Annotated in this window: 56 protein-coding genes, 6 tRNA genes and 3 rRNA genes (2 of these 65 only partly in view); 16 read left to right on the plus strand and 49 right to left on the minus strand. The window is 38.3% G+C overall.

Translation table 11 applies throughout. The annotated features are described in order from the left end of the window. Window positions 1-405 carry the final stretch of an LLM class flavin-dependent oxidoreductase gene (locus tag MKX57_RS22660; protein ID WP_342550632.1) on the plus strand. Its footprint begins 669 nt before the window's first position, so 405 of the gene's 1,074 nt are visible here — the last part of the coding sequence; its start codon lies beyond the left edge, outside the window; the stop codon is at window positions 403-405. 29 nt (window positions 406-434) lie between these two features. Further along, window positions 435-1,379 (plus strand): alpha/beta hydrolase, encoded by a 945-nt coding sequence (locus tag MKX57_RS22665; protein ID WP_107922339.1) that lies wholly within the window; start codon window positions 435-437, stop codon window positions 1,377-1,379. Between the two features lie 75 nt (window positions 1,380-1,454). On the opposite strand, the gene MKX57_RS22670 is transcribed toward MKX57_RS22665, so the two are convergent. From MKX57_RS22670 to MKX57_RS22695, 6 genes are all read right to left on the minus strand, one after another. Beyond that, complete coding sequence (locus MKX57_RS22670) at window positions 1,455-2,393, minus strand: ring-cleaving dioxygenase (RefSeq protein WP_107922340.1); 939 nt, start codon at window positions 2,391-2,393, stop codon at window positions 1,455-1,457. A gap of 74 nt (window positions 2,394-2,467) precedes the next feature. Further along, entirely contained in the window at window positions 2,468-3,061 is a 594-nt protein-coding gene (locus tag MKX57_RS22675; RefSeq protein ID WP_342550633.1) for an NADPH-dependent FMN reductase, read from the minus strand. A gap of 139 nt (window positions 3,062-3,200) precedes the next feature. Next, window positions 3,201-3,545 (minus strand): hypothetical protein, encoded by a 345-nt coding sequence (locus MKX57_RS22680; RefSeq protein WP_096365686.1) that lies wholly within the window; start codon window positions 3,543-3,545, stop codon window positions 3,201-3,203. Window positions 3,546-3,555: 10 nt separating this feature from the next. Beyond that, entirely contained in the window at window positions 3,556-3,924 is a 369-nt protein-coding gene (locus tag MKX57_RS22685; protein WP_342551141.1) for a GNAT family protein, read from the minus strand. Beyond that, window positions 3,925-4,080: a hypothetical protein gene (locus MKX57_RS22690; RefSeq protein WP_237068844.1), complete on the minus strand. Its 156-nt coding sequence runs from the start codon at window positions 4,078-4,080 to the stop codon at window positions 3,925-3,927. It abuts the gene before it with no gap. Window positions 4,081-4,094: 14 nt separating this feature from the next. Continuing rightward, window positions 4,095-4,514: an Lrp/AsnC family transcriptional regulator gene (locus MKX57_RS22695; RefSeq protein ID WP_107922341.1), complete on the minus strand. Its 420-nt coding sequence runs from the start codon at window positions 4,512-4,514 to the stop codon at window positions 4,095-4,097. Window positions 4,515-4,620: 106 nt separating this feature from the next. On the opposite strand from MKX57_RS22695, the gene MKX57_RS22700 reads away from it, so the two are divergent. Next, entirely contained in the window at window positions 4,621-5,025 is a 405-nt protein-coding gene (locus MKX57_RS22700; protein WP_089985872.1) for a carboxymuconolactone decarboxylase family protein, read from the plus strand. 54 nt (window positions 5,026-5,079) lie between these two features. Here MKX57_RS22700 and MKX57_RS22705 read toward each other — a convergent pair whose 3' ends face one another. Together MKX57_RS22705 and MKX57_RS22710 are read right to left on the minus strand one after the other, a co-directional pair. Continuing rightward, the gene (locus MKX57_RS22705) at window positions 5,080-5,502 is read right to left on the minus strand and encodes an Rrf2 family transcriptional regulator (protein ID WP_089985873.1); all 423 of its coding nucleotides are present in this window, start codon (window positions 5,500-5,502) and stop codon (window positions 5,080-5,082) included. A 106-nt stretch (window positions 5,503-5,608) separates the two neighbouring features. Then, window positions 5,609-6,133, minus strand: a complete 525-nt coding sequence (locus MKX57_RS22710) for a cupin domain-containing protein (RefSeq protein WP_342550634.1) — start codon at window positions 6,131-6,133, stop codon at window positions 5,609-5,611. A gap of 126 nt (window positions 6,134-6,259) precedes the next feature. On the opposite strand from MKX57_RS22710, the gene MKX57_RS22715 reads away from it, so the two are divergent. Beyond that, window positions 6,260-6,724 (plus strand): SMI1/KNR4 family protein, encoded by a 465-nt coding sequence (locus MKX57_RS22715; RefSeq protein WP_089985875.1) that lies wholly within the window; start codon window positions 6,260-6,262, stop codon window positions 6,722-6,724. 10 nt (window positions 6,725-6,734) lie between these two features. Here MKX57_RS22715 and MKX57_RS22720 read toward each other — a convergent pair whose 3' ends face one another. The 8 genes from MKX57_RS22720 to MKX57_RS22755 form a co-directional block, all read right to left on the minus strand. Next, window positions 6,735-7,430: a D-alanyl-D-alanine carboxypeptidase gene (locus MKX57_RS22720; protein WP_342550635.1), complete on the minus strand. Its 696-nt coding sequence runs from the start codon at window positions 7,428-7,430 to the stop codon at window positions 6,735-6,737. 56 nt (window positions 7,431-7,486) lie between these two features. Then, window positions 7,487-7,852, minus strand: coding sequence for a serine hydrolase (locus MKX57_RS22725; protein ID WP_342550636.1), 366 nt, complete (start codon window positions 7,850-7,852; stop codon window positions 7,487-7,489). 208 nt (window positions 7,853-8,060) lie between these two features. After that, a complete protein-coding gene (locus MKX57_RS22730) occupies window positions 8,061-8,273 on the minus strand; it encodes a hypothetical protein (RefSeq protein ID WP_090259212.1) in 213 nt (70 codons plus the stop codon). 37 nt (window positions 8,274-8,310) lie between these two features. Beyond that, a complete protein-coding gene (locus MKX57_RS22735) occupies window positions 8,311-8,754 on the minus strand; it encodes an SRPBCC family protein (protein WP_036121463.1) in 444 nt (147 codons plus the stop codon). Between the two features lie 120 nt (window positions 8,755-8,874). After that, complete coding sequence (locus MKX57_RS22740) at window positions 8,875-10,023, minus strand: ATP-binding protein (RefSeq protein WP_342550637.1); 1,149 nt, start codon at window positions 10,021-10,023, stop codon at window positions 8,875-8,877. Next, entirely contained in the window at window positions 10,016-10,708 is a 693-nt protein-coding gene (locus MKX57_RS22745) for a response regulator transcription factor (RefSeq protein ID WP_342550638.1), read from the minus strand. The genes MKX57_RS22740 and MKX57_RS22745 overlap by 8 nt, the downstream gene beginning before the upstream one ends. Window positions 10,709-10,906: 198 nt before the next feature. Then, on the minus strand, window positions 10,907-11,227 hold the full coding sequence (locus tag MKX57_RS22750) for a hypothetical protein (protein WP_342531233.1): 321 nt from the start codon (window positions 11,225-11,227) through the stop codon (window positions 10,907-10,909). Between the two features lie 162 nt (window positions 11,228-11,389). Further along, window positions 11,390-12,838 carry an Msr family ABC-F type ribosomal protection protein gene (locus MKX57_RS22755; RefSeq protein WP_342550639.1) on the minus strand — a complete coding sequence of 483 codons (1,449 nt, stop codon included), beginning with the start codon at window positions 12,836-12,838 and terminating at the stop codon, window positions 11,390-11,392. A 544-nt stretch (window positions 12,839-13,382) separates the two neighbouring features. Between MKX57_RS22755 and MKX57_RS22760 the strand changes: the two genes are divergently transcribed. Then, window positions 13,383-14,222, plus strand: coding sequence for a YitT family protein (locus MKX57_RS22760; RefSeq protein WP_008175465.1), 840 nt, complete (start codon window positions 13,383-13,385; stop codon window positions 14,220-14,222). 47 nt (window positions 14,223-14,269) lie between these two features. Here the strand turns inward: MKX57_RS22760 and MKX57_RS22765 are convergent, their stop codons facing one another. Both MKX57_RS22765 and MKX57_RS22770 read right to left on the minus strand, forming a co-directional pair. Further along, window positions 14,270-15,175, minus strand: coding sequence for a D-alanine--D-alanine ligase (locus tag MKX57_RS22765; RefSeq protein ID WP_342550640.1), 906 nt, complete (start codon window positions 15,173-15,175; stop codon window positions 14,270-14,272). A gap of 4 nt (window positions 15,176-15,179) precedes the next feature. Next, window positions 15,180-16,628: a PLP-dependent aminotransferase family protein gene (locus tag MKX57_RS22770; RefSeq protein WP_342550641.1), complete on the minus strand. Its 1,449-nt coding sequence runs from the start codon at window positions 16,626-16,628 to the stop codon at window positions 15,180-15,182. Between the two features lie 420 nt (window positions 16,629-17,048). Here MKX57_RS22770 and MKX57_RS22775 point away from each other — a divergent pair, with 420 nt between their 5' ends. Continuing rightward, window positions 17,049-18,260, plus strand: coding sequence for a Zn-dependent hydrolase (locus tag MKX57_RS22775; RefSeq protein ID WP_342550642.1), 1,212 nt, complete (start codon window positions 17,049-17,051; stop codon window positions 18,258-18,260). Between the two features lie 55 nt (window positions 18,261-18,315). On the opposite strand, the gene MKX57_RS22780 is transcribed toward MKX57_RS22775, so the two are convergent. The 3 genes from MKX57_RS22780 to MKX57_RS22790 all read right to left on the minus strand — a co-directional run bounded on the left by MKX57_RS22780 (window position 18,316) and on the right by MKX57_RS22790 (window position 20,808). Continuing rightward, window positions 18,316-19,011 (minus strand): class I SAM-dependent methyltransferase, encoded by a 696-nt coding sequence (locus MKX57_RS22780; RefSeq protein ID WP_096365665.1) that lies wholly within the window; start codon window positions 19,009-19,011, stop codon window positions 18,316-18,318. A 128-nt stretch (window positions 19,012-19,139) separates the two neighbouring features. After that, entirely contained in the window at window positions 19,140-20,252 is a 1,113-nt protein-coding gene (locus MKX57_RS22785) for a DUF4179 domain-containing protein (protein ID WP_089985883.1), read from the minus strand. Continuing rightward, window positions 20,224-20,808, minus strand: a complete 585-nt coding sequence (locus MKX57_RS22790) for an RNA polymerase sigma factor (protein WP_342531242.1) — start codon at window positions 20,806-20,808, stop codon at window positions 20,224-20,226. Before MKX57_RS22790 ends, MKX57_RS22785 begins: the two co-directional genes overlap by 29 nt. Window positions 20,809-21,029: 221 nt before the next feature. Between MKX57_RS22790 and MKX57_RS22795 the strand changes: the two genes are divergently transcribed. Continuing rightward, complete coding sequence (locus MKX57_RS22795; protein WP_107922348.1) at window positions 21,030-21,812, plus strand: ABC transporter ATP-binding protein; 783 nt, start codon at window positions 21,030-21,032, stop codon at window positions 21,810-21,812. After that, entirely contained in the window at window positions 21,809-23,422 is a 1,614-nt protein-coding gene (locus MKX57_RS22800; RefSeq protein ID WP_096365659.1) for a hypothetical protein, read from the plus strand. The genes MKX57_RS22795 and MKX57_RS22800 overlap by 4 nt, the downstream gene beginning before the upstream one ends. Before the next feature lie 46 nt (window positions 23,423-23,468). Here the strand turns inward: MKX57_RS22800 and MKX57_RS22805 are convergent, their stop codons facing one another. The 11 genes from MKX57_RS22805 to MKX57_RS22855 all read right to left on the minus strand — a co-directional run bounded on the left by MKX57_RS22805 (window position 23,469) and on the right by MKX57_RS22855 (window position 33,658). After that, window positions 23,469-24,083, minus strand: coding sequence for an ABC-2 transporter permease (locus MKX57_RS22805; protein WP_107922349.1), 615 nt, complete (start codon window positions 24,081-24,083; stop codon window positions 23,469-23,471). Window positions 24,084-24,087: 4 nt separating this feature from the next. Next, a complete protein-coding gene (locus MKX57_RS22810) occupies window positions 24,088-24,945 on the minus strand; it encodes an ABC transporter ATP-binding protein (protein ID WP_089985888.1) in 858 nt (285 codons plus the stop codon). Continuing rightward, a complete protein-coding gene (locus MKX57_RS22815; protein ID WP_008175490.1) occupies window positions 24,946-25,323 on the minus strand; it encodes a GntR family transcriptional regulator in 378 nt (125 codons plus the stop codon). It lies immediately after the preceding gene. A 142-nt stretch (window positions 25,324-25,465) separates the two neighbouring features. Further along, window positions 25,466-26,749, minus strand: coding sequence for a histidine--tRNA ligase (locus MKX57_RS22820; RefSeq protein ID WP_342550643.1), 1,284 nt, complete (start codon window positions 26,747-26,749; stop codon window positions 25,466-25,468). Between the two features lie 258 nt (window positions 26,750-27,007). Next, window positions 27,008-27,433, minus strand: a complete 426-nt coding sequence (locus MKX57_RS22825) for a MarR family transcriptional regulator (RefSeq protein ID WP_008175493.1) — start codon at window positions 27,431-27,433, stop codon at window positions 27,008-27,010. Further along, window positions 27,423-27,701, minus strand: a complete 279-nt coding sequence (locus MKX57_RS22830; protein ID WP_089985891.1) for a transporter suffix domain-containing protein — start codon at window positions 27,699-27,701, stop codon at window positions 27,423-27,425. The genes MKX57_RS22825 and MKX57_RS22830 overlap by 11 nt, the downstream gene beginning before the upstream one ends. A 148-nt stretch (window positions 27,702-27,849) precedes the next feature. Continuing rightward, window positions 27,850-29,496, minus strand: coding sequence for a DUF4179 domain-containing protein (locus MKX57_RS22835; RefSeq protein ID WP_342550644.1), 1,647 nt, complete (start codon window positions 29,494-29,496; stop codon window positions 27,850-27,852). Further along, window positions 29,483-30,016 carry an RNA polymerase sigma factor gene (locus MKX57_RS22840; protein ID WP_171365948.1) on the minus strand — a complete coding sequence of 178 codons (534 nt, stop codon included), beginning with the start codon at window positions 30,014-30,016 and terminating at the stop codon, window positions 29,483-29,485. Before MKX57_RS22840 ends, MKX57_RS22835 begins: the two co-directional genes overlap by 14 nt. A 354-nt stretch (window positions 30,017-30,370) precedes the next feature. Next, window positions 30,371-31,732, minus strand: a complete 1,362-nt coding sequence (locus tag MKX57_RS22845; RefSeq protein ID WP_089985894.1) for a TraB/GumN family protein — start codon at window positions 31,730-31,732, stop codon at window positions 30,371-30,373. 194 nt (window positions 31,733-31,926) lie between these two features. After that, window positions 31,927-32,619, minus strand: a complete 693-nt coding sequence (locus MKX57_RS22850) for a stalk domain-containing protein (RefSeq protein ID WP_008175503.1) — start codon at window positions 32,617-32,619, stop codon at window positions 31,927-31,929. A 325-nt stretch (window positions 32,620-32,944) separates the two neighbouring features. Beyond that, window positions 32,945-33,658: an SDR family oxidoreductase gene (locus tag MKX57_RS22855; RefSeq protein WP_008175505.1), complete on the minus strand. Its 714-nt coding sequence runs from the start codon at window positions 33,656-33,658 to the stop codon at window positions 32,945-32,947. A gap of 325 nt (window positions 33,659-33,983) precedes the next feature. On the opposite strand from MKX57_RS22855, the gene MKX57_RS22860 reads away from it, so the two are divergent. The 6 genes from MKX57_RS22860 (at window position 33,984) to MKX57_RS22885 (ending at window position 39,634) form a co-directional block, all read left to right on the plus strand. Beyond that, complete coding sequence (locus MKX57_RS22860) at window positions 33,984-34,322, plus strand: helix-turn-helix domain-containing protein (RefSeq protein WP_008175508.1); 339 nt, start codon at window positions 33,984-33,986, stop codon at window positions 34,320-34,322. A 51-nt stretch (window positions 34,323-34,373) separates the two neighbouring features. After that, on the plus strand, window positions 34,374-34,979 hold the full coding sequence (locus MKX57_RS22865; protein WP_342550645.1) for a TetR/AcrR family transcriptional regulator: 606 nt from the start codon (window positions 34,374-34,376) through the stop codon (window positions 34,977-34,979). A 127-nt stretch (window positions 34,980-35,106) separates the two neighbouring features. Beyond that, window positions 35,107-35,763 (plus strand): DJ-1/PfpI family protein, encoded by a 657-nt coding sequence (locus MKX57_RS22870; protein ID WP_342550646.1) that lies wholly within the window; start codon window positions 35,107-35,109, stop codon window positions 35,761-35,763. 142 nt (window positions 35,764-35,905) lie between these two features. Beyond that, entirely contained in the window at window positions 35,906-37,501 is a 1,596-nt protein-coding gene (locus MKX57_RS22875; protein WP_342550647.1) for a helix-turn-helix domain-containing protein, read from the plus strand. Between the two features lie 108 nt (window positions 37,502-37,609). Continuing rightward, window positions 37,610-38,587, plus strand: coding sequence for an ABC transporter substrate-binding protein (locus MKX57_RS22880; protein ID WP_239355451.1), 978 nt, complete (start codon window positions 37,610-37,612; stop codon window positions 38,585-38,587). Next, window positions 38,588-39,634, plus strand: a complete 1,047-nt coding sequence (locus MKX57_RS22885) for an NAD(P)/FAD-dependent oxidoreductase (RefSeq protein WP_171365955.1) — start codon at window positions 38,588-38,590, stop codon at window positions 39,632-39,634. 431 nt (window positions 39,635-40,065) lie between these two features. Here MKX57_RS22885 and glmS read toward each other — a convergent pair whose 3' ends face one another. From glmS to MKX57_RS22955, 14 genes are all read right to left on the minus strand, one after another. Beyond that, window positions 40,066-41,868 (minus strand): glutamine--fructose-6-phosphate transaminase (isomerizing), encoded by a 1,803-nt coding sequence (gene glmS / locus MKX57_RS22890; RefSeq protein ID WP_090002159.1) that lies wholly within the window; start codon window positions 41,866-41,868, stop codon window positions 40,066-40,068. A 772-nt stretch (window positions 41,869-42,640) separates the two neighbouring features. Then, window positions 42,641-43,156: a type 1 glutamine amidotransferase domain-containing protein gene (locus MKX57_RS22895; protein ID WP_090002163.1), complete on the minus strand. Its 516-nt coding sequence runs from the start codon at window positions 43,154-43,156 to the stop codon at window positions 42,641-42,643. Between the two features lie 130 nt (window positions 43,157-43,286). Beyond that, entirely contained in the window at window positions 43,287-44,639 is a 1,353-nt protein-coding gene (glmM, locus tag MKX57_RS22900) for a phosphoglucosamine mutase (protein WP_090002165.1), read from the minus strand. 218 nt (window positions 44,640-44,857) lie between these two features. Beyond that, window positions 44,858-45,934: a CdaR family protein gene (locus MKX57_RS22905; RefSeq protein ID WP_008175531.1), complete on the minus strand. Its 1,077-nt coding sequence runs from the start codon at window positions 45,932-45,934 to the stop codon at window positions 44,858-44,860. After that, on the minus strand, window positions 45,927-46,763 hold the full coding sequence (gene cdaA, locus MKX57_RS22910) for a diadenylate cyclase CdaA (protein ID WP_012296035.1): 837 nt from the start codon (window positions 46,761-46,763) through the stop codon (window positions 45,927-45,929). The genes MKX57_RS22905 and cdaA overlap by 8 nt, the downstream gene beginning before the upstream one ends. A 149-nt stretch (window positions 46,764-46,912) precedes the next feature. Beyond that, complete coding sequence (locus MKX57_RS22915; protein ID WP_008175536.1) at window positions 46,913-47,539, minus strand: anti-sigma factor; 627 nt, start codon at window positions 47,537-47,539, stop codon at window positions 46,913-46,915. Window positions 47,540-47,552: 13 nt separating this feature from the next. After that, window positions 47,553-48,116, minus strand: coding sequence for an RNA polymerase sigma factor SigW (gene sigW / locus MKX57_RS22920; protein ID WP_004225410.1), 564 nt, complete (start codon window positions 48,114-48,116; stop codon window positions 47,553-47,555). Window positions 48,117-48,249: 133 nt separating this feature from the next. Continuing rightward, entirely contained in the window at window positions 48,250-49,155 is a 906-nt protein-coding gene (rocF, locus tag MKX57_RS22925) for an arginase (protein WP_008175543.1), read from the minus strand. Between the two features lie 185 nt (window positions 49,156-49,340). Then, window positions 49,341-49,413 (minus strand) — tRNA-Lys (locus MKX57_RS22930). 12 nt (window positions 49,414-49,425) lie between these two features. Continuing rightward, a tRNA-Gln gene (locus MKX57_RS22935) sits at window positions 49,426-49,500 on the minus strand. 14 nt (window positions 49,501-49,514) lie between these two features. Beyond that, window positions 49,515-49,598: transfer RNA gene (locus MKX57_RS22940), tRNA-Tyr, on the minus strand. An 18-nt stretch (window positions 49,599-49,616) separates the two neighbouring features. Then, window positions 49,617-49,692 (minus strand) — tRNA-Val (locus MKX57_RS22945). A 72-nt stretch (window positions 49,693-49,764) separates the two neighbouring features. Further along, a tRNA-Glu gene (locus MKX57_RS22950) sits at window positions 49,765-49,839 on the minus strand. A 111-nt stretch (window positions 49,840-49,950) separates the two neighbouring features. After that, window positions 49,951-50,027, minus strand: a tRNA-Asn gene (locus tag MKX57_RS22955). Window positions 50,028-50,293: 266 nt separating this feature from the next. On the opposite strand from MKX57_RS22955, the gene MKX57_RS22960 reads away from it, so the two are divergent. Then, window positions 50,294-51,871 carry an acyl--CoA ligase gene (locus MKX57_RS22960; RefSeq protein WP_089987407.1) on the plus strand — a complete coding sequence of 526 codons (1,578 nt, stop codon included), beginning with the start codon at window positions 50,294-50,296 and terminating at the stop codon, window positions 51,869-51,871. A gap of 110 nt (window positions 51,872-51,981) precedes the next feature. On the opposite strand, the gene rrf is transcribed toward MKX57_RS22960, so the two are convergent. The 3 genes from rrf to MKX57_RS22975 all read right to left on the minus strand — a co-directional run bounded on the left by rrf (window position 51,982) and on the right by MKX57_RS22975 (window position 57,070). Then, window positions 51,982-52,097 (minus strand): 5S ribosomal RNA (rrf, locus tag MKX57_RS22965). Between the two features lie 187 nt (window positions 52,098-52,284). After that, window positions 52,285-55,212: ribosomal RNA gene (locus MKX57_RS22970) — 23S ribosomal RNA — on the minus strand. 306 nt (window positions 55,213-55,518) lie between these two features. Next, window positions 55,519-57,070 (minus strand): 16S ribosomal RNA (locus MKX57_RS22975). Together the 16S, 23S and 5S rRNA genes form the textbook arrangement of a ribosomal RNA operon. Before the next feature lie 267 nt (window positions 57,071-57,337). Here MKX57_RS22975 and MKX57_RS22980 point away from each other — a divergent pair. After that, a protein-coding gene (locus MKX57_RS22980; RefSeq protein WP_090002635.1) for a hypothetical protein crosses the window boundary here: on the plus strand, window positions 57,338-57,671 show its 5' portion. The gene runs 323 nt beyond the window's last position; 334 of the gene's 657 nt are visible here — the first part of the coding sequence; it begins with the start codon at window positions 57,338-57,340; its stop codon lies beyond the right edge, outside the window.

A 57,671-nucleotide genomic window follows, 5' to 3' on the forward strand; every position in this document is an offset into this window, starting at 1 on the left:
CATGATTTATCTAAGCTTCAGGTAGGCTCCCATTCGATAGGTTTCGTTGGTCCGAATAACGAGTGGGCAGCAGATACATTTTTCCCATCTACACAGGCGGGCATGAATAAACTGGGCAAAGAACGGGGTTGGTCCTATTATGATCGTTCTAGCTATGATACTGCACGTAGTTTTGAAGGGGCATTATATGTCGGTGATTCAGAGACAGTTGCTCAGAAAATCATTCATCTTCGTAAACAGGTAGGGATCACACGATTTATGTTATACGTACCTTTAAGTACAATGCCACATGATCAAGTCATGCAAGCTATAGAACTTCTAGGAACCGAAGTGGCTCCTCGTGTGCGCGAAGAAGTTGCCCAATGGGAGGCTGAAATGGCAGTACAAGGACATCCATTTATTTAAAAATTCATTACTTTACAGGGGGAATTTATATGACAATCAATGACCGAATCTTACCCGAATTAAGGCAGGCTTACTCCCAATTTCCAGGCTTTCGACTAGACGAAGATTTAGAGTGGAGTCGTCGTCTCTTAGTCCAATCTCCATTAGAGGAATCAGAGCTTGTAGTTATAACTAATCGTACGATTCCCAGAGGTGATGGGGGTGAAATGCTAGTTAAAATATATGAACCCGTTAAACGGAACCACGATAAACTTCCAGCTATGCTTTGGATTCATGGGGGTGGTTTCGTGATGGGACACCCTGATATGGATGATCTTCTATGTGAACGTTTTGTTCAGACCGCTAACTGTGTTGTCGTCTCAGTTGATTATCGACTTGCCCCCGAGCATCCCTATCCAGCTGCGATTGAAGATTGCTATGCAGGGTTAGTATGGATGACAACTGAAGCTCCTACTCTTGGCATTGATAGTAAACGAGTGGCAATTGCCGGTGCAAGTGGAGGTGGAGGTCTAACAGCAGCTCTAGCATTAATGGCTCGCGATAAAGGAGGACCCTCAATTATATTCCAGATGCCACTGTATCCAATGCTTGATAACCGAAATGAAACGACTTCTAGCTACGAGATTACTGACAGTCACGCAACATGGAGTAGAACAAATAATTTGACCGCTTGGCGTATGTACTTAGGAGAGGAACAGGACACCCATGAACTTTCTCCATATGCGGTTCCTTCAAGAGCAGATAACTTAGCAGGACTACCGCCTACCTACACGTGTATAGGTCAACTTGATTTATTCAGAGATGAAACACTCGATTATGTAACACGACTTGCTCAAGCAGGAGTAGATGTTGAGATGAATCTCTATCCTGGTAGCTTTCATTGCTTTGAAGTCTTTGTGCCGGATGCTGAAATTAGTCTGCGTGCTAGTCAGAATTATTTAGATGCCATGGCCCGTGCGCTCAACGGCAGATGAGATTTCGCCGGATCAAAAAAATGCGAAAATGTTGAGTTCTCAACATTTCGCATTCATTTAAGTAGATTCTATATCTTAGTCAAGCTCACGTACTTTAATCGGAATTAGTATACTTTCTAATTGCTCTCGTTGTTGCTCATATTGAGATGGTAGCATTAATTGGCTTCCCATCGTCTCCATTGTTTCGTCATGAGCAAATCCCGGAGGATCTGTAGCAATTTCAAATAAAATTTCACCAGGTTCACGGAAATAAATCGCATTAAAATAATTACGATCTTTGACTTCCGTTACATGTTGACCATGATTCATAACATACTCTTGCCATTCTAAATGATCCGTATTATCTTGAGCTCTCCACGCAACATGGTGAACCGTTCCTACACCCATTTGTCCACGTTGTCCTACAACCAATTTTAAATCAACTGTGTTGCCAATCTCCGCATTAGATTTAAAACGAGTGTAGTCACCCTCTGTCGCTACTCTTTCAAGACCCATTACTTCTGTTAAAACTTTTGCAGTCTCTTCAGGGTGGCTGGAATATAAAGTGGCTCCACCAAATCCTTTAATGGCAACCTCTGGCGTTACTTCTCCAAATGTCCAGTTATTTAATTCGCCTGCAGCACGTGCAACGAGTTCGATATGCAGACCATGCGGGTCATCGAACTGAATGACTTGCTCACCAAAGCGTTCAGCTTTTTGGAAAGGAATCGAAAATTTGGCTAAACGATTAATCCAAAATGGTAGTGCCCCCTCTGGTACAACATACGTTGTGACACCAACTTGACCGTCACCAATTCGTCCTTGATATGCATTGGCCCAAGGGAAGAATGTAATGATTGTTCCAGGTTTCCCACCTGCATCACCGAAATATAAATGATATGTGCCAGGATCATCGAAGTTTACTGTTTGTTTCACTAAACGCAAGCCTAATACACCTGCATAAAAATCAATATTCTCTTGTGGGTGGCCTACAATAGCTGTGATATGGTGAATACCTGCTGTATGTTTTTTCATGGTAACATGCCCTTTCCTGACTAATTTTCTCTCCCACACTTTATCCAATTTCGTCCTACCCCAAACGCGTAGGCTTAACGAATAGTGTATAAAGCTTTTGACCATGGGATTACTTGATCTAACATTTGATTGACTGAATCAGTTTGTATAGCTTGTGGTTTAAAGTCTGAACCATTTTCAAAATCTGTGAATAATGATAATGCAGGGTGAACACGTACATCTGCGATTAAAAGCTCACCCATGATGCCACGTAAATGTTCTGCTGCACGAGCACCACCTACAGAACCATATGAAACGATGCCTGCTGCTTTGTTATTCCACTCAGCACGTAAATAATCTAGTGCATTTTTTAGAGCACCTGTAATAGAGTGATTGTATTCTTGTACGATGAACACAAATCCATCTTGTTTAGCAATAACTTCTGACCAAGCCTGTGCACCTGAAGCATCTTGCCCTGACTCTCCTAATAATGGCAATTTATAATCAGCGATATCAATCACTGTGTAGTTTGCATCTCCTCGTTGATCTGCAATTTCCTTTACCCATTGTGCTACCTGAGGACTTACACGTCCCTCACGTGTTGATCCAATAATAATACCGATATTTAATTCTGCCATTACTTGTTCCTCCTCTTTTTTTGAAGAAAATAATTTATTCCAAAAACCCATTATTGTACCTCCTTACGAAAGCTAAAGGTTTGAATTCGTTTATCTTGAATTTAGTTATCTTGAATTCGAGATAATAATAACACGCCTCTTTCTTAAACGTCAACACCTTTGTTTTACTAATTTAAAAAAGCAGAGGAATCTATCCCTCTGCTCTTGCTAAATGTCTATTAACTTGTGACTTTAAACAGCTATATTGAGCATTATTTGTATCCTGATAAGCCTCTGCCCTATTCGAATCAATGTCTTGATAATCAATTTTAGATGAAAACTGCTCTTCCGTAAAATCCATTCTCTCTCCATTTATTACATTATAAAAGTGCCAGCCCTCATCCAAACTTGTTTTCCTAATTTCCCCGCCAAGTATATCTTGCACCACTAGAGAAGTAACACCACATTGTCCTTTTGCAGGATTTTCAACGCTCCATTTAGAACTTGATTGAGTCGACCAAGATTGCCTTAAAGCATTTAATACGTTTCTCTTCATGCTTGTCTCCTTAAAATGGAACGTCATCTATTTTAATAGACGTTGGATTTCCTAGAACCCAATCTTCTTTAATAGCACCATAGACAATACTATCGGTCACTGTGCCATCTTCATTTTCCCAGGCATTTCGTAAATAGCCTTCCTTCACAAAACCAGCTTTGCTAAAACATTTCCGCATCCCTATATTATCAACTCTTGTATAGCCTTCAATACGAATCTTACCCTTTACCTCAAATAGATATTCTTGTAACCATCGAAGTGCCATTACGCCATATCCTTTCCCCCTACAATTTGCATGTAAGCGGATATCAAACAGTGGGATGGTGTCACTGATATCATGAATAAAGATAATTCCTACTCTATCTCCATTTTCCAGTATCTAATAGGTTTCACGATCATTCTCATAATATCCCTCTGCGAACGCTGCTCGAACGCTCTCTTCTTTAACGTGCTGATCGGTGTGGTAAATCCATTTATTTTGAGTTAGTAAATGGACTAAGTCATCAATTTCACCCGTAAATAATTTGATTTCCATAAAGATCCCCTTTTTTATAAGTCCTCACATATATCAGAAAAGATAAAATTGGTTTTTGTATGTGCATATAGCTGTAAATCATCAATAAATTGCTCTACATCAGAAAAAGATTGAAAATGAGCCTTTAATAAGAAACAAGTTTCTCCTGATATTCGATAGCAAAAATCTACGTTTGTAAATGTCAGGATATGTTCTTTAAAATCTGCATAGCGATTATTTTTAATTGTTGCCTCCATTATAGCTTCAATGGGAAAGCCTAGCGCCTTTGAATTAATGTCTAATGTATATTTCCTTATGACTTGCTGTTCCTCTAAATGTCGTACCCTTTCACGAACTGCAGGGGCCGATAAATGTACTCTCCTACCTAACTCGCTCATAGAAATTCGGCTATCTTTTTTCAATTCTTTTAGTATTGTTTCATTAATGAAATCCATTGTAGAAAATTCCCTTCATTTTAAAAGAGAAAGAAAATATTTCCCTTCGAATTGGTATGTTAACAACACCATTCATATTTTACACTAATTATAGGAGGGAAGATTAATGACACTCATTCATTTATATGACAAGGGCTTAACGCCATTTCAACAACTACTAGGCTATAATGAGGAAATACAGTCGCATTGGTTACAATTAGGGAAAACGGTCGAAAAGGACGGTCATTTATCTGCACATTTAAAAGAAGAGGTCCGAAAAACATTAGCACAAAAAAATGGTTGCCAATATTGTCAGGCGAAAGGTATACCTGCCCCTCAACATTACGATGAAAAAACAGCCGTTTGTACAGGTTTTGCTGAGGCATTCTTAGTCACTAAAGGTCATACCTCACACTATGTCACCGCTGTCTTAAAAGAATATTTAACAGAGGCTGAAATCAGTGAACTACTGGCATTTATTTGTTTCACAACCGCACAGCAATACTTTGGGGCTCTTATGCAATTGAAATAACAATAGAACTAGAGTCCCCTAGTTCTTATTCGTCCATTTCTTCATTCTATCCGACTACTTCATTTTTTTATCGATTTCATGAACAATATCTATAATCAATTTCTTACTTAGCTCTTCTTTCATATTGTTCTCAGCATCCACCATTACTTGCTCAATGAGACAACCTTCATTATGAAAGGAATCCTCGTGGTCAGAGGAACAACTGAATAATGAGGTTTGTCCCTCGATTGCGTAAATCACATCTAAAAAGGAAACTTCTTGAGGGCGCTTCGAAATGCGATAACCTCCATTGACACCTGGATTCGATTCGATTAAACCCGCCTTTACAAGCTTTGTTAAAATTTTCGAAAGATAGGTTGGAGATAGTTTCTGCATGTCTGCTAGTGTCTCAACATTCATTGATTTTCCTTTAGGTGTATTCGTCAAAAACACCATTGTATGTAACGCATAGTTTGTTGCTTTTGAATATTTCATCATTCATTACCTTCTTTCATTAATTAAGGACCTTTATTATCTGTAATTAAAAAACATTCTACCATATATCGAGAAAAAAGCATGTTTAATAAAACACGCTTTTTATTTTTTAATTTGCTTGACTATAACCCGCTTCTTCAGCCTTTGCATCTGCCTTCGTCACATGAATAGTCCCAGATGGATGATTAGGTGGCGCATAAATCGTGTAGAGCTTTAATGGTTCATCTCCTACATTTGTAATATTATGCCATGTACCTGCGGGTACCATGACGGCCGTATCTTCAGAAACATTTCTTTGAAAGTTTAAATAATCCTTAGTCGGTCCCATTTGGGCAACTCCCTTACCCTCTTCAATACAAATGAATTGATCAACATGCGGATGCACTTCTAAGCCAATATCATCTCCTACATCGATGCTCATCACAGTTACTTGTAAGTTTGACCCTGTCCACAGTGCTGTGCGGTAATTTTTATTTTGCTTTGTAACGTCCTCTATGTCCACAACGAATGGCTCTGGTCCATAATCTCTCCGCACATTACTTCTGGTCCCCTGTTCTAGCTGTGTTGGATAAGCCCAATAAACAGGGTGATAGCCGTAATACACGGGGTAATTATGATAATAAGGGTAATGCATTGGTCTCAGTCCTCTCACATATTATAAATATATAGTATGCAGATGGTTGAAAGAATGTACGAATTCTAGCTACCTCAACTACAAGGGCACTCTTTGGATATCATGATGAAAAAGTGAGGTTTTTTGATGTATGAGAATTTAGTAAAAAAGCTAGCTCATACCACATCGATTAAGTGGCATCCTAGATGTAATGTAAAAGATAGCTGGATAACCGATGCAGAAATAGAGCTAGGATTTCAATTACCGCCCTCTTATTGCTGGTGGTTAATAAATTATGGCAATGCTCGACTAAATGGAGGAAACATTCTGACGGTCAGTCAACCTGAATACAGAGATATCGACGATAGCGACATTCTCTATATTCACCGTCTGAACTTGGACGATGAAGATTGGTACAAAAAATATCCAAATAGATTGGACTTATTTGTACCAGACGCAGATGAGCTTTATTTCTTTGATTTATCCGCAAAAGATGAAGATGGGGAGTTTCCCGTCATGTGTTATGACCTAATGAATGACATGATTTATGAGTACGCAGCTACATTCTCAGTTTTTCTTGAAAGATTACTTGATGAACATAGATCATTTTAAAGGTCATTCACTACATAGATAATTCCCTTTGAAGACGCATCCTAAATTTTTCATCTGTAAGAAATTTTAATTGAAAGCTATTCATACTACTAGATAATTTAATTTGTTCCATTGTATTTAAGTCGTTGGCAAAAAAAGCTATCTCCGTCTGATTCCCTTCTTTATCTTCCGCATAGGCGGCTAGTGTCAATACAAAGGCTGTTGACCCTCCTTTTTGACCTGCATGTGTAAGCCATTCTTGATTTCTAGGGTTTTGCATCAAATGTTCCATCACAGGATCTAAGTATTTATGTACATCTTCGGTAAAGTAATTTTTACTATTCAACTTTTCTAAAATAGAAATGTAGTCACTAGTAGAAGCCCTTATTAAACGATCAGACCAAACCCTTTGAACATCCAAATTGAGCATTTTTATTGCTTGAGCTTTCTCCTCTTTTGTTAAAGGTTTTTCTAGCCAATTCTCATGAATAGCCAATGCCCGTTCTCGATATTCAGCCATCCCCATATCTTTTAAAGCCGCTAGTGTTTCTTTTTTCGTTAGACTCTTTTCATCTCGCAATTGAATGGGGATATAAAGAGCACTTACGATTGGATAGAGGGGTTCATGACCTTTTACATCTAGTTGAGTGAGAACCTCATTAATAGTTTGAAGCCCTAGTACATGCATTAAATAATCTGTATTTGCATTAGAACTATAAGTAATCATTCCCTTTGCAACCTCGCTCAGCGGCACACTTTCCTTCCCATTGAGGTTTAACTGTGCTAGCCACGCTTCATGTGCGCCACCATCTGTTTTGGGATATAAAATGTCTCTAATTCCCTTAAGCGAACTTGTTGCTGAGGATTGATATGTCCATCTGCGGCTTGTTGCGCATATGCGATCGCTACGATGATTTTAACTGTACTGGCTAAAGGCAATGGTTCCTTTGTATGCTGCTCTACCCAGCTCTGGCGATTATATTGTATCGCTACTGAAACATTTTTATTGCCCTTGTTTTCTTTCATAAATTGCACAATATATTCAGGGTCGTCTTTCTTGACTTCCTTTTGGAATTTCCAAAATACAATGCCTATGACAAACCCTGCACAAACTAAAAGTCCACCAGTTAGCCAAACCCATTTTTTCATAACGATCCCTCCTTTATGTTGTAGATGAATGAATTTAATCGGAGCGCTATTGCTCTATTTATAGCTTCAGGCGGCATGACTTCCACAACTAGGCAAACGAAATTCCTAAATTGGTTCGAAGCAAATTGTAGCCGTAATGTCATTTCTCCCCCATCCTTCGCCCCCGAAGGTAAGAAAAGAATGTTCAGCAAAGCATTGATGAATTTAGTCATCGATTTTTCTTGAGAAATAAAACGAATGCTAATAAAGCCAAAAAGAATAAACTTAGATAAACACTAGATAAATTAGCCATATATTGAATGTAATAATGAGTATCCATTATTGTACTTTGTTGAATCATAAAATTAGAAATAATCGTCGGACTAAATAACGAAATAACAGCGATCAAAATGATACAAAATGAAAAAATTCGTTTATCCAAAAAATTACCTCAAATTAGGTCATCAAATCACACTACTCTAATGAATTAATGAAGCTCTTAATGTATTTATGCCATTTTCTAAGTATCCTTTGAGACAGGTTAATGTATAAATCCAGCCTTCTTTTTGACCCATCATTTTCGTCACAATTTCCGGATCATGTGCGTTCAGTCCTGATTCCACTACCTCAATGATTGTCTCACCTTGATATTCCTCAAGGGTCATAGTAACAATCGTCACTTCACCATGCTCCTCTCCCCAAGAAAATACAATTTTTTTGTTAGTCTCTATTTCAAGTACTGAGATAATTCCTTCTGCGCTATACTCCTCGTATCTCAATGTAATCCTCTTCCCCTCCGCCCATCTTTCAGAGCTACTAGAAAACCAATAATGTCCGATTTCAGTAGGAGAAATAATGGCTTCAAAAACTTTATGAGCGGGCTGCTTGATTTTTAATTTAGTCGTCACATTCGTATTCAACATCGATCATCATCCTTTTTCATAGTGTCTATCTATCACATTCGCCAAATTTTCCCTCTTCCCTCTCTTTTATTAAAACTTTAATAAAAAAATGCGATTCCCCCTAATGGTAGAATCGCATCTTTACATTGGTAAAATGACCTCAAATATTGTGCCAACATTCAATGTACTGCTAACATTTATTTTCCCTTGATGTTTTTCAACGATTGTTCTTACAATAGATAAACCTAATCCCGAACCACCCAACTCACGGGCTCTGGAATGATCGATACGGTAAAACGGCTCAAAAATATAGTGGAGCTGATCTTTTGGTATCCCTATTCCTGAATCCGCAATTGAAATATGAGTAGCGCTATTCTTAACATGTCCTTGAACTTCAATAATTCCATTTTCGTGATTGTACTTAATTGCATTTTCAATCAAATTATAAAAAACTCTATAGAGTAACGTTTGATTTCCCTTTATCGTTTCAACATCGATATCGACAGAAATAGTTAAGTTTTTCTCTAAACATAAAGGATGTAAGTCCTGTGTAATCGTATCAATCATTGTTCTAAGCTCAATTTCATCTGTAAAATGTTCCGTTTGCTCATAAGCTAATGCTAAAAGATCATTGACAACTTGAATGAGCCTTTGTGTACTTTCCTCTGTCACCTCTAGGGTTTCCTTATAATCTTCTACTGTCGGAGATTTTTCTAGTTTTAAAACCTGAATACCTGCCATCATTGTTGTTAGTGGTGTTCTCAATTCATGTGCTGCATTGGCAGCAAAGCTCTTTTGGTACAGAAACGATTCTTCCAATCGATCTAGCATGTGATTGAATGAAGCTGTAAGATCCCCCATTTCATCTTTAGTAGAAATATGTTCTATACGTTGCGATAAATTATGCTCGCTTATATTTCCGATTTTTCGACTAAGATCATTAACTGGCTTTAAAGCCTTACCTGCCACTACGTAAATGATTATAATACCTGCTAGAATGATAATTACCATCCAAATAATACTCTGATTAATAAACTTCTCTTTCGCTTTTCTCACATCTGTAACCTCTATATAAGAGCTGATGCCATGATCCAACTTGGTTTCTACTGACGCCTCATCCATGATTTCCTTATGAAGACTATTTTCTTGATTGAGTAACGATGACGTAATAGGCTGAACAATTTTTTCTTCGGCACTATAAATCGATAATAGTGTTAGTAAAATGGTAACCACTACAAAAATACAGCCAGTTAAAAGTGTTAGTCTCACTCTTAATGTTAAGTTATTCATAGGCACCTTTGTCACTTTCTGTAATCATATAACCTTGTCCTCGTACTGTATGAATTACTTCTTTTTCCCCCAAAACATCTGCTATTTTTTTTCGTAATGAATGGATATGGAACTTGAGTGAATTAGAAAATAAATCCGCATCACTATCCCAAACATGCTCTATCAATTCCTCTGAGCTGATGACCTTATTTTGTTGTAGCATGAGGTATTCTAAAATGGCATATTCTTTCTTGGTAACAGGTATCATCTCACCATTCACTAAAACTATTTTCCTCGAGCTATCCAATGTTATTTTTTCCAAAGACATAATGGTACTCTTTTGACTAAAAGTTCGTCTTAATAAGTTGCGTATACGTGCATCCAATTCTTGAAAGTCAAATGGCTTTATTAAATAATCATTCGCTCCTCTATCAAGACCAGCTATTTTATCATGAATAGCTGATCGTGCCGAAAGGATCAGTATTTTCACATCCTCGCTCTGAACTCGAATCTGCTCTAGCACCTCTATTCCATCCATCTTAGGTAAGTTTAAATCTAATATAATAAGGTCATATTCATTGATTTCGAATAATTCTAATGCTTCCTCACCATCAAAAGCTGTATCGACGGCATAGCCGGATTTCTTTAAACCTTTAGAGAGAATTTTTGATAAAACAGCCTCATCTTCTACCAATAAAAGTTTCATTTGTTCTATCCACCTTTTAACATCAAATATTTTTAACAAACCGTTAGTTTTATCAATTTTGGTTAAACAAGTCCTAACCCTTTGTCCTAGAATAGCCTACTTGAAATTGTTTTAAAATCATTCCAGTCACCTCTTGTCTCTTTTACCGTCACAACGTAAGAAGCTTGTTTTGACTTTTTCAAAACAAGCTTCTTTTGGTTACTTTTCTTCTTTTTCGCTATCAGTCACTGTCTTTTTCATCATCACTGCACCTTCAGGAACTTCCGGCATCTCTCCAGGCTCAAAGGTTTTTACGTTTGACTTTACTTTTCCTTCTTCATCAATCACCTTTTTGTTCATTTCCAATTTGCCTTTAGAAATATCCTCTTTCTCCCCAGGCTTAAGCACCTTCACTTCAGCCTTAATTAATTGTTCTCCCTTTTCGTTCTCATCATTTGAAGAAGCTAATGAAGAAAATGAATAGCCACCTGTTAATAATCCTAATGCTAATGTTCCTATCCCTAATACTCTTAATTTCATAAAATATCCCTCCAAAAATGTTTTGTAACAATAGTTACACACTGAGTATATCGATTGTTAGGTTAGATGGAGGTTAGATTTTAGTTGAAAGAATAATTTCTTTTAACTACCTACATTCAAAAAAATGCGATTCCCCCTAATGGTAGAATCGCATCTTTACAGTTAAAATATCTTATTATTTTTTATTGTGAATTGTATGTCTGCTACATTTTCAATAAAGTTTTTATCATGTGTCACGAAGATTATGGTTCCCTCATAAGCCGTTATAAATTGCTCTAACGCCTCTAATGCTTGAATATCTAAGAAGTTGGTTGGCTCATCTAATAACAGTATATTATAGCTTCCTAAAAACAGATAACACAGCTGGAGGCGTATCGCTTCACCACCGCTTAATGAGTTCACACCCTTTTGTATATCAGTTCCTACAAACTGCATGGAACCTAGAACGCTTCGTAAAAAGCCTTCATCGTAATCAGAGCGATTTTTTAAAAATTGGAGGACCGTTTCCTCACTTTTAAATTGGTAGCCCATTTGATGGAAATAGCCTATTTTGGCCTTAGGGGAAATGGTTAACCCCTCCCCATAGTTTGCAATATGTTGTAGTAAGGTACTTTTTCCACAACCGTTACTACCTGTCAAAGCAATTTTTTTACCCAATGGTATTTGAAAGCTTACGACATCCAATAGGACTTTTCCTGGAATGTGTAAAGTGAATTGATCTGCCATAATCGGAAATTTATTGTGTAGTTCCAATGCCTTCGATTGTCGGAAAACTATATTTCTGTCTACCTGCACCGCATCTACTTTCTGAAGCTTCTCTATTCGCTGTTCTATTGCCTTGGCTGCACGTTGTACGTTTTTTTGACTTGTCCCTTTGGACTTTGTCATAAACATGCGATTCGGCTTTGCATGAGCTTCTCTTTTTGACATGTTACCTGCTTGGGTAATTTTTTCAGCCTTTTTCATTTTATCTTCGGCAGCTTGTTCAAGACGACTTCTTTCTTTCAAATATAAGTCATGCGCCTGACGTTGTTGATCTTGCTCCAACTGCTTTTGCCAAGCATAATTACTATAATTTCCGGAATAAATGTTTACTGTGCCCCCATCAATCTCCCAAATTGTTGTGACCAATTGATCCAGAACCGCACGATCATGGCTAATTAGTACGAGGGCACCATAGTAATAACGCAATTCATCCACTAGAAATGAAATACCCTCTTGATCTAAATGTGTTGTTGGTTCATCAATGAGCAGCGCCTCCTCATAGAAAGAAAATAAATGAGCTAACTTTAATCTCGTTTGTTCCCCACCACTTAGTCCTTCAGAATTTACTGGAATAGCTAATTTCCCTAATAACTGTGCCTCTGCCCCTACAGGCGTTGGTGCTTCCATTTGTTCAAAATAGCCGAAATGTACATGACTATTTACCTTCCCACTTGTCGGCTGAACCTTGCTAGCAAGTAACTTCATTAATGTACTTTTTCCAGCGCCATTTTTCCCAACGATACCGATTCGATCGAATTGATGAATGGCTAATTTTTCAATGTTTAAAATCTCTTTATCTAAATAATTTACAACTACGTTGTCTAATTCAAAGCAAACTTTTTCCATATGACTACCTCCCGAAATTAACTCATTTCGTATCGATAGCTATGGTACCGATACGAGCCTCTAGTTAAAGCTCGTATCAAAAGAATAATAGCATATGCATGATCTATTCCTCCTTATTGGATAAAACAAAAATTCACAGACAATTTGCCTGTGATCCAAGTAACTAGGATATATTAGAGAATAAGCCTCTTTAAATAAGGCGTGAGCTGTTCTCTTTCTTGTGCAATTGAAGATGATTAAAAAAGGACAGACTATCCCGTAAGCTCTGACTTCACAAACAGAGTTTTTGACCCTATTCAGTTATTGGCTCAAAGCGGTGCAACATAGTCTCAAGAATATGTCATTTTTTAATAATCCTCCTTAAAAGTATTATGATTATTATAAATATTTATTCTAATTAGTCAAGGTCTTCTAGTCTAAAGACATCCAAAAAAAGGTCGATATATCCTAAATGAATATTACAAAAAAAGTATATCATTTGGTGAAAACCTGATATAGTATGGATTTAAGAAAAAATCTAATTTGATATGGTGGTGTTATGTGAATGAAAAAATACGTAATAGATATTTTAATGATTATGCTTGGATCACTGCTTTTTGCCCTGGCAGTTAACTTATTTGTTATTCCAAATGATTTGGGTGAAGGTGGCGTAACGGGCTTAACGATTATAGCCTATTATCTTTTCGGATGGTCTCCGAGTATTGTCAGCTTTATGATGAATGCGGCTTTACTACTAGTTGGCTATAAATTTCTAAATAGACAAACAACCATTTATACGATCATTGCGGTCTCATTCCATTCTTTATTTTTACATTTAACAGAATCTTGGTCGATTTCCTCAAATGAAATTATCGTAAATACGATTTTTGGTGGAGTATTTGCTGGGGTCGGTATTGGTTTGATTATTAGAGTCGGTGGTACAACTGCAGGTTCTACGATTTTAGCTAGAATCACTAACAAGTACCTTGGCTGGAGTATTAGCTATGGACTTTTATTCTTTGATTTAATCGTTGCTTTTTCATCTTATTTTATCATCGGAGCAGAGGCATTAATGTTAACGATAATTATGCTATATGTTGGTACTAAGGTGATGGAGTTCGTTATCGAAGGGGTTAATCCTAAAAAAGCAGTTACGATCATCTCTAAAAAACCAGAAGACATTGCTGGACAGGTAACTGCTTATATGAACCGCGGGGTTACGGTACTTTCCGGTCATGGCTATTATACAAAGGAACAAAAAGAAATTTTGTATATCGTCATTAGTAAGCAAGAAGTTGTAAAGCTCAAAAAAATTGTCAAAGAAGTCGACAAGGATGCCTTTATTGCCATTCATGATGTAAGGGATGTTTTTGGAGAAGGCTTTATTGAATTAGCTAAATCTTAAGATAGTTAAAACACCTTTTGTAGGAAAACAAAAGGTGTTTTTTCTATTTACCTATTATCAATCTGTAAGGAGCTATCAATAATGCTATCCAATAGGGCAGAATAGCTAATTCCTGCAGCAAAGGCGCTTTTTGGTAGCAGGCTATTTTGGGTCATGCCAGGTAATGTATTAACCTCCAACACATAAGGAACGCCCTCCTTAATTAACATATCTACTCTAGCATACACACTACATTTTAAAGACTTATAGCTGGTCATAGCAGCCTTTGCCACACGGTCATGAATCGCAAGTGGGAGTTCCACAGGCTCCTCTATTGTAGAAGCATCATCATATTTCGCCTGGTAGTCAAAAAATACTGCCGTATGTTTGATTGAAAGGACTGGCAATAGCCTATCATTGAGGATTGGGCATGTAATTTCTTCACCAATCATGTACTGCTCAATAATAATTTCGTTATCCCACTTCAATACCTCTGCAACAGCCGTCAATAAGGCATTTCGATCATGGACAATTTGAACACCTACACTAGAGCCACCAGCATTTGGTTTAACGACCAGCGGATAACCCATCAGCTCTATGTCCTGTAATGGCAGCTCCTCGCCCTTTACAAGATGCATCCAATCTGGTGTGGCGATCCCTTCATAGCGCAGTATTTTCTTGGCCATATTTTTATCCATGCACAAACTACTTGCTAGAAGACCACTTCCTGTATAAGGAATACCCAATGTTTCTAATACACCCTGAATCGTGCCATCCTCTCCAAACTTACCGTGCAGTGCTAATAAAGCTACATCGATACCTTGCACTATTTCTATTACCTCTTGATGGTCTTCCAATACTATTTCAACAACATCGTATTTTTGTTTATTTAAATGAGCAACCATTTCCTTCCCTGTCATAATCGAAACCTGCTTTTCAGAGGAGGTACCGCCCATAATTACGCCAACTTTCATCTTTTCAACCCCTTCTATCATTTCTTAATGTATCCCCAATAATTTGAATACCCCGGACAATATCTTCTTCTGATAAACGGGAAAACCCTAGGCGAAATGTGTTTTTACCAAGACCATTTGTATAAAATACATCTCCTGGATAGAACACCACACCTTCGTCATAACATTTTTCTAATAATCTGCGAGCATCTATGCCCACTTCTAGTTCAATAAAGAGATGAAGTCCTCCATCCCCTCTGATTTTGCAAAATGGAATGTACTGCATACAGGCTTGACGAGCAAGCTCATACTTTTTCTTATAAACAGCTCTTGCTTTCTTTAAATATTTTTCAAAATAACCATCCTGTAAATATTGATATAACACTGCCTGATCCAGTGTCGATGTATGAATTGTTCGCGCTCTTTTCATGCTTTCTAGGCTAGCAATTAGCTCCTTGTCTGCTAAAATCCAGCCAACACGTAAGCCTGGGAAAAGGATTTTAGAAAAGCTGCCAATATAGACAATGTTATTACCGGAACCACTAAATGCAATTAGTGGTGCCAAATGAGAGCTTGAATACCTTAATTCCTCATTAAAGCCATCTTCTACGATAGGTATTTGATAGCTGGAAAAAAGCTGAAAAATAGCATTCCTCTTCTCAGAGGAGGTGACAATTCCAGTTGGATTATGATAGGACGGGATGAGATAGGCAAAATCAAAATCCATTTTGGCTAATGTTTTTTCTACCTGCCCCATATCAATGCCATCATCGCTCATATCAACGCCATGAATTTCTAGCCCATGTAAACGAAAAAGCTTCAATGCTGCATGATGTGTAGGATTTTCACATAGAACACGCCCAGATTTTTTAGCTATTGAGGATAATAAAATATCGAGCCCCTCCGTAAAGCCGTTAGTAATTAAAATATCTTTATTAGAAATATCTACACCCTTCACTTCCATATAGCGAAGGAGATAATCAATTAAAGGTTTATACCCTTTTGCATAGCCATAATTCAAGACAATATCGCCTTCAAGGGACATACGTGTAAGAAAAGCCCGTTTAAAATTTTCAACATCAAAAAGCTTTTCTTCTGGAGCAATACTAGTAAAGGAGATCATCCCTTTTTGCCACTGAATATCTTGTCGGACTAAATCGATTTCATCCGCTAACAAAGTTGCTGTATTTAGCCTATTTTTCCAGTCAAGTTCAATAGGGGACGTTTTCAACGTAGTAACCTTTCCTACAAAGTTCCCTTTTCCTTTCACTGCATAAATGATTCCGTCCTGCTCTAGCTCAGCATATGCATTCAGCACTGTATTTCTGCTAACTGCTAATAGCTTACTAAGTTCACGCGTAGATGGAAGCTTTTGATGTTCTAACAGATGCCCTTTGACAATCATATCTTGAACATAATCCTTCAATTGCACATAAACAGGACGATCATCCACCATCTTAAAATCATTAAACAATCCCTGACCCCCTTGCTTCATTCTTGCATAACAAGAGTGAACTCAAAAGGTCCACTCAGTATGTAATTTCCTATTGTAGTGGTTGTTCTTCTTTCTATCTTATTTCAAAATTATTATACGTATCAAACGTGATGAAGATCGTTCACAATATTAACTATTTGCCACACTATGATAAGGGTCGTAATAATTTATTTAAGCTCGAACTTTTTATAAGGAAATCGAGGTTCAACAAACATTTATTTATTGTCCATCAGGTCAACAATGGGCAGATGATGAAACGGGTAAATACGGTATTTTCATTACAAAGTAATCGACCCCACTATTGCCAAAGGGTACAATAATAATTTAGAGGTGGTTCATGACCAATTTGTCTTATGAGAAGGACAGCCACTTCCAATTCCAGATGAAAGAGTGATTGTCATGATTAATGGAGGTAGACTCTTACAACATCTTCAAGACTTAAGCCAAATCGGCTGCAATGAAGCTACAGGTGGGATTAATCGCTTCTCCTTTACACCAGTAGAAAAACAGGCTATTGAGCTAGTGACCATTTATATGGAACAGGCTGGCATGAAAGTAACGGTTGACGCTGTTGGAAATCTCATTGGTACTTATGGTGAAGGCGATGAAACCATTATGTTAGGCTCACACATTGATACAGTACCAGAAGGCGGCAAATACGATGGAGCATTAGGGGTATTGGCAGCTATTGAAGTCGTAAATAGTATGTATGAGCAACAAATACTACCCTCTAAAAAGATACAAGTTGTCGCTTTTAAGGATGAGGAGGGAACGAGATTTGGCTTTGGGCTACTTGGTAGTAGTGCGATGGCCGGGCTTTTAACGGAGGAACAATTACAGCACACAGATGAGGCTGGCATTTCCATTGAAGAAGCTATGAAGGAATTCCAATTGTCGCCATATCCTTTAGTTAATGCTCAACGAAATGACATTAAAGCTTATTTAGAAATGCATATTGAGCAAGGCAAGGTTCTAGAAAATGAAGGTTTACCTGTCGGTGTTGTAACAGGTATAGCCGCTCCTGTATGGTTAGAAATTACTGTCACTGGCGTCAGTGAACATGCTGGTGCAACACCTATGCCCATTCGGCAGGATGCTCTAACTGCGGCGAGCGAGATGATTTTAGCGATTGAACGGCTATTAAATGACACTACAGATGCCGTTGCAACGGTCGGCAAGCTTACTGTGTCCCCGAATGGAACAAATGTGATCCCAGGCAAAGTTACTTTCTCAATTGATCTACGAGATATAGACGAACAAAAAGTAAGATCACTAGAGACTACGATTTTACAGCAACTACAACAAATTGCAGACCGAAGAAATGTTACATTGGCTTCGAAAATATTACAGCGCATTAAACCTGCAAAAGCGGATGCGAAGCTACAGCAACTACTTGCCATAAGTATTGAAAAGCAAGGGATACGTCCCTATTCTCTTATAAGTGGTGCAGGACACGATGCCATGAATATGGCTGAAATCGCTCCAATCGGGATGTTGTTTGTCCGCTCAAAAGACGGCATTAGCCACAATCCCTTAGAATATAGCTCCGATGAGGATATCATTATAGCCACTACTATTTTTTATGATTCTGTCGTCGAGCTCTCTAAATAATTCACTGTAATAGAAGTAGCCATTCTCTAGTTTTTTTCAGAATGGCTTTTTAATATCATTTTTTGAATAAGCCTACTATAAAACCTTCTAACCCAAAATGCGGATCTGCTGTAGACATCGGTACCATTTTACGTATTTCAATTTCTTCCAAAAAATTAAAAATTTCCTGTAGTTGACTTTTTGTATAACCAAGCCCACCCTCTAAACTGCGCTTTAAATATACTTCCTCATCTGTCAGGGCAGAGCCACCGTATGTACCATTCTCCTCAAATGAACATAAAGCAAAGTACCCATCCTGTTTTAATAACCTATTAATGATCTCTATATAACTAACACGACGATGTGGTGCTATATGATGAAAGCATCCTGAATCATAAATAAAATCAAAGCTTTCCTGTTGAAAATCTAAATCAAAAATATTAGCACATACTAATTCTACATTCACATCTTCTTCAGATATTCTCTTTTTTGCCCATTCCAGTGCATTTTCTGATAGATCCACTCCAACCACTGAACATCCCTTTTTAGCTAAATAGATAGCATTGCGCCCTGCACCACACCCTAATTCTAAAACTTTACTCGGAATAATCATTTCCTTTTCAAAATATTGTACTAGATTTTCATCAGGCTTATTAACAAAGAAAGGAATCTTTCGAAATGTATCATCATAAAAATTATTCCAAAAATGTTGGGGCTCCCGTAGTAAATGATCTAGTAAAATAAGCAAATCTTCATTGGATTTAATTAGCATTCCACACCTCGATTTATTCTTATTACAGCTTCATTATATAGGAGCGGATACATATTCAGCCAGTTTCGAAATAACCAATATACACCATTTATTCAAAAAAGCGCTTATCATTACTTTATAATTTTTTATTACTTTACTGGTATTGTCACTTCTAGCTCAGGAATATATTGAATGATCGGTTCATTATTCTCATCCATTTGAAAGCTTCCTTTTGGATGCTCCATAAAAAGATGAATATAAGGCTTGATCGTTATGGATGCTGGTACAGATTCAAAAGGAGTAAAGCGATGATCCATAATTTTTTCACTTCCATTGGTCTCATGCCAACCATTCCCATTAATTAGTGCAAGTTTACGCCCTTGCTCATCAAAAATATCTATCCCCATTGTTAACCATGGCTCAATAAAAGTGGAGTTGTCTGTCAATATGGTTCTCGTCGTTATATTGGTTGTAATTGGGGTAATCTTGATCTGTTCAACTGTAAAATGAATATTATTATAATGTCGATTTGCATTTGGCTGTAAAGTCACATAGTCTGCAATTTTATTCTTCACAGGAATATCAATCTTTAAAGGAGCCTGTATGCCCGTAATAGTAGCATATACTGTTAAATCGAATTGCTCAGGGAAAGGTCGTCCTCCCTGATTGCTCTTATCCGAAAACTCAATTATTATAGAATCCTTATTTTTTCCTGGGTGTAGAAAGATCCCAATATGATTCGACTCACTAGGAGCAAAATCATCGATAGGTGCTCCATTAATAAACAATTCAATTTTGCTGAGGCGCTCCATTAATGTCTCCGGTTCATTAGCTATTCGAGGTCGCTCTACCCCAATCGAGACACGTGAACCATCATATGCTACCTCCGATACACTTAATGTAAATCCGTCGTGACTGACACTTGCATTAGGTTTTGTTGAAAGCCCCTTTTCATCAGCCGTTTTCAGACCAAGATCACCAGCTAGACTGAAAATAGAGGATAATACAGGAACTTGTTTTATGGTTGCTGCCATTGTAGGTGAAATGAAGGGCGTGATTAGTAGCAAGCATACGATTACGGTAGCCATAGCCTTCACTATCAACACATTATGAGGCTTCTTTTTATGAGTAATCAATTCTTTAGAATCATGGTCATATTTATACATAACACGGTCAACTAGATCAATTTCTACGGGTGTTTCTCGGATGCACTTCTTTAGCTGGTTCAATTCATCATCCTTCAGTTTTGATCGAACGCTCATAATATCCCCTCCCTTGCTTTTTTTCTTTCAACAATTTTTTTCGTAATCGTTCATATTTTTTGCGTACAGTAGCTGGTTTCAAATCCATGATGGAGGCAATTTCATCAAAGCTATACTCTTCAATGGATCGAAGCAATAAAATTCTTTTTTCATCCGCATTTAATTTCTCTAATAACTGATGAATCGAATCCTCGTAATGATAGGATTCATATGACTGCTCGACCATTTGCTCCTTTTTAAAACCTGTCCAAAATCTAAAGCCCTTATTTTTCTTTTTCAGTAGGTCGATACAATGATGATGAGCAATTTTATAGAGCCACGCTGAAAAAGACACTGAGTAAGTGAATTGGCGAATATTCTCTAAACCTTTTATAAAAACATCCTGCGAGGCATCCTCAGCTTCTTCTTTGTTTCCTAATAGGTAGTAACAGTATAGATAGATTTGTTTTTGGAAGCACCGTATGATTTCCGTGTAGGCATAAGTATCCCCTGCCTGAACTTGTTTAACTACCTCTTTTATTACTACCGTTTCCTCTGTTTTATTTGATATACTCACAAGCTTCCCTCCTCTCTATCTGTATAACTAAATTCACTACCGTTTTGTGACAGCAAAAGATTAAAAATTGGCATTAAAATATATAATTTCTTAATTTAATAACCCCTCTTCAACCACATGGAATTGAACTGGTTTCATTTTACCAAAAGGAATTTATTTTCTTTTTATATGCTATAGTGTATTAATGGATATTTTTTCTATAATTATGGAGGTGCACTGAAATGGAAGACATTTTAACGATTACAAATTTAACGAAAAGTTATGGAAACAAGGAAATATTAAAAGGAATAAACCTCCATGCTACTAGAGGAGAAATTATCGGATATATTGGTCCTAATGGTGCTGGTAAAAGCACGACTGTTAAAATTATTTTGGGGCTTGAAGGTGATTATGGTGGTGAAATTAAGCTCTTTGGTGAAAGCATTGGGCAAGATCAAATAGACTATAAGCGGAGAATTGGTTACGTTCCAGAAATCGCTGATGTGTATGACAACTTAACAGGTTATGAATATTTAACCTTTATCGGTCAGTTATATGGGCTAGAGCTATATGAGGCAGCTGACAAATCGAAATCGCTCATGGAGTTGTTTGGAGTGGGTGAGGCGTACCATTCTAGAATTTCCTCGTACTCAAAGGGCATGCGACAAAAACTATTAATCATTGCTAGTCTTATACATAACCCAGACCTATTATTTTTAGATGAGCCGATCAATGGCTTAGATGCAAACAGTGTAATGATTTTTAAAGAGATTTTAACGCAGCTCGCAGCCAATGGAAAAACAATATTTTACTCTTCTCATATTATGGATGTCGTTGAAAAGATCAGTAGTCGCATCATCCTGCTATATGACGGCAACATAGCAGCGGATGGAACCTTTGCCCAATTACAAGCTGGTAACACTGAAGGAACGCTAGAAAGGATCTTTAATCAGTTAACAGGATTTCATGAGCATCAGGAAATTGGTGAGAAATTTGTATCCATCGTTCGAGGAGTACAATCATGACAGATTTTAAAACACTCCAATTGCTTGATTTATTCCGCTGGCTCTTTGTAAAAATGGGTATTGATTATGACCTAATGAGAAAAATCCTTCATATCAAATTAACAATGGATGAACGTAAAGTACCCACACTATTTAATCAGAACAAAAAGAAGAACGATCAAAAATATGGCTATATTAAATCGCTATGGATTTATGTTTTATTCGGCCTTATACTAATCCCACTCATGGGATTTGGTCAAAACTTTTTATTTCAAATGAGTATTGCGTTTGCCATGATCATTTTTTTAATTATGACTTCATTGATTTCTGACTTTTCCTCAGTACTCTTAGATGTACGAGACAAAAGCATACTATCAACTAAGCCTATTTCCGCTAGAACCATTAACGCAGCAAAATTTATGCATATTTTCATTTACTTATTCTATTTAACAATTGCCTTAACAGGCATCCCTTTACTCGTCAGCCTTTTTACGCAAGGAATTGTATTTTTCGTTTTAACCGTTCTAGAGATTATATTAATTAATTTATTTATTGTAGCGATCACTGCCATTTTATATATTGCCATTTTACGCTACTTTGATGGTGAAAAGCTGAAGGATATGATCAACTATGTACAAATTGCCTTGTCGTTAATGCTCATGATCGGCTACCAGGTTCTGATTCGGTCCTTTGAATTCGTTAATTTGGATATGACGGTGTCATTTCATTGGTGGAGTCTCTTCCTAATACCGATGTGGTTCGCTGCACCTTTTAACTTATTACTAAATGGCGATACTTCGTTATTAACAGTACTATACAGCATCTTTGCTGTAATCATACCGATACTTTCGATTGGGTTATATATTAAACTCATCCCAACCTTTGAACGTAACCTTCAAAAACTATTAAGTACAAGTAAATCAAAAAAAGAGAAGAACAATCGACTGAAGGTACTTTTATTAACGCTGCTATGTAGAACACATGAAGAAAGAGCATTTTTTCGTTTCGCCTCTCTTATGATGAAGCAAGAACGCGAGTTTAAGCTCAAAGTTTACCCTTCTTTAGGTTTTTCATTTATTATCCCATTTATTTTTATATTCACCTTTAGCGGATCCGAAAAAATTGATTACGCTACTAGTATGAGCTACTTAAATATTTATTTTAGTATGATGATTATTCCGGCTGCTGTACTTTTACTTGGTCATTCGGCTAAATTTAAAGCGGCTTGGATTTACAAAATACTTCCATTAAAAGATTATACGAATTTACAAAAAGGCAGTTTAAAGGCATTTTTAATCAAATTGTATGTCCCATTATTTTTGGTACTAAGTTTGGTCTTTAGCTATATTTACGGTATTCGAATTATCCCAGACCTACTAGTAGTTTTAGTGACAAGCTGGATATATACACTGTTTTGTTTCGTAACGATGAGCAATAAAATACCTTTTACCAAACCATATGATGAGGTTGGAGATGCTCAAGGCTGGAAAACTGTTTTATTGTTTATCCCTTTAGCTATTTTGGCAGGTCTACACTACTTAATTGCAAGTCAAATGGCATTCGGACCTACTATTTATTTCATAGTGCTTTTTTTCATCAACATGCTTGTATGGAAGTTAGCTTTCAAATGACAAAAACGGCTCGAGTCCCACCTTATATGGGACCGGCCGTTTTCTTTTAAAACGCCTTGCGCTTATATATCCTTACCGAGAGCATCCATGAGCCTATATATAGTACAACGATTAGTAATGAGACAATAAGGTATAGTTGTAGTTCCTGTACAGTCATGAAATTTTGTACAACGGTTCTTATTTGTTTATTTATGTTAGGGACAAAATAATTGATGATCACCATATAAACTCCAAATAACCCCATGATAGCAATAGTTAAATACTTTGTTTTGAATTTATAGGAAATCGGTAAAATAAACGAAATGACAATCATAACGAGGCCCATAATCAGTAATACTTCTTTCCACAATACAGCTACCTGATTCCCATTTAAAATAAAGTCGAACAAATACGTAAGGAACATAAAGAACCCTGTAAAAATTAAAGCTCCTATATATTTTGAACTAACAATTTCTTTTCTTGTATACGGTAATGAATTAAGTAAAATATTTGCATTATCTTTTTCATCATTCGAAAAAGCACTTAAAACAAATACGATACTATATATAAATACTATATATACTGATGGAACATTGACCATTAAATAAAGAATAATCGTTGCTATGTAGATGATTAAAATGTTTTTTTGAATTAATATATCTTTTAAAATAAGGTTCAACATATCCTTACCACCCTTTCTTTGTATAATACATAATGTCTTCAAGCGTAGGCTTTTCAACCACCACTGTATCACCAAATATAGTAGCTGCTCGATGTTTATTGGCTGTTAATGCTTCAAAGCCTCTGTTTGTTTTACGAAGGGCGACGAATTCCTGCTCCGTTTCACGATCTAATAAATCCAAGGTTCCTTTAACAATAGCGTATTCCTCTTGAATTTTATAAAACTCCTTTGTGAAAATATGCTCACCATTATGAATAAACGTTATATAATCTGCTATGCGATCTAAATCTGTCGTAATATGTGTGGAGAAAAATATAGTTTTGTCTCCATCTTGCATTAACTCATGTAAAATATTGAGTAATTCTCTGCGAAAAATAGGGTCGAGCCCCGACGTTGGTTCATCCATGATGATTAATTCAGCGTGATGTGCTAACGCGATGGCTAAGGATGCTTTCATCTTCATCCCTTTCGAAAAGGTCTTCATATTTTTGTTCAAGGGTAGCTCAAACTGTTCCACATAATGCTGAAATGCCTTGTCATCCCATTTTCTATAGGCAGGTTTAATGATCTTTTTCATATCCTTGAGTGTGATATTTTCATAAAAGATATTCTCATCATAAACAAAACCGATACGTTCTTTTATTTCTTTTTCATGTTTCTTATAACTTTTACCAAAAATAGAAATAGTCCCACTATCCTGCTGCAATAAATTCATAATCATTTTAATGGTCGTTGATTTTCCTGCACCATTTCCGCCAATAAACCCTGTGACAAACCCTTTTTTAACATGGATTGAAAAATCCTTTATTTGAAAACCATTAAAGGACTTTTGTATATGCTGTAATTCAATAACATTTTCCATTTATTCATCCTCCGTATACAATAAAGTAAGCATAGCCTTTAACTCTGCTAAACTAATATCCATTTCCTTCGCATTTTGAATTGCCACCAACAATTTTTCCTCAATGGCCTTCATTTTTCTTTCCTTCATCATTTCTGAATTTTGTTCAGAGATAAATGATCCTTTCCCAACAATAGAATAAATAAATCCATTTTTTTCAAGCTCTTCATATGCCCTTTTCGTTGTAATGACACTAATCTCTAAATCTTTGGCAAGTTGGCGCATGGAAGGCAATGGCTGCCCCTCTTGTAATTGCCCTGTTAAAATTAGCTTTTTAATTTGTGCATATATCTGCTCATAAATAGGCTCTTTAGAACTGTTCGAAATAATAATTTGCATGCAAATACCTCTTTTAAAATATTGTATATATACTTTATATACAATATATACACATAGATACAAATATGCAAGTAAAATTTTCCTTTTTGTGAAATAAAAATAAAAGCATATAGCCAAATAAATGACTACATGCCTTTTCAATTTAAAATTTAAATGCAATTACTTCTTCCTTACCGCTTTGCATACTTTTTATTTTATACATATTTTGCGTGACCTCATCTTCTCCTAGGACTATAACCTTTGGTGTATTTTCCCGATTCGCTTTCTCCATTGCTTTTTTTACTTTTTTCCCACTAAGCTCAACTTCTACCTTATATTCATGTTGCCGCAATGCTGCTGCCAACTTCAGCGCCGACTTTTCTGTTCCAAGGGGAATAATATAAATATCCACAATAGGAAAGTTTTTCTCGATTCTTCCTATAACCTCCAAGGCTGTATAAATGACGTCTAATCCAAAAGAAATTCCCACAGTGGCATACGATTGCTCCTCAGACCCCAAAAGGCCACCAATCGCCTGATCATAACGTCCCCCACTCCCAATACTCGAACGAATGGTTCCATCTGCTAAGAAGATTTCATAAATTGTTCCTGTATAAATTTCAAGCCCTCGTGCTAAAAATGGATTGAACGTACATTTCTCATTTAATCCAAGTGCATTTAAATAAGCTGTTAGCTCCACTAATTCCTGTATACCTTGCTGCAAAATGATGTTTTGATTAGCGAACTCATTAAAATAGGCCATATTTATTTGAGGTTGCCCCTCTAAAAATTGCTTTATTTTAGTCATGCTGTTTTCAGAAATTCCCAATTCCCTCAATTCAGATAGCATTGTTTTTTGGTCTATTTTCTCGATTTTATCTAATATTAAAATAACCTGATTCATTTGTTGCTGCTCTACTTCAAATAATTGCAGTAAACCAACTAAAATTTTGCGATTGTTATATTGGATGTTAATCTGGAGATTAAGCTTATCAAATGCATCTATCGCCATCATCATTAGTTCCGCTTCAGCAGCTTGTGACGTCACCCCAACAATATCTACATCACATTGTGTAAATTCACGAAAACGTCCAGCCTTAATGGGCCCATCTCGAAACACTTTACCAATTTCATAACGTTTAAATGGCATAGTAATAGAGGGATTCGTCGCTACTACCTTTGCAAATGGAATTGTTAAGTCATAGCGTAACGCTAAATCACGCTCACCTCTATCCGTTAGTGTATACATTTCCTGTACAATTTCAGCACCACCAGCATATTTAGAAGCCATCAACTTCGTATAATTAAGAATTGGTGTCTCAATCGGCTTACAGCCATAAGCCATAAACGTGTCTTCTAAAGTGCGCCGAATAGCACGACGGGCAACCTCCTGCTCAGGTAAATAATCTTGTGTGCCACGTACATTTTGGTAATCCATTTTTTTCATCACTTTTGCCTCCTCATTTTTTGACAAATAAAAAAACCGTATACGATAAAGCTCTCAATTAGCTTTATTTATACGATTACATGAGAAATAGTCTTCCTATTCAATATTAATTAATTAATAAAGATAGCAAGACTACTGACTATGATGATGTTTTGTTGTGTACGATTGGACAAAGGTGATTGTCATATGTATTCCCCCTTTTATGTTAAGAGATACTATAAGACAAAACGAAATAAATGTCAAATTATTTAGAAAATTTTATAAAAGTACACTTTTTAATTTTTCTAGTACCTCTATCACATTCACCAACTCCTCATCCGATAGCTGTGCTTGATATTTTTTAGTGATTTCTTGATTAAACGCTTCACCTTCCTGTTTATACAGCAAACCTTTCTCACCTAATTCAATCGAATAGCCACGCTTATCATCGACATGCTGCCTTTTTATAATATAGCCATCCTTTTCAAGCTTTGCTATCTGCTGGCTCACGGCACTTTTGGTAATCGTCATTTTTTCAGCTATTTCTGATGGTGAAATGGAAGGATGACGAATCACTAATGCCAAAAGGACCGCTTGCTGATTATTTAAATTGAACTTAGTATAGTCTCTTTCCATTTTCTCAAGAACAATCCAAATATCTTCAATTGTATGATTAATTTGCTCTGCTACATTGTTAGTCTTCATTTTTTTGAGTATCACCTTTTTCACGCCATTTTTTAGGATTAAGATAGCTTTTAAATTTGTTAGCTACTTCTTTCCCGACAAGTAAAGCGCCCAACCAAAATAAGATTTCAGCTACAATGATGCTGCCTGGAATAATACCTGCTTTTACTTTCGTAGGAATAGGTGTGAATGGTGTAATGACTGGGATTAACCACAACGAAAGCGAAAAAATAATAATCCCGATACCCAATTTATAGGCAATGGACTTTTGTTTCTCGATAGAGGACATACAATGATTCTCCTATTTAATAATTTAGTTAAGTTAACTTAACTATATATTAAATATTATTGTAAGTAAAGCAATTATGGACATAATGAGTAAAAAACCCCATCTATTTGAGTTTTGATTGTCCAAATAGATGGGCTGATTTGCCTCCTTATTCTCCTATTATTAGAGGTATACGGAGTTCTTCATCAGGTTGTTGCGTTGTATAATTATAAATATAAATATCAAGCTCTATCTCCTTGAAATTTTTATATTCATCCATTCGCATATTATTATCATCACCAAGTATACCTGCAATTATTGGCATACCATAGTTTCGATCTTTATGATCAAGATAATAGGTCTGAGTGACACCACCAAATGTAGGATCAGAGCTAAAGGATTCAATATAAAGATTATTGTCCTTCATGTAGTATGTCCATGTAATTGGATATTCTCCAACCATCGACGTTTTACTTTGAGGTTTCTCTGTTATATCAGTTAAGCGTATCGGTTGTGGATCACCATCAACTATATCAACACGATGTTTAGCAACCAATGTCATTGTTTTATCCACCAACGAGGAAACATCTACCCCCTTCAGTTCAAAACGGAGCTCTGTTTTATAGGGATCGTTTTCTTCATCCCATCTTCCTCCATCTAAAAGTACTCCCCCAATATTTAGCTGATAATCTTTGTAAGGAATATGCGCATACTTCTCTTTATGTTTTAGTACTAAACGTACTTGTGTTGGTGTAACTTTCATTTCATGAATGACTGTTCCACCAGTTGCATTTTCTAATGGAATATTGACAACTTTTTTAAAAGATCCCTTTTTTAATTTTTCCTTGGACAGATTCATATCTATACTCCAAGTATTTTCTGCAATACTTAATGTATGCTCGTATGTTAGATTGAACTGTGTCCCTTTCGCCCGTAAACTTTCTGAGGAGAAAATTTGCTGACTAAAGTATTCCCCTGTTGCTCCTGGTGTTCCAAACACTGGTGTCCCCACGTCTTGAATAGGCTGATTCTTATCATTGACTGCTTTGATACGTACCCATTTATCCTTCATTTTTGAATCTGTAAACGTAACAGCAGAATGAAGCATTACTTTTCCCTCTGGCTGCTCAAATATTTGTAATGTGACATTATCAATTCCATCCTTTTGAATGGCGAAATGCTGCGTATTAAAGTCATTAGGATTATAACTAATAGATTGCTCCTCATCACCTATCGCATAAATATTCTTTATTGAAAAATTAATATCTGATAGTTGATCTTCTGCAACCCAGTCTGTCTCGAAATATCCTTGGAAAACACCAAGATCATCATCCCATTGATGTACATAATTTCCTTTAATCAAATCACCCTCAGAGTTTTTAAATCCAATTTGATCAAAACTAATATTATTTCCATCCCAAGTGGCATCAGGCTTCAAACTATATAGAAGGAAAGTTCTATTTTCATCAATAAACGCTGTGTGTACCGTTAACGTAAATCCGTCCTTCGTAATGGATTGCTCAATCGTCTGGCCTAAGCCTTGCGCTAATGCCGATTGAATACCAGCTCTATATGAAAGAATGTTTGACCAATCATAATTCAGGGCTGCATAAACTGGCGTGGCCATTAGCGCGACAGCTAGTCCAGCCACCAAAGCGAATTTCTTTCTTCTGCGGGGGCGTTGTTCAACCGTTTCACCTTCGGTAATCTTTAACTCATCTTGTTCAATAGAGCTCCACATTTGTTCAAAATCAGGATACACCATATTATGATCTGCCTTCATACCTTTTTTCAGCTTCTGTTCAGTGCGTTCCAAATTGATTCTCTCCCTTCAACCATAGATTTTGATTTCGTTCCAATTTTTTCCTAATTATTTTTAATGCTTTATGCAGCCTCGACTTCACTGTACCTACAGGAATTTTTAACGTTTCTGCGATTTCTACTAACGACAATTCACCTATAAAACGAAGGGTGACAACGGCCATAAGCTTTTCTGGCAGTTGCTTGAGCAATTCCTCCCATTCCTCCCCAGCTACCTTCTCCATTACAATAGTGTCTACAGACTTAACCAATGCCGTATTCTGCTCATGTAGAAGTTGAACCTGACCTTGTTTTTTCAATTGAGCTTGCTTTCTTTTTAACAAGTTTAAGCATTGGTTCATCGCAATGCGCATAATCCAAGCACGTGTATGCTCAATGCTTTTCCAATCCTGACGGAACACGGTGACAAATACATCATGGCAGAGATCTTCCGCATCTTGTGCATTTCTTAGCATGTAATAACAGGTACGGTATACATCCTTATTGTATGAATCAAATAATTCTCGTTCTGTCAATCTGAGTCACTCCTTTCTGACTGTTCTACTTTATAAACAAATGACTACTAGAAAAGGTTCATCTTTTTTAGAACTTCCTTGTTATGTAATTCAATTAAAAACCTCACAATAAAAACAGATGGCATTAGAGTGGTCCATTATAGGACGTCTAAACCATCTGTTTTTAGCTTGTAGACAGCAATAAGTAGTGACATCATTGGGTCTAGAAATTTTTGTTCCTTTATATTTTTACTTATTATGGTGGTATTTTACAAAAAAGTATATCTTAAGATAATCATAGTTATCGATGAATATCGGTGCAACTAAAAATGACAACCCTAGCTACGTTCATAGCTTTGGGTTGCCTTTATAATTTTATTGATAAAACGGCTTTACATCGTATCCGTTTTGCTCCAAATGATAGCGAATATTTTTATCTACTAGGAAATGTCCTGATCCCACAACAACAAAGTACTTTCCTTTTTTCTCTTCAAGAACATTCATGATTTTCTTGGCCATTTGCTCATCACGTAAGCCGAAAAGCATTTCATTGAACTCAGATGATTGTCCCTCCATTGCTTGGAAGCTTTTTGCGAATTCTTCCACATTCCCTTGCTGCCAGCTTGTAAACCATTCTTGAAGAATTTCGGATTGATTTTCTTCAGATGGATTGATGATATTATCCAGCACAGCGACTAATGACTGTTCCTGTGCCTCTGGTGACAATGCATCAAACATATCTACCTGCGCTCTTGTACCTTCTAATTCAATCACTGGCTTTTGTTGCAACTGTGCGTTCAATAAAAAGTATATATCAATCCCGTGCATTGTCATTTCTTGTGGTGTCATTCCAAAGGAATCGTCCATTGCCAGCATTGATAATGCACTAGAAAGCATCCATGGCTTTTGTACTGTTAGTTCCTCCATTGGAAGATTGTAAAGCTTTGCGACTTGTTCTAACTTCGCATATGTTTCTGGTGCAACAGTATCTTTTAGTGTTTTGCCATCTGTATACATTGCTTTTTCTGCATAGTATTCGAGTGCTTCCGCATCCAGGATATTCGCCTCTACTAATAGCGCATCCGATTCATTGAATGCCTTTACTAGTTTGTTATTGAATGGATATAAATCGGGTGTTCCTAGATGAATGGAACCTAGTAAGTATACAAGTGTATCCTCATCCTGAACAACCCAAGCTACCCCGTTCGATCCTTGCTCTGCTAGCCCATATGTACTCTGAATGAAACGCACAGCCAATATTACAGCCTGTTGAGTCGTTGCCTTGCTCTCCAGCTGTAATCCATTAGCAGAGCCTTGTAATATATGATGCTCTTTCATAAATTGAATAGGATCTTTACCAACCGGTAAATCATAACGCGCTACAATATTATATAAACGTTTTACAATATCCCCACGTGTGTTATCATTCTTCACACTCACTGGTTTATATTGTTTGTTTTCATCTAAACCTAGAGAAGCAATTTTCTTTTCTGTTAAAGCTAATAATTCATTTACTTTATCTACCGAAATTTCTTGAAGGAAACCATCGAAATACCATTCCATTGGAAAGATTCCGTATTTTTCACCCTCATTTAATGTTTCTATTGCCCACTCACTAATTGATGGTGTTAAAGGTAGTGACTGCTCCTCCGCATGGATCACAGGTACAACCGTTGTCAGCATCAATGAAGCCCCCAGCAAAATAGCGCTTGTACGTTTCATTATCTTTTTCATCATAAGATTTTCTCTCCCTTTTTCTACTTCCTTACCTACAACGTTTGAAATTATACCATAAATAGACCAACTATTTTATAAGTAAATGTGAAAATTTTTACAAAAATGTATTGACTTTAATTATGTCGAAATAGTTATTACATCCCTTTAAATAAGACGATGACACTCGTTCTTGTCATCGCCTTTTAATTTTAAGCTTATTGAGTAAATTTAGGATCCAATATACCTAAACCACTGCCTTCAATTTCAAACTTCACTTTTGAAGCACCTTCTAAATTAACATTAACCTTTACCTTATCTTTTATCGACCCGCTATCATAAATCAATTTATTATCTGCGTAAATTTTCATATAGCCTATGCCGAAAGAACCTGCCGCTAGCTTTTTAACAGGCGCTAGGTATGTTTCAAATGATTTATATTTTCCATTAGCCATGTATTCAACTGTATGATCTTGTACAGCCCCACCGCCGTGATAGCCACCTAGTTGATAGGATTGTTCAAACTTTTCTCCAGTACTAATAACGATAGAACTTGGGTTATGGAAGAAGTGATCTTCATCACTCCCAATAGGCTTTACATCTTTTAAAGAGATGAAGGTTGGAGCATCACCAATATAAATGGATTTTGATTTACCATCCCATGTCACATTTTTCCCTAAAGACTCAGCAATAAAACGCATCGGCACATAAGTAGTTCCTTCATAAATAAAGCCAGATTGACCCTCTTTTGGCTTTTTCTCAACCTTATCTACATAGTAATGAATCGTATCTTGAGAAACATTGATCTTTTTCAAACTGCTTGCTGCCTCTGTCGTTGAAAGGTAGGTGAAGGTTAAACCTCCTAATATAAAAAAGCCTAAATAACTCGTAATAATAAGTAGTTTTTTCATAGAGCACACTCCTTAATATATTTATATGTAATTATACCAAAAATTACATATAAATATTTCAACATATTGTTCAAAATAGAAAAAAACTGCTTATCACTTCTTTATTCATGAAGCAATCCTTATTCTACATAATTATATTTGGCTTTTAAACGAGGCTTAAGGTCACTAGGCTATACTTGTTTAATCTCACAGACTTTTGTTTATGAAATTGAAGCTTTCCACTTTTAATATGATTATTAGTATCTGAATATTACTTAAATCCGTATGGATTATTCTTATCTATCAAAAAATGAATGTTTAACTCCATTTTTCTTTTAGTTACTGATTATGCTAGTATGTGACCTCCTTCTACATGAAGAATGGTTCCAGTCACAAAACTATTTTGTAGCAAGTATAATATGCTTTGTGCAACATCTTCGACCCTCCCTATACGTTTAACTGGAAGTTTATTTTCAACAGAAGCATAAAAATTATTCCGTATTTCTTCTGGCATTTTATTACGAGAAGGTGTATCAATGATACCAGGTGAAACAATATTCACTCGGATTGGAGCAAGTTCTAATGCCAAAGTTTGGCCTAGATTAGAAACAGCTGCATTGACTGCACCTAGAGTTGCTGAACCAACCATAGATTTATAGGCCACAACCCCAGAAAATAAAGTAATGGAACCGTTTGGTAAAATTTTCAACGCGCCGTATTTTGCTGCATAATATTGTCCCCAAAATTTGTTTTCAAATAACTGTCGAGCCTGGACTGTACTTGTTTGGATGAATGAGCCCCCTGATGTTTCTGCTGCGCTTACTACAAGATGATCGAACGGACCGACTTTTTCAAAGAAAGACACAACTTGCTGTTCTTGTGTTGTATCTAGTGTGTAAGCTATAGCCTTCACCCCCAATTGCTCTTTTGCTTTCCGTAATTTATCTTCAGATCGACTTGCAATGATTACTTCAGCACCTTGGGCTAATAGTTGTTTCGCTGATTCCAAGCCAATCCCAGAGCTCCCACCAATAATGACAACCTTTTTATCTTTTAACATGTTTTTACCTCCTATATTTCCAAATAGTAAATTAAAAATTCAATTTCTCTGGCATTTGTATATCACGCTTTCATTCATAATGGGTACTGATAGTAAAGGTACTTATTATAAGATCTACGCTTAAGGATAGTTGATATTTTGTTGAAATCTCACTAAATTTCATTACCCCCTTAATCTAGTAATGGATTAACAAAGCCAACGATATTATATATATAGTTACTTCATTTTCGGAAGTAGTGATATTTATTTCACAAAGTTTCTAGAAGTATACTATTGTGATAATATAAGGTGAATTAGACAAAAAAATTTTAGGAGGCTGTTTCTGATGAGTGTGATTGAGCCAGTCGTGTTGACCAAAGGAACTCCAGGTGAGACTTGTCCCATCGCTAAAACACTGGATATAATTGGAACAAAATGGACATTTTTGATAATTCGTGATCTGCTTATAGAAGGAACGATGCGCTTTAGTGACCTATTGAAATCAATGGATGGAATTAGCCCGAAAACACTTTCCCTCCGCCTTAAAGTGTTGGAGGATCAAGGTATTTTAGAAAGAAAGGTATTCCCTGAGGTTCCCCCTCGCGTGGAATATACGCTAACAGAAAAAGGAAAGGGATTGGAAGGTATTTTTATTGAACTAAAAAGATTTGGACTAAATTTATAAAAAATAAACCTTTAAATGTAAGCTATCATTGTGCAAAATGGAGGAAATTCAATGAATAAAGAAGATCAAATACGTGATCTTATTATCCAAACTTCTCTAAGTTTATTTAATAAAAAAGGTTACAACCAAACTTCTATTCAAGATATTATGACTGCCACGGCATTACCTAAGGGTGCCATTTATAGACGTTTTGAAAATAAAAATGACATAGCCATTGCTTCCTTCACCTATTCTATGAAGATTATTTGGGATCATTATTTTGAAGCAATAAAGTCTAAAATAACAGCGACAGATAAAATAATTGCTATGTTTGAAGTTTATCAAGATGCGGTTCATACCCCACCAGTTGATGGTGGATGTCCGCTACTGAATACAGCCATTGAAAGTGATGATGGATTCCCAGAACTACATGAGTTAGCTGCTAATGCACATAAAGAAACCCTACTTTTTTTACAATCAATCATTGAAGAAGGAATACATGCCAAAGAATTTAGGCAGCATGTAAATGCTTATTCCCTAGCATCTTTTTTATTCTCTACTTTAGAGGGTGCTGTCATGTCTAGTCGTTTAGCTTTAAATAACGATCATATGAATCATAGTATTGAACAGATCACATACCTTTTACAACAGTACGCACCAAAGAACCAAGAGGTTTAAAATACAATACCTCTTGGTTTTCACTGAAATGTAATAATTATATTGTTGAAAAAAAATGCATTTGCGTTTAAGATTATCTTGCGGACCGGACGGTTCGGTCCTAATATATTTTAAAGGAGAGATAGTTTTGGAAATAGCAATTTTACTTTACGATGGGATTACAGCTTTGGACGCAATTGGTCCATACGAGGTATTTGCAGCTACACAGCAATGTCATGTGAAATTTGTTGCTAAAGATAAAGGACTGATTAAACTAGATTCAAAAATGGGCTTTTTGCATGCAGACTATAGCTTTTCTGACATAACTTCTGCCGATATTCTTATTGTTCCTGGCTGTAGTCCACCTAACTTCAAAAATCCAATGAATGATGAAACAACGCTCAATTGGATTCGTAACATACATCAAACAACCAAATGGACAACATCCGTGTGCAATGGCTCTCTTATTTTAAGTGCAGCTGGTCTATTAAAAGGAATGAAGGCAACTAGTCACTGGGGTTCCTTTGATATCCTACAATCCCTTGGAACTATTCCAACAGATGAAAGAGTTGTGCGCCAAAATAAAATGGTCACAGCAGCTGGCGTCTCTTCTGGTATTGATATGGCTCTACAACTAGTTGCATGGGAATTTGGTGACGACCTTAGTATGGGAGTTCAGTTAATACTGGAATATGATCCACAGCCCCCATTTGATACAGGCTCTGTACAAAAAGCACCTAAGCCTTTAGTCGAAGATATAAAAAAAATGCTTCAGGCATTTTCAGAGAAAGAGCCTGATATGTAAACTCACCTTTTATACACCTCCTTAACACAGAGGTGTTTTCGTCATGATTTTTACGGTATTCATTTTGCTCTTACCGTTTTATGACGTTTGTTGTGACATTCCGTAGTATACTTTTATCACAACAAACTAAAGGAGTACATAAATGCTTGATTCTAATCCTAATTGGCTGGCACATTGCACAGAAATAAAAGATTTAGCCAAATCATTATTTCATAAATCGACGATACATCTTGATCGTGCGGCTCTCTTATTGATTACGGATGGCCAAACCACTCTATCTATTAATGGTCATAATGAGCATATTGTATTTGGGCATTTAATCGCCCTTGAAAATGATGCCGTTATCCAACTTACACATACAAATCGACTTGATTTTTCAGGCTATTTAATTAGCTTTGAGCTATATGATACAGAAATCAAATCAACCTGTAATTGGTCTATCGATACAACAAATGGTTACTATATTCAACGAGTGCCTGAAACGGTCATCGCAGATATTCGTATATCGCTTGCTATAAACACAGATCATCTCCATATTACTATTAAACAATTTATTTTATACAGCTTGTTGAAAGAATTACAACAAGAGAGACCAATAGATGAATACACCCTGGAACAAAGAATGAAACATACCGTTATTTATATGCAAAAGAAATATAATCAAATGATGACGAGAGATGAATTGGCAGCTATCGCTGGATATAGTCCATGGTATTATTCAAGAAAATTCATTGAGTTATATGATAAGACACCGATAGCTTATTTAATTAGTTATCGTATTTTCCGCGCACAGGAAATGCTATTAACAACAGATGATTTATCACAAAATATCGCAAAAAAAGTTGGCTTTGATGATGTGCAAAACTTTAGCCGACAGTTTAAACGTATTGTTGGTCGCCCACCTAAGCAATACAAAAAAACCGTTAGTGAATATCGTGTTTGCTATCTCTCACCTGCACATGCAGAAATTGCGATAGCATTAGGAGTTGTACCTAATTGTGTTACTGTAACTAACTCCCTGACTCCAAAGTATCAACAACTTCTTTTTCATGAAGTTGGTACAACCATTTTAGAAATGCCTCAATATGTGATTCAGCAGGACATAATTGTACAACAACAACCAGATTTAATTATCGGTGTCGACTTAACAGAGGAGACAAAACAGCAGTTCCAAACTATCGCCCCTGTTATCACTGGACTAACCTATGATCTACATTCACTCATCCGTTATTTTGGTAAATTGTTTAATAAAGAGAAGGAAGCTGCACAAATCATTCGCGAACTTACTACATATGTAGAGGTTCTAAAAAATAAAATACAACATCATATAATAAAAGATGCTACTGTCCTATACTTACGTGTGGAGGAGCTAGGTTACCGCTATCTCGGTGAATCTTCTAGTGACTCGGCTATCCTCTTATATCAGGAGCTGGGCTTGCAAATGCCTGAAGGATTGCGCGCAAATGCAAACAGTTTCAACATATGTTCCTTACAACAATTAGTGGCTGCCAATCCTACATATTTATTTATTGAAAAACGCATAATGGACTATTATACCGCCGACTTAAGCCTAGCTACTTTACAAAATGGTGAGCAGTGGGCAAATTTAGATGCGGTGAAAAATAACCGTGTTTTTTCTGTAGATACTGGTTTATGGATTAACAATTGTAGTGTATTTGGCAAAAGGGAGATTATGCAACAGATTGAACAAGCGATTTTAGGGAGTGTTTGCTTCTAGAACACAATAATCCAATTTTTAAGGCACTTTACGCCATAGTAGGGTTTAACATTACCTGTTATTATTTGATATTGATAATCATTATCAAATAAAAAGGAGCAATAATCCATGAAAAAAATGACGCCCTATATACTTCTTATACTTGTTGCTTTAGCTTTAGTTGCTTGCTCAAGTACTAACAAAGAAAGCGGAAATGAAGAAAAGGATCCAAAAGAAAAAAGCGAGCCAACAACACGTGTTGTAAAAGATGCCTACGGTGATGTCACTATCCCTACCGAGCCTAAAAATATATTAGTTCTTAGTTCTAACTATGCTGAAAACCTAATTGAAATCGGTGTAACGCCTCAAATGGTGACAGTTGTTGAAGAAATTGAACCTGAATATCGCTTTAACTTATTCGATGACAACCATGTTAAAATTATTCCAACTGTGCAATATGAAGACAATTTAGAAGTTATTCTTCAAGCAGCACCAGATGTCATTATTGCTCAAGGCGCAGCTATTGATGCTAAAAAATATGAAGCATTAAGTAAAATTGCCCCTACGGTAGCTGTTGAAGCCGGTGTTGCAATAGATGAATATGTACCTGTGCTTGGTGAACTGTTCAATAAAGAAAAAGAAGCAGAGCTTGCTCTACAGAAGTATAGAGACAAAATAGCAGATACGAAAGAGAAACTACATCAGGCTATAGGTGACGAAAAAATTCTTGTATTGCGTGTAGAACAAAATCAATATCGTGTGTTAGGCACTGAAAAGGGTAGTCCTGGTAGTGACATGTTATATACACAGCTGGGATTAAGTATTCCAACTAAGCTGAAGGATCATCATGATTGGTTCACCCCTATTTCCTTAGAAGTTTTACCTGAGATTGACGCAGACCATATTTTTGTTGAACAACGTCAAATGCAAAATTATAGTAGTGAACAATCCATGAAGGATTTAGAGAATAGCCCAATGTGGCAAGGAATGGATGCCGTGAAGGCAGGCAATGTTTACCCATTAAAAACAGCTGATTACGTTGTAGGTGAAGGTTTAGTTGGCTCTCCATTATTCCTTGATTATTTAGTTGAAAGGTTGGTGCGTTAAATGCAACAAGAAATTTATGATGTAATTATTATCGGTGGAGGCCCAGCAGGCATGTATGCTGCCTTTTACAGTGGCATGCGTGAAATGAAAACAAAAATTATCGAAGTAAAGCATGAACTAGGTGGATTTATGCGTACCTATCCCGAGAAATTAGTTTGGGATGTCGGGGGTATTGAGCCTGTTCGATGTGAAGAAATCATTCATTCCTTAATCAAGCAAGCGACGACATTTAATCCAACAATCGTCTTTGGTCAAGAAATTGTTGGCATGGAAAAACGCGATGATGGCATTTTTGTCTTAACAGCAAAAACAGGCGAGAAACATTATACAAAAACGATTATTCTAGCTACAGGACGAGGCATTACACGCATTCAGAAATTAACGGTAGAAGGCGCTGACCGCTATGAACTAAACAACCTTCATTATACAGTAACGAACATAAATAGATTTAAAGATAAACGTGTACTCATCTCTGGTGGAGGCGACTCAGCTGTAGATTGGGCTATTGAAATGGCTCCTATCGCCAAAGAAGTGTATGTCGTGCATAGACGTGATGACTTTAGTGCCTTTGAATCTTCTGTAACGCGCATGAAGTCTATCGTCACTACCTTTGTTCCCTATACGGTTTCTCGTTTACATGGTAATGGTAATAAAATCGAGCATGTCACATTACAGCATGTTCATTCAGATGATACAACAAACATTGAAGTAGACGAAGTACTTGTCAATCACGGGTTTGACCGAAACTTTGGTGGCGCCATTATGGATTGGGGCTTAGCTTCTGAAGAATGGGGCATTTCCGTTACACCAAAAATGTGCACTAGTATCCCCGGCATCTTTGGCGCAGGCGATATTGTAACGAACGAAGGGAAAATAAGACTGATTGCAGGCGCATTTAATGACGCGGTCCTCGCTGTAAATAGCGCCAAATTATACATTGACCCTACAGAAGCAAAAATGGCGGGCGTTTCTTCCCACAACGACCGCTTCGCTGAAAAAAATGAAGCGCTACAACAAAAGAATAAAGCTGTAACTACACATAGGTGATCAGTTACTATCTTCCCTGTTAGGTATAATCTAATGGGGATTTTTATTGAAGATATCTATGGAATTACAGTCCACTATACGGCTGTCAAATTCTATAAAAATAGCTGGGTCCCCTTGCTTCTATACTTACGAATTATTTTAAAAAATCTTTGATACAGCGATGATTTTTACGGTATGAGCTGGTTTCCTTCAGCTGTCCTAATATCTTGTCTGTTAGAACAAACCAAATATAAAGTAATTAACAACTATATTCATGAAACTGACTACAATATTTTTAGAAAATATTTACAAAACTCTTTAAAATTTAATTTACAATAATTGTAAAAAACTCGACCCATGGTTAATGGATCGAGTTTTAATTTCGATATTTTATTTCAGCTTATACAGCCTTTGAGTGTCATAAACTGAATTTTTTTGTCCCGAATGAATAATTACTCAACCGTCACCGATTTAGCTAAGTTACGTGGTTTATCCACATCACAACGACGGTGGAGTGCAGCATAGTAGCTGATTAACTGTAATGGCACTACCGATACAAGTGGCGTTAGGTATTCGTGAACATGTGGAATGACTAAGCGGTCTCCATCCTCATCGATACCAGCCATCGCAATAATACATGGATATGCACCACGCGCAGCAACTTCTTTCACATTACCACGGATGTTTAGCCCAACTGATGCTTGTGTAACAAGTGCAAACACTGGTGTTCCTTCTTCAATTAAAGCAATTGTTCCGTGTTTAAGCTCACCGCCAGCAAAGCCTTCTGCTTGGATATAAGAGATTTCCTTTAGCTTTAAGGCCCCTTCAAGGCTCACGTAGAAGTCCATATTACGACCAATAAAGAATGCATTACGCGCGATTTTTAAGTAGTCTTCTGCGATGTCTTCTAATACATCTTTTGAGTCAATCATTGTTTGGATACCGTTTGCGGCAATCGCAAGCTCTTGTTTTAAATCAAATTCTAAGCCTGTGCCATTTGCTTTTGCTGTTACGTATGCTGCTAAAGCAAGGACAGCAACTTGCGCCACATATGCTTTTGTAGAAGCTACCGCAATTTCTGGACCTGCATGTAATAACAATGTGTGGTCAGCTTCTCGTGATAGAGTTGAGCCAGGAACATTTGTAATCGTTAATGTTGGGTAGCCAAGCTCTTTAATTTTTACTAGTACCTGACGGCTATCTGCTGTTTCACCTGATTGTGTAATAAAGATAAATAAAGGTCTTTCTGAAAGTAATGGCATATTATAGCCAAATTCACTAGAAATATGAACTTCTACTGGAATACCAGCCATTTTTTCGAAATATTGTTTACCAATAAGGCCTGCATGATAGCTTGTGCCCGCCGCAATAATATATAAACGATCTGCAGTTCGCAATGCTTCTAAGATTTCTGTATCTATTGTTAGATCGCCATTGTCACCCTCATACGCTTGAATAATTTTGCGAATGACTGTAGGCTGCTCATCCATTTCTTTTAACATATAATGAGGATATGTCCCCTTTTCAATGTCGCTCATATCAAGCTCTGCTGTATATGGTGCACGTTCAACTACAGAACCATCTAGTTTTGTAATTTCAACGCTAGCCTTGTGTACAATGACAACCTCTTTGTCGTGAAGCTCTACATATTGATCTGTCACTTGCAGCATAGCCATTGCATCCGAAGCAACAACATTGAAGCCTTCACCAATTCCAACTAAAAGTGGGGATTTATTTTTCGCTACAAAGATTGTATCTGCAGCTTCTGCATCTAATAATGCAAGCGCATATGAACCATGTAGTAAAGATAATGTTTTACGGAAAGCATCTGCTGTGCATAAACCTTCCTTTACAAACAATTCTACTAATTGCACGATAACCTCTGTATCTGTATCAGATTTCATCGGAATGCCTTTTAAATACGTTTTTTGTAATAGATGATAGTTTTCAATTACCCCATTGTGCACAAGCGTAAAACGCCCTGATGCACTTTGATGAGGGTGAGCATTTAAGCGATTTGGTACACCATGTGTTGCCCAACGTGTATGACCAATACCAATTTTAGCAGCAACATCTTCATCTACTGCTCCTCTTAAGTCTGCGATACGTCCTTTTTCTTTAAAAACAGTTACGCCTTCTTCATTACGTACTGCAATACCTGCTGAATCATAACCACGGTATTCTAGTTTCTCTAAGCCTTTTAATAAAATTTCCTTTGCATCTGATTCACCAATATATCCTACAATTCCACACATAAATTCTCGTCCTCCGATATTGTCAATTTAACGCAATGACAAAGTAGACCTCATCTATCGAATTTTTAGAATGGACAGGCATGCTTTATTTTTATATAAAATAAAACACCCCCGTACATGCAATCAAATCATTCAGCCATCTGAATGGAGCATTCGATATGTGAAGTTTTCTACTATTCATCTATTGCTTTACAATACCTTCTCCATTTCCTGTACATTCAATCGCTCAAATGCTTTCAAAATGAAAAATGACAATCGGGTATGTCGATCGGGAGGTATCCGCCGAATTTTCGATAAACCTCCACCTCGTCTGCTGAAGATCCATTTCGTCCAATTTCTTCAGCTCAGGCGCTATAATTGTTTTCCGATTTTACGCTCTCTTTCCTCCTTTTGCGTTCGTTAAAGAACAAGGTCGGACCTCGTCTTCAACTTCTCCATCATACTCAATCATATGCTATCCGTCAAACTTTCGTTATAAAAAATACCTAGTGCTCTTGCTTTTTCGTGACAAATATGTAGACAAACAATTGTTAGTGGAGGCGAATTTGTAGAGAATCTGAGCGAAATGCTCAAAGAAGGTTTAAAGGGGATCGTATTCGAAATCATTAATCGTTGCACAATTTATGGGTATAAAATTGTCAAACAACGTACGATTATGGACTTTGAGGGTATAGCAGAAGGCATATTGATCTTGGTACAATCACAAATGCGCTCATCACATTATCCAAAAGATAACGAAAGACACAAGCCAAAACAGCTTGTGCCCTTTTTATTATTTACTAGCTAATAAATTTACTATTTCTCTATTAAAGGCAGGTAGGTCATCTGGTGTTCTACTTGTTACTAGTTGCTTTTGACAGACGAATACTTCTTCATCGTGGAATTTTACCCCTGCATTTTCTAAATCTACTTGAATGGATTTATAACCCGTGGCGTCACGACCATTTAGTGTTTTTGCCGTAATTAGTAGCTGCGGTCCATGACAAATGGCAAAGGTAGGTTTCATATCATCCATAAAGGATTTTACAAACGCCACTACTCGATCATCGGCGCGTAAGATATCCGGAGAAAAACCACCAGGTATAAACAGTGCATCAAAATCATTGGCCTTTACTTCATCAATGCCTTTATCAATTTTTACTGTTTCCCCATGTTTTCCTTTTACTTCTTTTCCTGCCTCTGTATCAATTGTTACTAGCTGATGTCCAGCCGCTTCTAAAGCTTCTTTAGGACTTGTAAATTCACTATCCTCGAACATATCGGTAATAACTGTAGCAATTTTAGCCATATCTATCAAACACTCCTTGTTATTGTGACTCCCTTTTACTGTTCCCCATCTTTTCTATTTCAAACATCCATTTCAAACAAGAAAAACTCGATTTCCTAAAAATGGAAATCGAGTTCATATTCTTCATTTACTATTCTGTTAAGCCCATTTCTGCACGTACAACATCGGCAATACGCTCAACAAAACGCTCACAATCTGTTTCTGTAGCAGCTTCCACCATTACACGAACAAGTGGCTCAGTACCTGAAGGACGTACTAAGACACGACCATTCCCTGCCATTTCCGCTTCTACCTCTGCAATCACAGCGGCCACTTTCGTATTTTCAGTCACTGCATGCTTGTCTGTTACGCGAACATTGACAAGACGCTGAGGATAGATTTTCATTTCAGCAGCAAGCTCCGACAGCTTCTTACCTGTTGCTTTCATAATGTCGACAAGCTGAATACCTGTTAGTAGACCATCGCCTGTTGTATTAAAATCTAAGAAAACAATATGCCCTGATTGTTCGCCACCTAAATTGTAATCATTAGCACGCATTTCCTCTACAACATAACGATCTCCTACTGCCGTTTGTATACTTCGCATACCGTTATCTTCGACAGCCTTATAGAAGCCCATATTGCTCATAACAGTTGAGACAATTGTTTGCTTCTTTAAACGACCAACTGCATTTAAATACTTTCCAATAATAAACATAATTTGATCACCGTCAACAATTTTACCGTTTTCATCTACAGCAATTAAACGGTCACCGTCCCCATCAAATGCTAGACCAACATCTGCATTCTTTTCCAATACAAACTTAGCTAGTCCCTCAGGATGCGTTGAACCTACACCATCATTAATATTTAGACCAGTTGGAGAAGCACCCATTGTAGAAATGTCAGCCTCTAGATCCGCAAAAAGATGCGTCGCTAATGATGAGGTAGCACCATGTGCACAGTCTAATGCTACATGGATACCATCAAATTCTTCATCCACTGTTTGCTTTAAGTATTGAATATACTTTTGTCCACCCTCGAAATAGTCACTTACAGATCCTAAATCAGCCCCTATTGGACGTGGTAATGTATCCTCTTGAGCATCAAGTAAAATTTCAATTTCCTCTTCTTGTGCATCTGTTAGTTTAAAGCCATCTGGACCAAAGAATTTGATGCCATTGTCCGCTACTGGGTTATGCGAAGCTGAAATCATGACGCCTGCATCTGCGCTCATAATACGAGTAAGATATGCCACACCTGGAGTTGAAATAATTCCGAGTCGCATTACTTCTACCCCAATTGATAAGAGCCCAGCAACAAGTGCACCTTCCAGCATCTCGCCTGAAATACGTGTGTCACGACCAATTAAAACCTTAGGACGGTCAGTTGCATCCTTCGTTAACACATAGCCACCTATACGGCCAAGTTTAAATGCAAATTCCGGTGTTAGTTCACTATTGGCGACGCCACGGACGCCATCTGTTCCAAAATATTTACCCATTCTACTTATTCTCTCCTTCAATGCAAGACTGTGTCATATTCATCCATAGACACTTGTCCGCTTACTTTTGGAAAAGTCTGCTTTTGTTTATTCATTGGTAATTTTTAATAGTCCACTCAGTTAGTTTGTTTGGTGAATATATTGCGGTCTACCCACCAAAACAAACCCCGGTTAGATTTTTGATTTAGAATCAAAATAAAATTATAGTCAGATATTGTTTAAGAATCAATATCTTCCGTTTCATCGGTTGGCGTATTTTTATCAGTAGTAGTACTATCATCCTTCACATCAGTTTCTTCAGTTGGAGGTGGCGCTTCCTCTGTAGAAGCTGGTGTTTTCTGCTCTTCTTCCTTCTCTACTTTTGTAATATCTGCCTTCACTTTTATTTTCTTATCAGATATTTTTGTCACACCATCTGGTAATTTTACATCAATTTCATAAGTTTTTGACTCTGTAATTTTTGACAGGTCTACTGTTATTGGAATTTCTGTTAAACCATCAATAATCGATTTTCTGCCATATACTTTAATCATTTTTTGCGTAAATGTTAAAGAATTGATCGTTATATCATCCAATGCTTGCCCTGTTTCCCTCAAAACAACCGGGAGTTCTCGACTATATTCCCCAATATCTACTTGAACATTAACAGTATCAGGTTCAATTGTCACATCAAGTTTATTTAAGTCTCGATCTAATACTTTTACTGCCGCGTCCTGAGTGAAGGATTGCTTCAAGCCTGGCTCTCCAGCAACAGTTGCTTTTACATAGCTGATGCTTTCAATAGCACTTTTTGCACCTGTCACGTAAACAGTCGGTGGATCAGCTACCATATCCTTTAAAATATACCCTTCTTCTATTAGTCGAGTATTCATTTCAGGGTCCACTCGGAACTCTTTCGTGACCTTTTCCTCAATATTTACATGAATAGTTGCAGGGTCTAATGTAACCTTTAACTTATCAGAAATATTTTCGTATTGTAGCTTTACATCATGCTCGCCAATCAATAGATTACTTAAATCAACAAATACTGAGAAATCCTTTGTTGCTCTTGTTTTTATAACAACAGGCATTGGCCCTTTTATCTTCACATCTACTGTTTCAGGTAAACCTGTTACAATCAGATTCTCATTATCATAATAAACATCTACTGGCACATCACGAATAATATCAGTCTGTTCAGTGGTGGTTGTTGTATTGATTGGAGATAGCTCGGTACGAACTGAGAAAAAAAGCAAAAATGCTAAAAATAGCGCGATGATTCTTAATACCCAAGGGCTATCCATCATTTTATCCATTCTTTTTCCCCCTCCAAGTTAACTTAGAGGCTGCATTTGACTCTTGTGCTGATCCGAACCACATTTTTCGCAATAGTGTCTCGAACTCCTCTAGAGAAAGATTACGATGGAGATTACCATTCAACGTAATACTAATGGCGCCTGTTTCCTCTGAGACAACGATTGTAATTGCATCCGTAACTTCACTTAACCCAAGCGCAGCACGATGGCGTGTCCCTAACTCCTTTGAAATAAATGGACTTTCAGATAGAGGTAAATAACAAGCTGCCGCTGTAACTTTATCTCTTTGCATAATAACCGCCCCATCATGTAGTGGCGTATTCGGTATAAAGATATTAATTAGCAATTCTGAAGAAATTTCAGCATTTAGACCTATACCTGTTTCAATATATTCGTTAAGACCTGTTTCTTTTTCAATTGAAATTAACGCACCTATTCGACGTTTAGCCATATAACTTACAGATTTTTTCATAGCCTCTATAAGCCTTGTTTGCTCCTCGTCTTCTTGACTAGATGATCGTTGGAAAAGTTTACCTCTACCAATTTGTTCTAAGCCTCGTCTGATTTCAGGTTGGAAGATGATAATAATCGCTAAGAAACCAAATTCAATGACCTGCTGTAACATCCAGCCTAATGTTTGTAACCCTAAAAGGTCTGTTGCAATTCGTGCAATAATAATGACGAAAATTCCCTTAAGTAATTGGACAGCCTTCGTACCTTTAATGAGGGTTAAGACCTTATAAACAACGTACCAAACGAGCAGTACATCGATGAAGTTAATAACAATATTCACAGGCGTTAAATCTGTGAAATGTTCAATAATTTGCACGTGGCATCCCCCACTTTTCATTACGAATCCATACACATTCAAGTATAGCACATTCTTATCAAATGTAACTTTTTTCAAATAAAAAGTCTACTCAGAAGAGTAGACCTTTCAGCCTCTCACGTGCACTATTTTTTAGGACGTATAGAGTGTTATTTAGTTTCTTCCTTTTCATCAAATGTCATGGCTGATTTTACAGAGTTTTTAATTGTATACCATAACCATTCAAATACTTCGTCAATTTCTTCAATTCTCCCTGAAACTACCGCTGAAGATGCCATGTATTGCCCGTTTATGACTGTGACGTTACCATCAACTTCTCCTTCAACAACCAAATCGCCATTTTTCACAACAATATCGCCCTTTACAACTTCTCCTTCAGGTACGATAACCGTTTGACCATCCACAACTAAATTGGGCTGCTTGGTCACAGAGAAATGCTGGTCATCCATAAAGCTACCGAGCAAGGTAGCACTCATAAATAAACAAAATACTGCTGCTGCCACAAAAAGTGGATGTCGACGTATCCATTTTTGTATGCCTACTCGACTTTTTGGTTTTGGTAAACGAGCCATTACTGCTGCTTCAAAATCCGGAGGCGCTGTAATATGGGAAGCACTCTTCACAAAGGCGATTGTTTCACTCAATTCATGCATCAACTGTTTACAATCATTACATGTATGCAAGTGTTGCTTTAACTCTTGCTCATGCTCACGACTAATGTCACCGTCTAAATAATCATGCATATAATCAATAATATGCTCTGGACAAGTATTCATGACGCTCCCCCTCCTACAGATTGTTTAACTGCTTACGTAATGCCTCACGTCCGCGGTGAATTCTCGTTTTCACCGTTCCAAGCGGCATATCTAAAATCTCGCTAATCTCTTGCAACGATAACTCTTCTATATATTTCAATACTATAACCGAACGGTATTTATCCGGTAAACGTCCAATTTCGTATTGAATGCGATCTTGCAGCTCCATTTGCTCTAACTGCTCCTCTGGTAGCTGGTCGTCTGCTGCGATTTGTGAATACATATCAAGCCCTTCTGTACCAGCTACTTCTGCATCTAAATAATAATCCGGTTTCTTTTTCCGAATCCGATCTATACAGAGGTTTGTCGCTATGCGATAAAGCCACGTGGAAAACTTTCTTTTCTGATCAAAAGTATGCAAATTCATATATGCCCGAACAAAAGCTTCCTGAGCAATATCTTCAGATTCTTGTTTGTTACCTAACATTCGATAGCATACTTGGTACAGTTTGTGCTGATAGAGACTCACAATATCGGCAAATGCGTTTTGATCGCCTTTAAGCACTTGTTTTATTCTCTTATTTACTAACGCATCCATTGTGTTGACTTCTCCACCTTTACAACTGTCTTATACTATACGACCCATCAATAAGAAAAGTTTCGTTTTATTTCAATTATAGCAAAAGATTTTTATGCAATGTGGCAACAGGCAATTTTTTGAAAAATTTTCTTTAAACTAAAGTTTCTCCAAATAAAGATCCCATTAAAGCAACAGCTACATTTGCTGTTGTATTTTTCTCGTCTAATATCGGATTAACTTCTACAAACTCTGCTGAAGTTAACATTCCAGACTCTTGTAACATTTCCATCGCTAAATGACTTTCTCGATACGTAATTCCACCTGGCACTGGTGTTCCAACACCTGGTGTATAAAGAGGGTCAAGTCCATCTAAATCCAGCGATAGGTGTAATCCATCAACATCTCGCTCTTTTAAATAGGCAAGTGCATCTTCCATAACACGCGTCATGCCAAGTCGGTCAATTTCATGCATAGTGTATACTTTAATCCCTTGTTCACGAATCAAATCACGCTCACCAGGATCTACAGAACGAGCTCCTATAATAATAACGTTTTCTGGCTTAATTTTTGGCACATTATTACGAATTTGAACTAAACGTTCATGCCCAAGCCCAATACTAACTGCTAAAGGCATTCCATGTATGTTGCCGGAAGGTGTAGTTTCAGGTGTATTTAAATCTGCATGTGCATCATACCAAATAACACCTAGATTTTTATAATGTTCCGCTAATCCTGCAAGTGTCCCAATAGCAATACTATGGTCACCACCAAATACAAGTGGGAATTTTTTTTGTTCGACTACTTCATGTACGCTATTAGCTAAAGCCGTACTAACTTCTACTACTTCCTCTAAATTCAATAACTTTTCATCTACTGTCGCGTTTGCATGCTTTTGACTAACACGAATATCCCCTTGATCTTGTACCTCGTGTCCAATACTTGCTAAACGTTCAACAACGCCTGCATAACGAATAGCACTTGGTCCCATATCTACGCCTCGGCGTGTTTGTCCGTAATCTGTTGGTACTCCAATAATAGAAATATTAAGTTTATTCATGTTTTTATACCCCCTAAAAGTTATAAGACTATTGTAAAGCCTACTTACCACTTGGCTCAACCCAACATAAATACGCATATTTATTCATTTTCAAATAACATAAAAAAATCTCCTACTGTTTTCAGTAAGAGACTAGTTATCTGTATTTATTATATCACTTTTGAATATATTTTATTCTATAAAAGTGAGCCATGAAGGACTCGAACCTTCGACCCTCTGATTAAAAGTCAGATGCTCTACCAACTGAGCTAATGGCTCATAAAAGAAAAATGGCTGGGGTACTAGGATTCGAACCTAGGCATGACGGAATCAAAATCCGTTGCCTTACCGCTTGGCTATACCCCAATCATTTATAAAACTGGTGGAGGGGGACGGATTCGAACCGCCGAACCCTAAGGAGCGGATTTACAGTCCGCCGCGTTTAGCCACTTCGCTACCCCTCCGAAATAACACAAGAATAATGGTGGAGGATGACGGGCTCGAACCGCCGACCCTCTGCTTGTAAGGCAGATGCTCTCCCAGCTGAGCTAATCCTCCATAGAAACAGGTGTGTTATATCACAGTTTATTTTCATTTTAAAGCCTGTACATCATGATGATGTATTTTAAATGGTGACCCCTACGGGATTCGAACCCGTGTTACCGCCGTGAAAGGGCGGTGTCTTAACCACTTGACCAAGGGGCCAAACTTATGTCTCAAACAAGACAAGAATTATGATAACATTATTTCTACATTCTTGCAACACTTTTCTACATTTTTTTATGTATAAAGCCATCTTAAAAATGAGCAAAAAAATGGCTCCGAAGGCAGGACTCGAACCTGCGACAACCTGATTAACAGTCAGGTGCTACTACCAACTGAGCTACTTCGGAACAATACTATTCAAATCGGTCTTAGACAACCTCTTAAGTACATTTATTATTATAGCAAGCATTCTAAATAATGCAACATATTTGTGTAAAATATTATATTTTTTTGTCGAGAATTTCTTAAATAGTACTTAGAAAGTATAATAGTTCTCTATTAAATCTAAAATTTCTATTTTGTGTATTAAATATTCTTGCTGTATATTATTGCAATTGTTAAAATAAAAATAGTTTTATGAATTTTCTATCATTTTAGGGGGAGGAATGTTCAAATGGTAATAGAGGATTTAATTGCACCGGATGTTTATAACATCACAGAGGAATTAGAAAAGTTTTCGCAAGATAGTGAACGCCAAGCTATACGTTGGTTAAATACACAACAAGAGAGACAAACCGTTACTTACGTAGAACTTGTTCAAAAAATGAATCAATACGCGAATGCCTTTACGAAGAAGGGGCTTCAAAAAGGAGATCGTGTATTAGTTATTATTCCTCGCCTACCTGAGGCCTATTTTGTTTTCCTAGGCTGTTTAAAAGCGGGTATTGTTCCTATTTCCTGTTCAGAGATGTTGCGCGCAAGTGATTTAGAGTATCGTATGGAGCATTCTTCTGCCAGTGCCGTTATCGCCTATGAAGTATTTACTAGTGAAGTAGACAAAATTTCGTCTTCTGTCGATGCTTTAAAAAACAAAATGGTCATCGGAACAGCTACAGGAGATTGGACTTCTTTAGATGAATTGGCTAGCTCTCAGCCAAATACATTTACGGCTGTTGCTACTAAACGCGATGACATGGCCTTCCTTTCTTATACTTCTGGAACAACAGGTAAGCCTAAAGGCGTCGTCCATTCTCATGGCTGGGGCTATGCACATATTCGAACAGCGGCTGCACAGTGGCTTTGTGTACGTGAAGGAGACTTAGTATGGGCAACTGCAGCTCCAGGCTGGCAAAAATGGATTTGGAGCCCGTTCCTATCTACTATTATGTTGGGAGCTACTGCCTTTGTTTATCATGGTGGATTTGATGCAAAAACATATCTTCAACTGTTGCAGGATGAAAAGGTTAATGTTCTTTGCTGCACCCCAACTGAGTATCGTATCATGGCGAAACTTGAGAATTTAAAAGACTATAATCTATCTTCTCTTCGTAGTGCTGTCTCTGCTGGTGAGCCATTAAATCGACCAGTCATTGAAACATTTAAGAATCACTTTGGTTTAAAAGTCCGCGATGGTTATGGTCAAACTGAAAATACATTACTCATTGGTACTTTGGAAAACACGGAGCTACGACCTGGTTCCATGGGTGTCCCAACTCCAGGTAATATTGTACGTATTATCGACAATGAAGGCAATGAGGCACCTGTTGGCGAGGTTGGCGATATTGCGATACACAAATCATCGCCAGCCTTGTTTAAAGAGTATTATCGTGAGCCTGAGCGCACACAAGCGGCATTCCGCGGTGAATGGTACATTACAGGTGATCAAGCAAAATGTGATGAAGATGGTTACTTCTGGTTTGAAGGTCGGGGCGATGATATTATTATTTCATCTGGTTATACGATTGGTCCATTTGAAGTGGAAGATGCCTTAAACAAACATGATGCTGTACAAGAGTGTGCTGTGGTAGCTGCTCCAGATGAAATTAGGGGGCATATTGTCAAAGCCTACGTAATCTTACGAGATGGCTATAAGGGACACAATGAAGAAGAACTAATCAAGGAGCTACAGGAGCATGTAAAAGCACTGACGGCTCCTTATAAATATCCTCGTAGTATTGTCTTTATCGATGAGTTACCAAAAACAACATCTGGGAAAATTCGTCGTATCGAACTACGAGCAGCAACTGTCTAAAATAGTAAGGAGGCATTTCATTCAAAGAAATGCCTCCTTACTTTATCTACTTTTTAGAATTTTAGACAGAAAAAAAGCCACTACTGAGTGTATCAGTAGCGACTTTTTGCGCCTAGCGATGTCCTACTCTCACAGGGGGAAGCCCCCAACTACCATCGGCGCTAAAGAGCTTAACTTCCGTGTTCGGTATGGGAACGGGTGTGACCTCTTTGCCATCATCACTAGACTATAGTCGGCTTTCAATATACATCGCATTTCTTCGTCAGCTTCTGTCGTTCAGTCAGTCACGTACTTGAGTACGCTCCTTCCCTCTCTCTATTGCTTCCTCGAACTACTCGTATCTTGAAACCCTTCATAAAAGAAATTATTCTTTCAAAACTGGATAAACGGTTCATTGAATGTTTCAAACTTTTTTGGTTAAGTCCTCGATCGATTAGTATTCGTCAGCTCCATGTGTCACCACACTTCCACCTCGAACCTATCTACCTCATCGTCTTTGAGGGATCTTACTTACTTGCGTAATGGGAAATCTCATCTTGAGGGGGGCTTCATGCTTAGATGCTTTCAGCACTTATCCCGTCCACACATAGCTACCCAGCGATGCCTTTGGCAAGACAACTGGTACACCAGCGGTGTGTCCATCCCGGTCCTCTCGTACTAAGGACAGCTCCTCTCAAATTTCCTACGCCCACGACGGATAGGGACCGAACTGTCTCACGACGTTCTGAACCCAGCTCGCGTACCGCTTTAATGGGCGAACAGCCCAACCCTTGGGACCGACTACAGCCCCAGGATGCGATGAGCCGACATCGAGGTGCCAAACCTCCCCGTCGATGTGGACTCTTGGGGGAGATAAGCCTGTTATCCCCGGGGTAGCTTTTATCCGTTGAGCGATGGCCCTTCCATGCGGAACCACCGGATCACTAAGCCCGTCTTTCGACCCTGCTCGACTTGTAGGTCTCGCAGTCAAGCTCCCTTGTGCCTTTACACTCTACGAATGATTTCCAACCATTCTGAGGGAACCTTTGGGCGCCTCCGTTACCTTTTAGGAGGCGACCGCCCCAGTCAAACTGTCCGCCTGACACTGTCTCCTGCCCCGCTAAGGGGCATGGGTTAGAATTTCAATACAACCAGGGTAGTATCCCACCGACGCCTCCTTCGAAGCTGGCGCTCCGAGATCTCTGGCTCCTACCTATCCTGTACAAGTTGTACCAAAATTCAATATCAGGCTACAGTAAAGCTCCACGGGGTCTTTCCGTCCTGTCGCGGGTAACCTGCATCTTCACAGGTACTATAATTTCACCGAGTCTCTCGTTGAGACAGTGCCCAGATCGTTACGCCTTTCGTGCGGGTCGGAACTTACCCGACAAGGAATTTCGCTACCTTAGGACCGTTATAGTTACGGCCGCCGTTTACTGGGGCTTCAATTCGCAGCTTCGCTTGCGCTAACCACTCCTCTTAACCTTCCAGCACCGGGCAGGCGTCAGCCCCTATACGTCACCTTACGGTTTTGCAGAGACCTGTGTTTTTGCTAAACAGTCGCCTGGGCCTATTCACTGCGGCTCTCATGCGCTTGCACGCTCAAGAGCACCCCTTCTCCCGAAGTTACGGGGTCATTTTGCCGAGTTCCTTAACGAGAGTTCTCTCGCACACCTTAGGATTCTCTCCTCGACTACCTGTGTCGGTTTGCGGTACGGGCACCTCTCACCTCGATAGAGGCTTTTCTTGGCAGTGTGAAATCAGGAACTTCGTCCATACGGACTCGCCATCACAGCTCAACGTTACAGTGTGCGGATTTGCCTACACACACGCCTTACTGCTTGGACGCGCATAACCAACAGCGCGCTTACCCTATCCTACTGCGTCCCCCCATTTCTCAAACGGTGAGGAGGTGGTACAGGAATATCAACCTGTTGTCCATCGCCTACGCCTATCGGCCTCGGCTTAGGTCCCGACTAACCCTGAGCGGACGAGCCTTCCTCAGGAAACCTTAGTCATACGGTGGACGGGATTCTCACCCGTCTTTCGCTACTCATACCGGCATTCTCACTTCTAAGCGCTCCACCAGTCCTTCCGGTCTGACTTCAACGCACTTAGAACGCTCTCCTACCACTGACATCGTAGATGTCAATCCACAGCTTCGGTGAATCGTTTAGCCCCGATACATTTTCGGCGCAGCGTCACTCGACCAGTGAGCTATTACGCACTCTTTAAATGATGGCTGCTTCTAAGCCAACATCCTGGTTGTCTGTGCAACGCCACATCCTTTTCCACTTAACGATTACTTTGGGACCTTAGCTGGTGGTCTGGGCTGTTTCCCTTTTGACTACGGATCTTATCACTCGCAGTCTGACTCCCGTGTATAAATATCTGGCATTCGGAGTTTGTCTGAATTCGGTAAACCGGGATGGCCCCCTAGTCCAAACAGTGCTCTACCTCCAGTATTCTCATCACGAGGCTAGCCCTAAAGCTATTTCGGAGAGAACCAGCTATCTCCAAGTTCGATTGGAATTTCTCCGCTACCCACACCTCATCCCCGCACTTTTCAACGTGCGTGGGTTCGGGCCTCCAGTAAGTGTTACCTTACCTTCACCCTGGACATGGGTAGATCACCTGGTTTCGGGTCTACGACCACGTACTATTTCGCCCTATTCAGACTCGCTTTCGCTGCGGCTCCGCCTTCTAAAGCTTAACCTCGCACGTAATCGTAACTCGCCGGTTCATTCTACAAAAGGCACGCTATCACCCATTAACGGGCTCTAACTACTTGTAGGCACACGGTTTCAGGATCTCTTTCACTCCCCTTCCGGGGTGCTTTTCACCTTTCCCTCACGGTACTGGTTCACTATCGGTCACTAGGTAGTATTTAGCCTTGGGAGATGGTCCTCCCGGATTCCGACGGAATTTCACGTGTTCCGCCGTACTCAGGATCCACTCAGGAGGGAACGAACTTTCGACTACAGGGCTTTTACCTGCTCTGGCGGACCTTTCCAAGTCGCTTCATCTAACTCGCTCTTTTGTAACTCCGTATTGAGTGTCCTACAACCCCAAGAGGCAAGCCTCTTGGTTTGGGCTCTTCCCGTTTCGCTCGCCGCTACTCAGGGAATCGATTTTTCTTTCTCTTCCTCCAGGTACTTAGATGTTTCAGTTCCCTGGGTCTGCCTTCAAGACGCTATGTATTCACGTCAAGATACTACGCGATTAAACGTAGTGGGTTCCCCCATTCGGAAATCTCCGGATCAAAGCTCACTTACAGCTCCCCGAAGCATATCGGTGTTAGTGCCGTCCTTCTTCGGCTCCTAGTGCCAAGGCATTCGCCGTGCGCCCTTAATAACTTAACCTATCAGCTTTCAATACACATCGCATTTCGTTGTCAGCTTCACTCGTTCAATCAGTCACGTACTGAAGTACGCTCCTTCATTTACTCGATTGCTTCCTAGAACTGCTCGTGTCTTGAAACCTTTTAATGTTATTAAGCCTATAAAAAAACTTAAAAAATAAATGTGTTTGTTACTATTTCAATGTCGTTTTATCCAGTTTTCAAAGAACAAGTTTTGAAGTATTTCATTCAGAAGAATGAACCTTCAAAACTGAACGCAAAACGTAATCTTACAAACCCAAGGTTTGTATTCCGAAAATATCCTTAGAAAGGAGGTGATCCAGCCGCACCTTCCGATACGGCTACCTTGTTACGACTTCACCCCAATCATCTATCCCACCTTCGGCGGCTGGCTCCAAAAGGTTACCTCACCGACTTCGGGTGTTACAAACTCTCGTGGTGTGACGGGCGGTGTGTACAAGGCCCGGGAACGTATTCACCGCGGCATGCTGATCCGCGATTACTAGCGATTCCGGCTTCATGTAGGCGAGTTGCAGCCTACAATCCGAACTGAGAACGACTTTATCGGATTAGCTCCCTCTCGCGAGTTGGCAACCGTTTGTATCGTCCATTGTAGCACGTGTGTAGCCCAGGTCATAAGGGGCATGATGATTTGACGTCATCCCCACCTTCCTCCGGTTTGTCACCGGCAGTCACCTTAGAGTGCCCAACTAAATGATGGCAACTAAGATCAAGGGTTGCGCTCGTTGCGGGACTTAACCCAACATCTCACGACACGAGCTGACGACAACCATGCACCACCTGTCACCGTTGCCCCCGAAGGGGAAACTATATCTCTACAGTGGTCAACGGGATGTCAAGACCTGGTAAGGTTCTTCGCGTTGCTTCGAATTAAACCACATGCTCCACCGCTTGTGCGGGCCCCCGTCAATTCCTTTGAGTTTCAGTCTTGCGACCGTACTCCCCAGGCGGAGTGCTTAATGCGTTAGCTGCAGCACTAAGGGGCGGAAACCCCCTAACACTTAGCACTCATCGTTTACGGCGTGGACTACCAGGGTATCTAATCCTGTTTGCTCCCCACGCTTTCGCGCCTCAGTGTCAGTTACAGACCAGATAGTCGCCTTCGCCACTGGTGTTCCTCCAAATCTCTACGCATTTCACCGCTACACTTGGAATTCCACTATCCTCTTCTGCACTCAAGTCTCCCAGTTTCCAATGACCCTCCACGGTTGAGCCGTGGGCTTTCACATCAGACTTAAGAAACCACCTGCGCGCGCTTTACGCCCAATAATTCCGGACAACGCTTGCCACCTACGTATTACCGCGGCTGCTGGCACGTAGTTAGCCGTGGCTTTCTAATAAGGTACCGTCAAGGTACAGCCAGTTACTACTGTACTTGTTCTTCCCTTACAACAGAGTTTTACGAACCGAAATCCTTCTTCACTCACGCGGCGTTGCTCCATCAGGCTTTCGCCCATTGTGGAAGATTCCCTACTGCTGCCTCCCGTAGGAGTCTGGGCCGTGTCTCAGTCCCAGTGTGGCCGATCACCCTCTCAGGTCGGCTACGCATCGTCGCCTTGGTGAGCCGTTACCTCACCAACTAGCTAATGCGCCGCGGGCCCATCCTATAGCGACAGCCGAAACCGTCTTTCAGTGTTTCACCATGAGGTGAAACAGATTATTCGGTATTAGCCCCGGTTTCCCGGAGTTATCCCAAACTATAAGGTAGGTTGCCCACGTGTTACTCACCCGTCCGCCGCTAACGTCGAAGGAGCAAGCTCCTTCTCTGTTCGCTCGACTTGCATGTATTAGGCACGCCGCCAGCGTTCGTCCTGAGCCAGGATCAAACTCTCCATAAAAGAAATTTGATTAGCTCAAATTGTTTTGCTGGCATCAATTTTGATGTCCAAAATTTTGTTTCGTTCACTAGCTAGGCTGGCTACTAAAAACTTTATTGATTACGTTTTGCTTGTTCAGTTTTCAAGGTTCATGTTGTTTGTTTCACTGTCACCTCTTGGCGACTTATACATAATAACATCGATTATTCATGAAAGTCAACACTAAATCATAAGTTTTTTTAAAGAGACTTATTTTTTATTTAAAATAATAGAAATGAGGTTATTATTATGATCCGTAAAACGTTGATTTCACTGCTTCTAATCGGAATTCTCTTTGTTTTTCTAAAGCCTATAAATTCTACAATGATTTCTGTATTTAATATTGCGAACGCACCAGTTGTCGTTACAAAAGGTCATTACGGCACATCTCTTATTGTCGAGGTTTCATTCTCTGATGAGTCTCTAATGGATTGGCTTAAAACGGTAAAAGAGCCTTATCCGCTTCTTCTTCTAGATACAGATTGGATCAAGCGTTCCCCAGACCATATAAAAATTATTCAAGAACGGAAATTACCTACAGGACTACTTGGACCAGAGGATTCAATAGAAGAACCTATTAACA

The organism is Lysinibacillus sp. FSL M8-0216 (assembly GCF_038595555.1).
Taxonomy (GTDB): domain Bacteria; phylum Bacillota; class Bacilli; order Bacillales_A; family Planococcaceae; genus Lysinibacillus; species Lysinibacillus fusiformis.

Bases quoted from the DNA above. Each gene is read 5' to 3' on its own strand.
- MKX57_RS22695 (WP_107922341.1), bottom strand. From the start codon at position 4,514: ATGGATTTCATTAATGAAACAATACTAAAAGAATTGAAAAAAGATAGC.
- MKX57_RS22710 (WP_342550634.1), bottom strand. From the start codon at position 6,133: ATGCATTACCCTTATTATCATAATTACCCCGTGTATTACGGCTATCAC.
- MKX57_RS22800 (WP_096365659.1), top strand. From the start codon at position 21,809: ATGACAGATTTTAAAACACTCCAATTGCTTGATTTATTCCGCTGGCTC.
- MKX57_RS22740 (WP_342550637.1), bottom strand. From the start codon at position 10,023: ATGAATAACTTAACATTAAGAGTGAGACTAACACTTTTAACTGGCTGT.
- sigW (WP_004225410.1), bottom strand. From the start codon at position 48,116: ATGGATGCGTTAGTAAATAAGAGAATAAAACAAGTGCTTAAAGGCGAT.
- MKX57_RS22880 (WP_239355451.1), top strand. From the start codon at position 37,610: ATGAAAAAAATGACGCCCTATATACTTCTTATACTTGTTGCTTTAGCT.
- glmS (WP_090002159.1), bottom strand. From the start codon at position 41,868: ATGTGTGGAATTGTAGGATATATTGGTGAATCAGATGCAAAGGAAATT.
- MKX57_RS22690 (WP_237068844.1), bottom strand. From the start codon at position 4,080: ATGGAAATCAAATTATTTACGGGTGAAATTGATGACTTAGTCCATTTA.
- MKX57_RS22865 (WP_342550645.1), top strand. From the start codon at position 34,374: ATGAATAAAGAAGATCAAATACGTGATCTTATTATCCAAACTTCTCTA.
- MKX57_RS22820 (WP_342550643.1), bottom strand. From the start codon at position 26,749: ATGAAAAAAATGGATTACCAAAATGTACGTGGCACACAAGATTATTTA.
- MKX57_RS22850 (WP_008175503.1), bottom strand. From the start codon at position 32,619: ATGAAAAAACTACTTATTATTACGAGTTATTTAGGCTTTTTTATATTA.
- MKX57_RS22735 (WP_036121463.1), bottom strand. From the start codon at position 8,754: ATGTTGAATACGAATGTGACGACTAAATTAAAAATCAAGCAGCCCGCT.
- MKX57_RS22810 (WP_089985888.1), bottom strand. From the start codon at position 24,945: ATGGAAAATGTTATTGAATTACAGCATATACAAAAGTCCTTTAATGGT.
- MKX57_RS22780 (WP_096365665.1), bottom strand. From the start codon at position 19,011: ATGCTAATTAAATCCAATGAAGATTTGCTTATTTTACTAGATCATTTA.
- MKX57_RS22665 (WP_107922339.1), top strand. From the start codon at position 435: ATGACAATCAATGACCGAATCTTACCCGAATTAAGGCAGGCTTACTCC.
- MKX57_RS22855 (WP_008175505.1), bottom strand. From the start codon at position 33,658: ATGTTAAAAGATAAAAAGGTTGTCATTATTGGTGGGAGCTCTGGGATT.
- glmM (WP_090002165.1), bottom strand. From the start codon at position 44,639: ATGGGTAAATATTTTGGAACAGATGGCGTCCGTGGCGTCGCCAATAGT.
- MKX57_RS22725 (WP_342550636.1), bottom strand. From the start codon at position 7,852: ATGAAAAAATGGGTTTGGCTAACTGGTGGACTTTTAGTTTGTGCAGGG.
- MKX57_RS22675 (WP_342550633.1), bottom strand. From the start codon at position 3,061: ATGGGTTTTTGGAATAAATTATTTTCTTCAAAAAAAGAGGAGGAACAA.
- MKX57_RS22785 (WP_089985883.1), bottom strand. From the start codon at position 20,252: ATGAGCGTTCGATCAAAACTGAAGGATGATGAATTGAACCAGCTAAAG.
- MKX57_RS22815 (WP_008175490.1), bottom strand. From the start codon at position 25,323: ATGCAAATTATTATTTCGAACAGTTCTAAAGAGCCTATTTATGAGCAG.
- MKX57_RS22895 (WP_090002163.1), bottom strand. From the start codon at position 43,156: ATGGCTAAAATTGCTACAGTTATTACCGATATGTTCGAGGATAGTGAA.
- MKX57_RS22670 (WP_107922340.1), bottom strand. From the start codon at position 2,393: ATGAAAAAACATACAGCAGGTATTCACCATATCACAGCTATTGTAGGC.
- MKX57_RS22915 (WP_008175536.1), bottom strand. From the start codon at position 47,539: ATGAATACTTGTCCAGAGCATATTATTGATTATATGCATGATTATTTA.
- MKX57_RS22860 (WP_008175508.1), top strand. From the start codon at position 33,984: ATGAGTGTGATTGAGCCAGTCGTGTTGACCAAAGGAACTCCAGGTGAG.
- rocF (WP_008175543.1), bottom strand. From the start codon at position 49,155: ATGAATAAACTTAATATTTCTATTATTGGAGTACCAACAGATTACGGA.
- MKX57_RS22680 (WP_096365686.1), bottom strand. From the start codon at position 3,545: ATGAAGAGAAACGTATTAAATGCTTTAAGGCAATCTTGGTCGACTCAA.
- MKX57_RS22760 (WP_008175465.1), top strand. From the start codon at position 13,383: ATGAAAAAATACGTAATAGATATTTTAATGATTATGCTTGGATCACTG.
- MKX57_RS22705 (WP_089985873.1), bottom strand. From the start codon at position 5,502: ATGATGAAATATTCAAAAGCAACAAACTATGCGTTACATACAATGGTG.
- MKX57_RS22745 (WP_342550638.1), bottom strand. From the start codon at position 10,708: ATGAAACTTTTATTGGTAGAAGATGAGGCTGTTTTATCAAAAATTCTC.
- MKX57_RS22960 (WP_089987407.1), top strand. From the start codon at position 50,294: ATGGTAATAGAGGATTTAATTGCACCGGATGTTTATAACATCACAGAG.
- MKX57_RS22805 (WP_107922349.1), bottom strand. From the start codon at position 24,083: ATGTTGAACCTTATTTTAAAAGATATATTAATTCAAAAAAACATTTTA.
- MKX57_RS22700 (WP_089985872.1), top strand. From the start codon at position 4,621: ATGACACTCATTCATTTATATGACAAGGGCTTAACGCCATTTCAACAA.
- MKX57_RS22830 (WP_089985891.1), bottom strand. From the start codon at position 27,701: ATGTCCTCTATCGAGAAACAAAAGTCCATTGCCTATAAATTGGGTATC.
- MKX57_RS22845 (WP_089985894.1), bottom strand. From the start codon at position 31,732: ATGATGAAAAAGATAATGAAACGTACAAGCGCTATTTTGCTGGGGGCT.
- MKX57_RS22750 (WP_342531233.1), bottom strand. From the start codon at position 11,227: ATGAAATTAAGAGTATTAGGGATAGGAACATTAGCATTAGGATTATTA.
- MKX57_RS22715 (WP_089985875.1), top strand. From the start codon at position 6,260: ATGTATGAGAATTTAGTAAAAAAGCTAGCTCATACCACATCGATTAAG.
- MKX57_RS22905 (WP_008175531.1), bottom strand. From the start codon at position 45,934: ATGGATAAAATGATGGATAGCCCTTGGGTATTAAGAATCATCGCGCTA.
- MKX57_RS22885 (WP_171365955.1), top strand. From the start codon at position 38,588: ATGCAACAAGAAATTTATGATGTAATTATTATCGGTGGAGGCCCAGCA.
- MKX57_RS22765 (WP_342550640.1), bottom strand. From the start codon at position 15,175: ATGAAAGTTGGCGTAATTATGGGCGGTACCTCCTCTGAAAAGCAGGTT.
- MKX57_RS22825 (WP_008175493.1), bottom strand. From the start codon at position 27,433: ATGAAGACTAACAATGTAGCAGAGCAAATTAATCATACAATTGAAGAT.
- MKX57_RS22795 (WP_107922348.1), top strand. From the start codon at position 21,030: ATGGAAGACATTTTAACGATTACAAATTTAACGAAAAGTTATGGAAAC.
- MKX57_RS22755 (WP_342550639.1), bottom strand. From the start codon at position 12,838: ATGGAAAAAGTTTGCTTTGAATTAGACAACGTAGTTGTAAATTATTTA.
- MKX57_RS22775 (WP_342550642.1), top strand. From the start codon at position 17,049: ATGATTAATGGAGGTAGACTCTTACAACATCTTCAAGACTTAAGCCAA.
- MKX57_RS22875 (WP_342550647.1), top strand. From the start codon at position 35,906: ATGCTTGATTCTAATCCTAATTGGCTGGCACATTGCACAGAAATAAAA.
- MKX57_RS22720 (WP_342550635.1), bottom strand. From the start codon at position 7,430: ATGATTACTTATAGTTCTAATGCAAATACAGATTATTTAATGCATGTA.